The sequence below is a fragment of the Pseudomonas sp. NPDC090592 genome (genome assembly GCF_044769185.1).
GTDB lineage: Bacteria > Pseudomonadota > Gammaproteobacteria > Pseudomonadales > Pseudomonadaceae > Aquipseudomonas.
This window is the reverse complement of the sequence record NZ_JBIVXJ010000033.1, coordinates 1-57,671: the sequence shown is the minus strand read 5'-3', so window position 1 is coordinate 57,671 and position 57,671 is coordinate 1. Positions and strand designations below refer to the sequence as shown.

The window sequence follows — 57,671 nt, the reverse complement described above, 5'->3', positions numbered from 1 at the left end:
TGGCTTGCGCTTCTCGGTACTGGGGCTGCTGGAGTTCATCGACTGGGGGGGCGGGGACATCCTCCACCATGCTTCGGCGTACCTCGCCCGGCACCTCGGTGAGCGTTACCAGGCGCCGCAGTCGGTGCTCGACAATATGGCCACAGGGCGCAACGGCCTGCGTGATGGTGTCGGTTTCTATGACTACCGGAGCATGGATGTGCAGGCCTACCGCCAGACCCGCATGGCAACCTTGGTCCGGCGGTTGCGCGACACCGGGTTGGCGCCGCGTATTGAAGGCGACCTGAGCAAGCCCAGCGAGTTAACGCCCTCGTAGCTCCGCTAAGCGCGATCAGGCATGCATACCTTTGAGCAGCAGGTCGTATGCCTGGATTTCCAATCCTACATGGGCGATACGTCCCGATAGCGCCGAATCGGCCAACCCTGCCACAACGTAGCCGAACATGTCACACAGGCAGACGGCAGACGGCCCGACCCTGAACAAACCTTCACGTTGTGCACGCACGAAAAATGCTTCCATTGCCTGTTCGTAGGCGAGCCATTGCTCGTCGGTCTGTCGTGCTGTTTCCGTTAGCGGCGAGCGCCAATAGTTGAGCAGGAATGCGCAGGCTTCCTTCTCGGCCAAGTGATTGTCCACCAGGCTACGAAACGCTTGCTCGACCGGTGCCTGTTCCAGCATGGACCTTTCGCATGCCTGCAACAAGGCGGCCACGCAGCGGGCACGCAATTTGTCGATCAGTTCATCACGCGTCTTGGCGAAACGATATAACGTGGTCTTGCCAATTCTCACAGTATTGGACAGATCCTGAAGGGAAGCGCGTGGGTTACGTGCCAGTGCCATGATCAGGGCACTTATGATCTGTTCATCGATTACTGCTGTTCGCATCGATTTTTCGTTCCTTGGTAACGGCAGCATGACAGTCTAACCCGCTGGAGGGGTTGGAGCACAATCTGCCGTGCCGCGACGGATGCTATCCGTCGCGGCCCGTTGCTTTCAGTACCAGGCCCCCCCGAGAGAGCGATATAGCGCCACCAAGGCCAATTGCTGATCGTTGCGTACTTTGATCAGATTGGTCTGAGCGTCGAAGTTGCTGCGTTGTGCATCGAGATAGCGCAGGTGGGTATCAATACCCTGGCGATAGCGTGCCTGGGCGAGCAACAGTGCCTCGCCACTGGAATCTGCAAGCGTGCTGCGAGCGCGCACCTCACGGCGGAGCGTATCGACACTGTCCAGTGCATCGGCTACCTCGCGGAAAGCCGTCTGTACTGTCTGCTCGTAACTTGCAACTGCCACGTCCTTGCGAACCTCGGCAAGGTCCAGATTCGCCCGATTCCGCCCTCCGTCGAAAATGGGCAGACTCAATGTTGGCAAGAACGACCAGGAACGCGAACCGCCGTCGAACAGGTTGGACATCTGAGCGCTGGAGGTTCCGAACGAACCGGTCAACGTAATACGCGGAAAAAATGCTGCCCGCGCCGCACCTATATCAGCATGCCTGGCCTTGAGCTGATGTTCACTGGCCAGGATGTCTGGGCGCTGTAGCAGCAGCTGCGACGGTGTATCTGCTGCCAGCTCCTGGACAACCAGCTGCTGATCGCGAGGCTGTTCAGGGAGTAGAGACGCGGCGTCGGGTGTGCCAATAAGCAATACCAGCGCGTTTCGAGCCTGGCGTCGGCTACGTTCGCTGCTTTCCAGGTCGGCTCGAGCTTGCTCGACCAACCCGCGAGCTTCCTGGTAATCCAATGCCGTCGCGGTGCCATTGGCCAATTGTTGTCGGACCAGATCCACCGACTCCTCTCGGCTCCTGAGGGTCTGCCGTGTAACTATCAATTGGCGCTGGGCGCTTTCATGGTTCAGATAGCCCTGGATGATATCGGCGGTCAAGGCAATTTTAGCGCTTGCGGCTGTTTCCTCGGCCGCCATGAACTGTTCGAGTGCAGCATCGCTTAAGTTTCTGACCCGACCGAACAGATCAATTTCGTATTCAGGCAGGTTCAGGCTTGCCTGATACGTTGAGGAAGTGCCGCCTTGACCGTTACTCGATAAGTCCGCCGGCACATGAGCCCTGTTGCCCGACGTCCCGGCGCTGAGGCCGGGAAGACGGTCGCTACGTTGAACGCGGTACTGCGCTCTGGCGGCCTCGATGTCCAACAGGGTCTGGCGCAACGAACGGTTGTTGGATACTGCAGTGTCTAGCACTTCAAGCAATTGTGGGTCAGTGACGAAGGCTTGATAACCCGCATGACGGGTCTGTCCCGGCTCTTTCCCGGCATCCTGTTGCGGCCAGTGTTCAGCAACCGGAATGGCCGGTTTATGGTAGTCCGGTGCCAGCGAGCAGCCTGCCAAGGTAATGAACAGGCCCAGCATCGCAGGCCTGGCAATTTTTTTTCGATCCATCTCATTCACTCCTTGGATGCTGCGACGCCGGACGGATGGCTGTCTGCTTCACGCGGTGTCCTGCGCATACAACCCAGTACAGCGACGAAGAAAGTCGGGACCAGAACCACGCCCAGGAAGGTCGCCGAAAGCATGCCGCCAATCACCCCGGTGCCAATCGCTTTCTGGCTGGCTGCGCCAGCACCGGTAGCCAATGCCAAAGGCACCACGCCAAGAATGAACGCCATCGACGTCATGATGATCGGACGCAGGCGCAGGCGTGCGGCAGTGACTGCGGCGTCCCTGAGCGACAAGCCTTGCGCCAGCAGGTCTTTGGCAAATTCGACAATAAGGATGGCGTTCTTCGAGGCGAGGCCGATGATGGTTATCAGACCCACTTTGAAGTACACATCGTTCGGCATTCCAACCGCGGTCACCGCCAGCACTGCCCCCAAGGCGCCGACTGGCACGATGAGCATGACGCTCAGCGGGATGGCCCAGCTTTCGTACAGTGCCACCAACAACAGAAACACGACGACTACCGCCAAGAGCAGCAACTGAGTAGCTTGGCCACTGGCAACCTTTTCCTGGTACGACAAGCCTGTCCATTCGTACCCGATACCACTGGGGAGTTCTGCCACCAGCTTTTCCATCTCCGCCATGGCTTCGCCGGTACTGGTACCTGGCGCTGCGTCGCCGGAGATCTTCACGCTGGGATAGGCGTTGTAACGCACGATCTGCACCGGCCCTTCCTCCCATTTCAGGGATACGAAAGCGCTGAGCGGTACCAGCTTGCCTGCCTTGTTGCTCACGCGCAGATCAAGGACGGTTTCCGGTCGGACACGGTCATTGGCGCTGGCCTGTACGACCACGCGCTGCTGCCGGCCTGCATTGGAGTAATCGTTGATCGTGGCCGATCCGAACGCAGTCGAAAGCGCGTTGCTGATGCTGTCAAAGCCCACGCCCATGGCTTCGGCTTTCTCCCGGTCAATGGCTACTCGAAGTTGCGGTGCCTCGTTCAGGCCTTCCATCATCGCGTAGAGGATCTTGGGGTTGGCATTGGCGCGTTCGAGCAGTTGGTCACGTGCTTTCAACAGCTGTTCGCGGCCGACATTGCCGCGGTCCTGCAGGCGCAGCGAGAAGCCTCCGGAGTTGCCCAGCCCGTCGATAGGCGGAGGTGTTACAGCGAGTACAGTGCCGTCGGCCGCCTGGCCAAAGCGTTCGTTGACGCTGGCTGATTCCGCATCGGCTGACTGACTGGCGTCGCGTTGCGACCAATCTTTGAGTGAAGGGAACACCAGCGCTGCGTTCTCGCCCATGCCGGAAAAGCTGTACCCCATGATCAGGAACGAGGAGTCAGTAGCCGGTCGGCTGAGCAGGAACTGATCGAGCTCATCGCTGACGGCTGATGTCCGTTCGCGGGTAGCACCTGGTGGAAGCTGGATATCTACGATGGTGTAGCCCTGATCCTCGTTAGGCAGGAAGGATTCGGGCAGGCGTAGATACAAAAAGCCCAGCAGGCCGACAATGCCCAGGTACAGGAGCATATAGCGCCCGGTACGTTTGACCAAATGGTTGTTCAGCACGGTGTAGCGCTCGGTAACACGCTCGAACCATCGGTTGAATGCACCAAAGAAACCACTTTTATGACCATGTCCGTGTGGCACGGGCTTTAGAAGCGTGGCGCACAAAGCAGGTGTGAATGTCAGTGCGAGGAAGCCCGAGAACAGGATCGAAATGGCCAGGGAAATGGAAAACTGCTTGTAGATCACACCGACAGAGCCCCCCATGAATGCCAATGGCATGAACACTGCCGCCAGCACCAGGGTGATTCCGACGATAGCGCCCGACACCTGATTCATCGCCTTTACTGTTGCGCGAACCGGAGACAAACCTTCCTCGGCCATGATCCGTTCGACGTTCTCGACCACTACGATGGCATCGTCCACCAAAATGCCAATGGCAAGCACCATGCCGAACATGGTCATCATGTTGACTGAGAAACCCAGCATGTACATGACGCCGAGCGTACCCAGCAGGCATACCGGCACGACGATCGCCGGTATCAAGGTGTAGCGGACGTTCTGCAGGAACAGAAACATCACGATGAACACCAGTACCATCGCCTCGAGAAGCGTATGGATGACTTTTTCGATGGCGACGTCGACAAACCTCGAGGTGTCATACGGGATGGCAAACTCGACATCTTCAGGGAAGTACGTAGACAACTCAGCGAGGCGCGTTTTGACTGCCTCGGCAGTGGCCAGGGCGTTTGCGCCCGGCGCCAGCTGGACTGCGGCACCCACAGCCGGTTGCCGATTCATCCGGGTGGCGAAGCTGTAGTCCTGGCTGCCCACTTCAATCCGCGCTACGTCGCGCAGTTTCACATGAGAGCCATCACTATTGGCGCGCAGCAGTATTTGTCCAAACTCTTCTGGCGTGGTCAGCGTACCTTTGACGGTCAGGGTAGCCGTTACCTGCTGCTCGACAGGGCTTGGTGCTGCCCCGAAGCTACCGGCAGGTACTTCTACGTTCTGAGCCTTGATCGCATTGCTGACGTCGTCGATGGATAACCCGTAACCAATGAGCTTCTGAGTATCGACCCAGACGCGCATCGCAGCCTCGGATGCGAAAAACTGCAATTTGCCAACCCCGGCAATGCGCCTGATTTCGGGGTTGATGCTACGTGCCATGAAGTCTGCCAGCGCAGTTGTGTCGCCGTCGGCTCGTGGTGTTTTGTATTTCAGGGCATAAATCATCAAAAAACCTGCTGTGGTCTGTTCCACAGACAAGCCTTGCGTCAGTACGGCCTGGGGCAATCGTGCTTCGGCTTTTTTCAACCGGTTCTGTACGTCCACCTGAGCCAGTTCGGGATCAGTACCTGGTTGAAAGGTAACGTTGATCTCAGCGACCCCGTTTGAGTTGTTGGTGGATTCAAAGTAGAGCAAGCCCTTGGCGCCATTGAGTTCCTCTTCGATGACGCTAGTGACCGAGTTGGTCAAAGTCTGAGCGGATGCGCCAGGGTAGGTCGCATAGATGTTGATTTGTGGTGGCGCAACGTCAGGGTATTGCGCCACCGGCAGAAACGGGATGAGCAACAGGCCGAACATCGAGATGAACAGCGCGATGACCCAGGCGAAGTTGGGTCGATTAATGAAAAACGAAGGCATGATGCGCTCCTCTGATACGCGCGGGATCACTCGGAGGCGAGGTGCGCAGGACGGCTCTCGGGGGAGGTTGAAGTGGCTTTGTCGCCGACATTCAAGCCATCGAGGTTGCTTACAACCACTTTGTCACCGGCATTCAGCCCTTGGGTAACTTGCCAGCGGCCGCCTTGCATCGCCCCTGTCTGCACTGCACGCAGGGCAAGTGTGCCCTGGGCGTCGACGAGCCAGACATGGGCCTGCCCGTCACGATCGCGCTGGATCGAGCGTTGCGGTACTGAAACCGCTTTGGCGTCGATACCTTGTGGTGCCTCCACGCGTACATACATCCCCGGTAACAGCGTGCGATCGGCATTGTCGAAGCGCCCGCGCAATGTGACCTGCCCCGTACTTTCATCGACTGCCACGTCTGAAAACACCAACTGGCCATCACGTGTCAGGCCGGTGTCCTCGATGCTTACTCGTAGATGGTCATTGTCATCATTGATGAGCCTGCCATCCTTCAGCGATTCCCTAAGGTTGATGGCCGCAGAAGCAGTCTGGGTAAAGTCGACATAGATTGGATTCAGTTGCTGAATCTTGGCCATGAGTGTTGCTTCGCCTTGCCCCACCAGTGCGCCTTCTGTCACAACCGAACGGCCGATTTTCCCTGAAATGGGCGCGGTGACAGACGCGTAACCCAAGTTCAGACGAGCTGTGTCCACCTCGGCCTGCGCGCTCAGCCGGGCTGCTTGCGCACGTTGCAGGGTCGCGCTCGCAGTGTCGTAATCTTCCTGGCTAACGGCATTGATCTCGACCAGGGGGGCGTACCGCTTGAGCTTTGACTGCGCCTCGGTAACGTCCGCGGCGGCCTTGCTCAAATCACCCTGAGCCTTCGCCAGCGCAGCCCGCAACGGGGCGGGGTCGATTTCGAACAAAAGATCCCCTGCCTTGACCTCGGCACCTTCCTCAAAATGCCGTTTGATGACAATTCCCGCCACGCGAGCGCGTATTTCTGCTACGCGCACCGGTTCGACGCGGCCGGGCAAGGTCGACATCAACCTTAGCGGCGTCGGCGTTACGATTTCTACTTTCACAGCTTTAGCTTGCGGCTCTTGATGCGGCTCATCCTGTTGCTGGCACCCGACAAGGCCAGCCGCTGCCAGCGCTGCGACGAGGGTCGCAGCGAGGCAGCGATTTTTTTGATCCATTGCGTTCTCCACGGATGTGACAAAGCGAAAAATGAAATGATGTCATCGTGGTTCTTGTGGGTCAATGTTGATTCATTATGATTTTTGTTGTTTCATTTGATCCGTCGTCATGCCAAGCAAACATGCTGGGATCCACAATGATCAAAAATGCTCAAGACCTTCGATTGATGCGCGCCTTGGCCGAGGCGATAGGTTCGCATCCGCGCAGCACGCTCAAAGAACTGGCAAGACTTGCCGGCATCAGCAAGGCAACCCTGCATCGGTTTTGCCGGACCCGGGAGCACCTGGTCGAGGTGCTGATGAACCATGCCTCAGAGGAACTGGACGCGGTGATTGGCAGCGCCCAGATCGCAGCGTGTTCCGCCGACGAGAGCTTGCGTCGGTTGATTCGCGGGCATCTCGATCATCCTGAAATTCACTACTTTCTGATGAGTCAGATTCAGCCAGATACACTCGCGATGCCCGAAGGGCGCCGATGGAACAGTTATTTCAGCGAACTGGATCGCATGTTTCTGCGTGGGCAGCAGGAAGGGGTATTTCGTGTCGACATCTCGGCCGCAGCCATGACTGAGCTGTTCACATCGAGCATATGGGCGCTCATCGATGCTGAGCGGCGGGGCAGGGTTGCACGGAGCTCGAGTGCGATGGTCATCGAATCGTTTTTCCTGAACGGCGTAAGCGCTGTCTCCAGCGAAAATCGAGCCGAAGACGCTGTAATGACGCTCGAGCCGGGGCGAAGATGCGTGCGGGCATTGCTGGTCAGTGACGACGCAAGCTTCGCGGGTTGGTTCGTTGCCCGCATCGAAGCAGGCGGAGTGCATATGGAATGGGTGCGGGAGAAAGAAAACCTGGTAGGTCGCCTTGAGGTTTTCGAGCCCGACATGATTGTTCTGGACCGGCCGTCTGAGGGTGCGGGCGAACTTCCGATGCTCGCCAACTGCGATCGGTTTCCTACCTTGTTGTTGACCAATTCGAAGATTCACTGTGACGCCCATCATACTGATTTCATACCTCGGCGCAGTGACCCTGACTTGGTCATAGCGCGCATGCACGCGATGCTTCAAAGAACGTCTCATGGCTGCGCGCCTGTTCAGGAGCAGTTGATCATTGGTGACTTGGTTCTGGACCCACTGGAGCGCTTCGTGACCTGGCGGGGGGCGAATGTGGAGCTGCCTACTACCGAAATGCGAGTATTGGAGGTGCTGATGCGCTTTGCCGGTGAAACCCTCAGTCGGGAGGAGTTAAGCCAGCGTGTCAGGGGAAGAGCATTGAACCCAGACGATCGCTCGATAGATGTGGCTGTTTCAAAGCTGCGCGGCAAGTTTGACGATCCGGCCTACGGGTCGAGGAAAATCAAGACGATTTGGGGCAAAGGCTACGCCTTGAACCCCTCGGCTTGGCAACATTGAACGCGGCTGGGCTATCCACAATGGCTGGCTCATGCTCCTTGGGTTGTCGATACTGAGCCGATCACTCGCCCAATCGGCAGCCGAATCTCAAAAATCATTCCACCCCCGAGTCGACGGCGAGCACTTATGGCGCCTCCATGAGCGCTGCAGATCGCGTGAGCAATGGACAGTCCTAACCCGCAACCACCTGCTCGCCTGTTGCGGGATGTTTCCTGACGCCAGAAACGTTCGAAAACGCGTTGCGCTTCGTCCTCGCTAAGGCCCGGTCCGCGGTCACAAAATGCGAGTGAAAGGTGATCGTTGTGCGCTTGCCCTTGAATATCAAGCTTGCCCCCAGCAGCGGCGTAGCGCAGGTAGTTTTCCAGAAGGATGTTGAATACTTGTCCGATCCTGTTCCAGTCTGCATGGATCGACACTATCGGTAGCTTGCTGATGGCGACTTGAGTTCCGACAGCTGTCAGTTGCGGGCTGAACCATTTTAGCCGCTCGGAGAGAAGCGCCTGGAGGGTGAACGTTGTGCTGTTTAGCGGTAGTTGGCCGGCCTGTGCCAGGGATAGCAGAAGCAAGTCGTCGACCATCACGTTCAGGTTCTCAAGCTGGTGCAGGACCAGGCCGAGCTGATCTGTATTGGCTGGAAATACCTCGTCGAGCATGCCTTGCACGCGGCCCATTGCAGCGTTCAACGGGGTGCGCAACTCATGCGCCAGTACGGCGCTCGACTCTTGTACTTCTCGCTCATAGAGGCGTAGGCGTTGGGTCATGGTGTTGAAGTCGCTGGTCAGTTGCTGAACTTCCAGTGGCATGTGCTCGATAATCGGAAGCTGAATATTGAGGTCCCCTTGCGCGACCCTCCGAGCGGCTTGGGATATTTCCCTGAAGCGGGAGGAGAGCGGGCGAAGAAGGAGAAACCCTGTAACGAATACAATGGGCAGGGCAGCGACCACCAGAAGCGCGACAGTCCACCATTCCGTGCCCGAGATGCCAGGGAAGACGTCTTCGACATCGTAATACCGTGTGAGGTAATCCCAGATCTCTGCTTCGTGGCCAGCCGGCCGCTCGATCAGTCGTTGCACTTGGGCCTGGGCTGCCGGCGGAATTCGGGAGGTGACTTGTAGTTGCCACCAGAAGAACTGCAACCACATGATCACGCATACCAGGACCACGGCGCCGCCGGCTATGACGCCCATACGCCAGCCCACCCACTGCCAGAGATTGACAGGCTTTTTCATGCAGTGCCCCCTAGTGAAAGCGATAGCCGATCGAGCGTACAGTCACGAGTACGCCGGTAATGCCATAGGCTTCAAGTTTGCGCCGGACATTGTGGATATGGGTATCGACGACTCGAGCCAATGCATCGCTATCAGGCAGGCAGCGGGACAGCAGGTCTTCACGAGAAAACGCTTTCTGTGGAGCCCCGAACAGTACAGCCAGCAGGTTGAATTCAGTGGGGGTGAGGTCGATCAGCCTGTCCGACTCGGCAGGGTACGACACCCCTACGGTACGGCTGTCTGCATCTAGCCACAGCGATTCAAAACGCAGTCGGTGGTCAGTCGTCACATCAGGCTGCACGCGCCGAAGAACCGCATGCACCCTGGCCACTACCTCTTTCGGGTTGTAGGGTTTTACCACGTAGTCATCAGCCCCGTAGCGCAAGGCCCCAAGCTTCTCCGACTCATCGCCAATGGCTGTTACCATGATGACCGGCGTATTGCCACGCTTGCGTATGGTGTTGAGAACCTCGGCGCCGTTCATGACGGGTAGCATCATGTCCAGGAGGACAAGGTCGGGCTTGAGTCGGCGATGCAACTCCGTGCCTTTGAAGCCATCTTCGGCAATGGCCACCTCGAAAAAATCTCGTTTGAGATAAGCCTCGAGAATGCTGGCACTGTCCGCGTCATCTTCGACGACCAGGATTAATTTTCTAGACACTTGAGCCTCGAGACAAATGCTTGCCGTTTCGCTGTGGATAACCAACTGGAAGGTATGATTGGGTGCGTACTGCACAAATAGCTTGCCTTGTAGGGCCAGGCGACGGTGCGATCTGTGCGATATCAACATCCCGCGAAGGCTAGGGTTAGCTGAAAAATTCTAAATCAAAAGCGCAGGCGAATCGACGCCCCACAGCGTGCGGCAGAGCGACACCACATTCATCTGAATGGCCAATAGGGTATCTTCCAAAGCGCGTTCGGTTAGCAGTGCCTGAATGTGTTTTTCAACGTCATCCAGCGTGCTCATAGCGCCAATTTCTGCCGGGAAGCCACCCGGGCGCAGTTGTTCCCAGGCGAGATCGTTGAGGGCCGACTGACTGCGCGCGCGATAGATGAGCGTTTCGCGCTCATCCAGGCCTTGGGCCAAATCCGCAAGCGCGTGTTTAACGGTTTTCTCGTAGATGTCAAAACTGACGCGCCCATCTACAGTCGGTGGTTCACCGGCATCTCCTGCAGGCCGCCCGAGAATGCTCGCCCCCGCAGAGCGAGGCCACCCCCCCGTGCCTTCAGTGAACAAAGCATTGAGTTCTCTGGTCGCCATGCCCGCGCGGTCAGTCAAGTGGATCACGGGTAATGCCTGTCTGCGGTCGTCCGGCAGTGGATGGGTCACCGCGAGCTGGTTTTTGATCGACTGCAAGTCGAGGCGTTTCAACAGGCGAGTTGAGGTCATATTTCCAAGCCATTTCGGCGGGCTGATAACGCTTGCTGTCCTGGCTCGCTCCACGCCTGCACCTTCAGCAAGGTCGCTGGAACCGCCGATTAATGACATCGAATGCAGCGTGATGTCAGTATGTGATCTGCTATCCATCTGCCGTAGCCGTGCATCCTTCAACAATGCCTTGGACGCCGCGAGGCGCTTGTGAAAACGTTCATCGTGCTGAGCGTTGCGTTGCTCAAGGCGCACTTTCATTCGATAAATTTCAACGAGCGCTTCAGCCGTGCGATTCTGGCGGGCATTGGCACGAGCGAGTAGGTAGAGCCGCGTAATTTCCAACAGCAATGCCTTCCGGGAGGTCTGCTGTCCAGTCTTGCTTCGCAGGAACTGCTGGCGATGAGCATCTGAAAGAGACATCAGATTGCTGAAGAAATCGGCTTCTGCCTGGTAGAAGACTGCGTTTTCCGGAGCATCAAGGTCTACAGTTTTTTTGCGCGCTGCGGGGTAATCGCCTCCCGCGGGTTGGAGTGTTCGGGAAACCTTCCCCGCTGTCAGTCCATAGCCTTGAGCGCTGTCCAAGGCACGTGCGAGGTGAACACGTTGCACGGCGAGTTGGCGGTCCTGGTTGTAGACCAGAACACGCACCGCCAGCTGCTCCAGTTGGCCGGACCGATCGAGGCTGTGCAAGAAATCGGTTTCAATGTCTGTCAGCTGTTGCGCAGATCCGGTGCGGCAGTTGGATAGGGTGAGCGCACATCCGCTGATGCTCGTCATGAGCAAAATCAGGAGAGTGGCAACCCATGGCCTTCGGGCTTTTCTTGAGCAATGAGTGGACATGTGTCGGCAGCCGTTAGGTGTATGGACCAACCCTGTCTGGCATGGGCTTATCGGTTTTGAACACTTTTAAAGTGCGCGCATTTTCATTGAGGGCGTCTCTAGATACGGGGTTGAATGCTTAACGGACCCCGAATCGCTTGAGAAACTTTCGACTGAGCCTCTGGTTTTCGTTTGACGGAGGGGCGCACAGAAATACCGCGTCTCGACTGCTATAGCCCGCTGGATTGATGCCAAACAGGTACTGCGTGCTGTCATCGGTCGCCGAATTCGATTGAGCTACCACTTCGTAATCGGTGGATCCACAGCTTTGTTCAGCTTGAGTGAAGCAATGTGCCCAGGATGAAGTGAGTCCCGAACAACTGATGTAGAGGAAATGCTTGCCATGCCAGGTGCGGTCTGCCATGACCGTTGCGCAACCCGGAACGGTCGCTAGTAACATGATCAGGCAGGGCAGCCCCAAGACAGCGCGTGAAAACTTCTTCTTCCTGGGCATCATTCAAAGTTCATGGCTGTAAAACAGTGCGATTGATTCGATCCCCTGGTTTGGCTCTTTGATGCCTGCATTGGAGTAATGGATGAAGCGCGCACCTAGCTTGTCCTGATTGGCCAGCTTGATACCAAACCCGATCCGGTCTTCGAAGTTGAATGACGATCCGAGTTTCTTGTCACCTACGCGAGTGCCCGAGAACAGTGAAACGCCAATCCCGGCTTCGATGAACGGCTTGAAGCTCGAAGCTGTGTTGAACTCATAGACGAATACTGGGGCAAAGGACAGCGATGTCTGGCTGGCTGCCTTGTCTCCGGATGCCCAGTGTGTGACGCCCGCATCCCAGTAACCGGTAAGGTGTCCGCTTTCGCTCTCCATCCATCGCTTGTCCCAGTCAAAGCCCATTCCAACTCGTGCGGTGAGTCCGCCTTGAACCGTTGAGCCGAGCGCCCCGCTGATGTTTTGCGCACTGACGTTAGTCGCAGCCATGATGGTGACGATTGCGCCAGCAAGCTGAAGGAGACGCTTGTTCATTGAAAATCCAGAAAATGTAAAAAGCATAAGGCCTGAATGTAATTTGTTAAAAAGTGTCATTGTTGCGCTTATCAACCTGATGCGCTGCAGTCGACATTATCCAATACTTCGCCGCGAGCACTTTGCAACATCAGGCTGGGCTTGCCGTTCCAGGTGCCCGCGGTAACAGCGTAAATCTTGCCGCTCTCGAACTGCGCCCAACTGAGCGTCATTTCACAGTTGAAGGGATGCACACTGCTCGCGCTCGATTTCGCTCGGGCCTGGATGGTGTGGGGGCCTGGGCTTAGCAAGTAGGGCGACTGCTGGTCAAGGGGGGCACCATCGATGTCCCTGATCATCAGCGAATAGTCCGCTGAGGGCGTATAGATCTTGAGCTGAGCGAACTCTGGCCGTGGTTGCCACCAAGCCGTGCATGCTGGCACAGCGGTGACGGCGGTGATCAGGAGTATTGCTCGAAAAAGAGAGTGATGAAGCATGACCTGCCCTTGCTGAAGAAAAGTAACGCGCTTGCACATCGTTCGATTGGACTGATTCTCAGGTTGCGCAATGAAGGATTGATCAATGTTTTGTCCAGATTCTGTCAAGACTGCGAGCAGCGATCTGATGTTTTCAGTCCATGCCTTCCTATCCGTAGAAGGAAAATTGCCGCACGCTTGCGCCTTTGTTGCCAGCGTTGGCTTGCCTATCCAGCGCTGATCGTTTGACGCGACGTGTCCTTAATAGAAGTCTTGAACACGCTTGATCAAATCGTATTCATTTCTCCGCTCGTCAGCTTGTTTTGCCTTGCTGCAGTGTTTGTCGCCGCTTTTGCACGTGGATTCGCCGGTTTCGGGTTCACCTTGCTGTCAATCATGTCGCTATCGTTCGTCCTCCCGCTTAAAACGATCGTGCCGGCGATGGTCATTCTGGAGATCGCTGCCGGTATCAAGCTGCTCCCGGCCATCTGGCGACATGTACATTGGCGATCCATCAGGGTGCTGGTGATGTCGTCTGTCGCCGCTACCCCGATTGGGGCTTACCTGCTCGCCAAAATTCCTGGCGAAACGGTAAAAGTCGTGCTTGCCGTGCTCACAATGGCGTGCTGCCTTGTGCTGATCAGCGGATACAAACTGCAAAAAATGCCTTCGACGTTACAAACCGCAGCGACAGGGGCTGGTGCAGGTCTGCTGAACGGCTCGCTGGGGCTCGGTGGGCCTCCAGTCATCGTCTTCTTTCTGGGGTCGCCTTTGGCCCTTGAAGCCGGACGTGCCTCCATCATCGCGGCGTTCCTGGCAATGGATGTGGCGGCGTTGCCGGCATTCTGGATGCTTGATTTGTTCACTGTGCAAGCGCTTCAACTTGGGGTGATGAGTTTGCCTGTGCTGGTGGTGGGGGTGTGGTGTGGCTCGCGAATGGTGGCCGGAATGAGCGAAATCGTCGCGCGCAGGATCATTATCGTGCTGTTGTCGATCATGGCAGTGGGCAGTCTGCTGGGTGGCTGATTCTGATGGGCTATGCTCAGAACATAGCTGAAGCTGCTCCGCCGCAGGACGGTACTGAAATGTCAATTTCTGCTGAGAATCGTCCTTTTCTTTATAGACGAGGCTTGTAGGCCACTACAGAATCTTCCTACGTCTCGAAGAGTCGACCGCCATGAAACAACAAAAATATTCGGCTGACGATTGCCCTCCATACCTTGCCGATCCTCACGCCAGGTATGCTCGAATTCAAATCTTCATTAGCAAGCTAGGTATCGGCGCTTGTCTGGCTATTTGCCGAACATCGGTTATCGCTATATGGCAGCTGGTGCTGTCCGCGTCTCGTACTCCAGCCTTCAGGCAGCTTCAGGGCTCACGTCCAATCAACGCAGCTGTGTCATTCGTCAAGTGCTACCAGGTACTACGGGCGAACAGGCTGTCGTTGCGTAAATAACTTAAATTCGTAGTCTATCGAATTTCGGACGGGTCCTCGAAAGGAGGTCTTTGCAGTAAGTAGTTAGTCGGCCAGGTCGCGATAATTTCGCGGGTGCCGCCCTGCGTTCAGTTTGTTTGTTGGCTCAATATAAAAATCAATAAAAGAGGGTACTGCATATGAATAACGTAAGTCGCGATGCTTCCAGGGACGGAGCAGTCGGTATCAGCATGAAACGGGCGTTGTCCGTGGCATCGCTGGTGATGGGTTGCTCAGTATTCCTGCCAATGGCGCACGCGGCAAATTGCGGGGCCGTGACGATCGCCAGCATGAACTGGGCCTCGGCGGAACTGCTTGCAGAGGTCGATAAGTTCATACTGCAAAATGGTTACGACTGTGATGCCAGTATTGTACTTGGAGATACTGTGCCCACCCTTACCTCGATGGCTGAGAAGGGCAAGCCTGATGTGGCACCGGAGTCGTGGACTAGCCTGCGGCCTCCCATCACCCAGCAGAACATCCAGGAAGGCAAACTCCTGATCGCCAGCAAGGCATTCACTGAAGGTGGTGTACAAGGCATCTATGTACCCAAGTTCATCGTCGACGAACACCCGGACATCAAGACAATCGCTGACGCCCTCAAGCACCCGGAGCTGTTCCCCGATCCGGAAGACCCCTCCAAGGGCGCTTGGTCTGCTGGTCAGCAAGGCTGGGGCGGTACCATCATCGCTAGCCAGTACTATAAGGCCTACAAGGGCAAGGAAGCCGGTTTCAACCTGGTCGATACCGGATCTGCGGCGGGGCATGATGGCTCGCTCATCCACGCCTATGAGCGCAAGAAAGGCTGGATCGGGTACTACTGGGACCCGACCTCACTGTTGGGCAAGTACCAGATGGTTCGCCTGCCAAGTGGCGTGCCCTATGACGATGCCGAGTGGAATCGCTGCAACAAGGTTGAGAAATGTCCGGACCCAAAACCCAACGAATGGCCGGCAGATGAAGTCAACACCATTGTCACCAAGTCGTTTTCTGATCGGGCTGGGGATGCTTACAAGTATCTGACCAGCCGGTCCTGGCCGAATGCGGTGGTGAGCAAGATGCTGGCCTGGATGGCAGACAACCAGGCCACCGGTGAGGACGGGGCCAAGCAGTTCCTCAAAAAGAACCCCGATGTCTGGAGCAAGTGGGTGAGCCCGGAAGTGGCCGAAAAGATCAAATCAGCATTGTAACCATCGGCTGGCGCGGCGCTATCTGGCGCCGCGGCATGGTGCCGAAAACAACAAGAAAGCGCCTGGTAATCGGGTAAAGGTACGCATATGAGCTGGTTTCAAGATTTTCCTCAGATGGATGAAGATGCCCTGCGCAGCCTCAAGCAGGTGATTGACGAAAGTTTCCGCACGTTTACGCGTAGCCATGGCGAGGCCATCGAAGGTTTTTTTGCTCCCCTTCAGAAGTTTCTGCTGATTTCTGAGCGCTTCATGACTCAGACACCCTGGCCGATCATCGTCCTGATCATCCTGGCCATTGCCTGGGGCGCCAGCCGAAGCATCAAAGTGGTGATCGGCGCGCTGGTGGCGCTGATGGCCATCGGGTATTTCGGCATGTGGGACGACTCGATGCGTACGATCTCCATGATCTTCGTCTGCACCGTGCTCTCCATCGTCATCGGCTTACCGATCGGTATCATGATGGCGCGGTCCGAGCGGGTTCAGCGGGTGATCAACCCGGTGCTGGACGTGATGCAGACGATGCCGAGTTTCGTCTACCTGATTCCGGTGGTCATGCTGCTTGGCATTGGCAGGGTCCCTGGGTTGATCGCGGTGGTTATCTATGCGATTCCGCCCATGATCCGCATGACAAACCTTGGTATCCGTCTGGTGGACAAGGATGTGCTCGAGGCAGCTGACGCGTTTGGGTCCTCCAACTGGCAAAAACTGCGCAACGTGCAATTACCGCTCGCCTTGCCGACCATCATGGCCGGCATCAACCAGACCATCATGATGGCGCTGGCGATGGTCGTCATTGCCTCGATGATCGGTGTACAGGGGCTGGGCCAACCGGTGCTCAAGGCTATCGCCAACCAGTATTTCACCTTGGGCATTTTCAACGGGCTAGCCATCGTCGGCATCGCCATCATTTTCGACCGAGTCAGCCAGGCTTACGGGCAACGGCTTCAGAAACACCTGGAGGTGGTCCATGGCTGAGCAGACATTCGACGGCATCAAGATCCGTAATCTGTACAAGATCTTTGGCCCTCATGCGGCGATGCATATCGATGCGGTCAAGCAGGGCATGACCAAGACCGAGTTGATGGAGCGCCATGGCCACGTCCTGGGCCTGCGTGATATCAACCTGGAGATGCCTGGTGGCTGCATCCAGGTGATCATGGGGCTTTCCGGCTCTGGCAAGTCGACGCTGATCCGTCACATCAACCGGCTCATCGACCCCACCTCAGGCGAAGTCCTGGTCAATGGTGTCGATGTCGTGAAGATGAACCCTGACCAGTTGCGGGATTTTCGCAGGCAGCAGACTGCGATGGTGTTCCAGAAATTCGCCTTGCTGCCGCATCGTAACGTGCTGGAGAACACCGTCTACGGGCTGGATATCCAGAAGCTGCCGCGGGCCAAGAGCACCGAAATCGCCATGCGCTGGATCGAGCGTGTGGGCCTGAAGGGCTTCGAGAAGAAGTACCCGAATCAGCTTTCCGGCGGTATGCAGCAGCGGGTGGGGCTGGCACGTGCGCTGGCCAACGACGCGCCGGTGCTGCTCATGGATGAAGCCTACTCGGCGCTTGATCCGTTGATCCGCATGGACATGCAAACGGTGTTGCTTGACCTGCAAAAGGAAATCCGGAAAACCATCGTGTTCATCACTCATGACCTCGACGAGGCCCTGCGCCTGGGCGACCAGATCGCGATCCTTCGCGATGGTCAGGTCATTCAGCAGGGAACCAGTCAGGACATCGTGCTGCGTCCAGCCGATGAATACGTTGCCAATTTCGTGAAGGAGGTGAACCGGGGCAGGGTGCTCCACGTCGAAGCCGTGATGCAGCCATTGCGTGCGGGCAGTGCAGGAACCGGCACCACTATTGTGGCCGGGACCACAGTGGAAGAGGCAGTGCGGCTGCTCGTCGGCGCGCCGGAAGGCGATGTCACGGTCGTTTCAGCTACTGGCAAGCCTCTGGGTACGGTGACCTTCCGCCGTTTGGCGGAGGCAATGGTCAATGCCAAGGACTCTCCAGGTTCTCGCAACCCTGGATTGGTTGTGGCGAAGTAGGCGTTCAGAACGGCAATAATGGGCGGAGCCTGGGTAAGATGAGCTCCGCCCGTTATAAAAATTACGATGACTCGTCCCACTCGTTATATGTGCAATAGTTTCACGGTGACATAGTACAAGCATGACGCCGCAGCGCATTGTTTGGCCCAGGCCCCTTGATGCACCGCGGTCAGTGCACACTGATCAAAATGGCAAAGGGGAAATCATGAGCGTTTTAGGAATTCTGGGTGTCGGCGACCTCACGGACAAGCTGGTACGAGGCCTGCGCCGAAGCGGATACGACGGTGCCATTCTGCTCTCTCCCCGCAATGCTGAACGTGCTGCACTTTTGGCGACAGAGTGCGGTTGCCGCATACTGGACAGCAACCAGGCGGTGGTCGATGGCGCCGACACGGTCGTCATTGGCGTCCGTCCCCGCGTGATGGACGAACTGGCCGCCCAGGTCAGATTTCGGCAAGGGCAGCACCTCGTGTCGCTGATGGCCGGCATTTCTCTCGAGCAATTGAGCACCGCGTTCCCGGGGGCGGAGTGTATTCGTGTCATGCTCTCTTACGCGGCGCTTTTCAACCAGTCCACGGTGGTCATCTGTCCGCCGCATCCGGCCACTGAGCAGCTGTTGCAGCCGCTGGGGCAGCGCGTAGTACTTGATGATGAGGCATCTTTCGAACTTGCAACCGTTGCAGCTTGCATGAACGGCTGGTTCTATTTCCTGCTGCACGATCTCCAGCAGTGGCTCAGTGAAAAGGGGTTGTCTGCTGAAGACGCGCGAACCCTGGTGCTGGGCAATCTTCAGGACTGTATCGCACGGGCACAGTATCACCCTGAGCAGTCACTCAGCGCGTTGGGGCAGAGCATCGCGACGCCTGGGACCTTTACCTACGCTGGGCTCGAGGTGCTCATGCACCAGCCTGCGAGTGCCACTTGGGGGGCCGCGTGCGAGGTTGTGCTGGATGCATTGTTGACCCGGTCCAAGCTGGAGTCCCAAGGGCGCTAAGTTACTAGGTCAGTACAAGCGGCCTCACGTGATGCAAGGCCGCACGCAATTGGTCAGGTGCGGCGTTAATGCCGGAACCTTCCCACCAGATTCTGCAGCTCGCCCGAAATGCGTGACAGGCGCTGTGAATCGCCATTGGCGCCTTCCGCCAATTGCTCGACCAGTCGAGCATCTTCGTGTATCTGGGTGATGTGACGGTTGATACCCTCAGCCACCTGATGTTGCTCCTCTGCGGCCGTGGCTATCTGGGTATTCTGGTCGCGGATTCGGTCCACGCTAAGGCGTATCGATTCGAAGCTCTCGCGAGCCTGGCGGATGTTTGCAACGCTGGTGTCTGAGATCGTCAGGCATGTCTGCATCTGCCGAGTCACCTCTTGCGTTCGCCGGCCCAGCCCGCTGAGTAGCGCGTCGATTTCCTCCGTGCATTCTCCGGTGCGCCTTGCCAGTGCGCGGACCTCATCCGCAACCACTGCAAAGCCGCGCCCTTGATCGCCCGCGCGTGCTGCCTCGATCGCGGCATTGAGCGCCAGCAGGTTGGTCTGTTCGGCGATCGAGCCGATAGTGCCGAGAATAGTGTTGATGTTCTGGCTATCCCGTTCGAGCTGCTGCATCGCTGCTGTCGAATCACGCAGTGTATCGCCCAGGCGCGAGACGCTGGTGGTGGCCTCTTCGATGCGGCCCTGGCCGTCGTGCACCTGGCGTTGGCCGGCGTCGGCAGAGTCGGCGGCGTCGCTGCAGGAACGTGCCACTTCGTTGGCGGTTGCGACCATTTCATGAAAAGCCGTGGACACCAGCTCTACGGATTCGCGTTGCCGGCCAGCTGCATCGTTCATCTGTGCCGCGGTCTCGATAGCGCTTGATGAGGCCTCATCCAGGTGGGACGAAGCCTGCCCGATCCGTTTGACCAGTTGCCGGATCGCGCCCAGGAACTGATTGAACCAACGTGCCAGCACCGCCGTTTCGTCACGACCTTGCACGGACAGGTCGCGCGTCAGGTCGCCTTCGCCCTGGGCGATGTCCTCGAGACCTCCTGAGACGGTCAGGATCGGGCGCACGATGAGGCTGGCGAACCAGGAGCCGAGGCACGCGAACACCAGCACGAGCACTGCCACGATGGCGGCCACCAGCCACGTGAGCCGCTTGGTGGTCGCCATGACTTCGTCCTGCTCGATCAAGCCGATGAATTGCCAGCCCAGCCCGGGTGATTGCCAGCTGTTGGCCATGAAGGGGCGCCCACCCAGGGTCACCTGCTTGGAACCTGTGAACCCTGCGAGCTCAGCATAGCCGTCGCCCAGGCTGGCGAGTGATTTGAAGTTGTGGGTATCGTCGCTCGGGTCTGTTAGCACATTGCCATTGCCTTCGATCAGCATCAGGTAGCCGGTATTGCCGAGCTTGATCTTGCGCACGATATCGGTGAGCTGGTTAATGGAGACGTCCAGGGCGAAGACGCCGGCGGGTTTGCCAGAAGCATCGCTGAAGGTGCGCACGGTGCTGAGCAATACGGCGTTGTCCGCAGGCCAGAAGTAGGCGCCAGAGCGCATGACTTTTCCTGGTTGTGACATGGCCAGCTGGTACCAAGGACGCTGCCTGGGGTCGTAGCTGTGGCGCTGAGGGTCTTCAGGCCAGGTGGCGAAGGTTCCGTCCTCCCGGCCCAGCGACAGGTATGCGGTTCCTGGGTGGGACTGGGCGAAGTGGTCGAAAATCTGCGCCAGGTGCTGATGCTCGGGTGACAGCGCAATGCTGGCTGCTGAGTCCGACGTATAGTCCTTCAAGGGTTGAGTACTGATGACTTCTGCCCGTGTCGAGAAGTCATTGACGTTCTGCGAGATGCCGTCGAAAAACAGCATCATGGCGTTCTCGATCTGGCGCATTTCGCGGCCGGTGCTGTCGACAAACCCAGCCTCGGCCTGGCTACGCGCGTTCATCAAGACGATGGCTGCAACTAGTAACACGGGTGCGCAGGCGATGGTTGCGAAGGCCAGTGTCAGTTTGTTTCTGATGTTCATGATTGACCCATTGAATTTATTATTGGCCAAAAAAAAGCTTCCGATCGATTACTTCAATCGGAAGCCTTGTCAGCGAATGTGCACGGGGCACAGTCGATCAGGTCAAGCCCAGATGTCGCCGATGGTGAAGCCTTCGGTGAACGGATCGTCGTGATCCAGGACGAAGGTGTTCAGGCCGTAGATCCAGCTGGTGCCGGTTACGGTCGGTACCACTGCCTTGTGTTGACCAATGGTGGTTTCTTCGATCAGGCGACCGGTGTAGATGTTGCCCAGAATGCCCTGATGACGGAAATCCTGGTTCAGTGGCAGCTCGCCCTTGGCATGCAGCGTAGCCATCTTGGCGCTGGTGCCGGTGCCGCATGGGCAGCGGTCCAGGGCGCCGGTCCAGGTGGCCGGGTCATCCCAGGAGAAGGTGCCCGAAGACATGGTGACGGTATTTTTCCAGTCAGCTTTAGGGTCGTCGGATGGGCCGGAAAGCTGGGAGATGGTGATACCGACACCCGGGTAGTCCGGGTGGGCCACAGGCAGTTGTTCGATGGCCGCTTCGCGAATCATCGACGAAACGCGGGCGATCTCGCCGCCATGCTCAGGCTTGAGCTCCAGCCCCTTGAACTGGCGTACGTCGGCGATGACGTAGAACATGCCGCCCCAGCCCACGTCGACGCGCACTTTACCGAGGTGAGGAACGTCAATGACTGCATCCAGGTGGGCAGCGAAGGCTGGTACGTTCTGGAAGGTGACACCTTTGACTTTGCCGTTTTCGCACTGGGCCTTGATGCGGATCAGGCCGGCTGGTGCTTCCAGAACCAGTTCGGTCAGCGGCTCTTTCATCGGCAGCATGCCCATTTCCAGCAGCACGGTCACGACCGAAATGGTGTTGCCGCCGGACATGACCGGGTACTCGATCTGCTCCATGATGACGTAGCCGGCATCCGCTTCCGGGTGGCATGGCGGAACGATAATGTTGCAGCAGTGCGCCGGGTAGCCGCGAGGCTCGCGCAGCATCAGCTTGCGCAGTTGGTCGTCATTCTCTTCCAGCCATTTCATCTTGGCGTACACGGTATCGCCAGGAATGTGCGGCACGCCGCCGGTGATCACGCGCATCGGGGTGCCGGCGTGGGTGTCTACCGCGTGGATGGTTCTTTTGAAGGCCATGGGGGAGCTCCAGCTTATTGTTCATATGATCAAGCACGCACCCTGGCGCTGGGAATTCCAGGCGGGCTGGAACCCGCAGCGCGCTGGGGCTGAATCCTACAGACAGCAGAACGTGCGGGCGGAGCACCTCTGCGTGTGCGAGCACTCTCTCACCCTTGAGGCTCGAGGCCCTATAACGTTTGAGACAGCTCATAGGATGTTCGGGCATAGAGATAAAGTCATTCTCGCCGCCTGCGCATTTTTTTCACCCTTGGGTGATTCATACGAATAGTTGTCTCAAACGTTATAGGGGCGCCCGGCATGCAGTGCGATAGTGATTGGCAGGTGGGGCGCGGCAGTTGGCCGCAGCTCTAAGTTTATGATTTGTTTGAGGGAGTGGTACCGAGCAAGCACGCGACAATTGTCAGCGCGCAAACTTGGCGTGCCCGTCAAGTTATCTATTCATACTTTGCGTCACAGTGATTGGCTGGGCGTTACTGCAATAACAAATACAAAAGGAAACTTCAATGTCGAGTTTCAAACGATCCATTGAAGACGCTTCCCTTAATGGTTTCCATAAGAAATTGGCGTTTTCTACATCAGGCAGCCCGTTCCTCGACGGCTATGTCCTGAGCATCATCGGTGTGATCATGTCGCACCTGACTTCTGCCTTGCAGATCGATTTGTTCTGGGAGGGCCTGATCGCCTCTGCGGCGCTGATCGGTCTGTTCTTCGGTGGCTTCCTGGGCGGTTGGTTCACGGATCGCTTTGGCCGCAAAATGCTCTACGTGATCGACATCGCTGTCATCATCGTCATTTCAATCGCTCAGTTCTGGGTGGATTCTGCCTGGCTGCTGTTTGTGTTCCGGCTGGTAATCGGGGTAGTGGTAGGGGCTGACCTGCCAATCGCTACGTCGCTGCTTGCCGAGTTCTTACCGCGTACCGCTCGTGGCCCGTTGTTGGCGAGCATGGTCGTAAGCTGGTTCGTGGGTGCTGCGCTGGCCTACGGTGTGGGCGAGATTCTCATGCGCGTTGGTGGTGCTGACGCGTGGCGTTGGGTGCTGGCAAGCGCGGCGGTGCCAGGGCTGTTGCTGTTCATTCCGCGAATGTTGACCCCTGAGTCGCCACGCTGGCTGATCAGCAAGGGGCGTATTGCCGAGGCTGATGCGATTATCAAGCGTATTTACGGGCCTGATTACTGCTCACGTGACCTGCCGGAGCCTGCTACCAAGAAAAAGGTTTCCGTGGCGTCGCTGTTCCATTCTGGCTACGGCAAGCGCATGGTCTTCGTCACCCTGTTCTGGACGTGCTCGATCGTTCCCTTGTTCGCTATCTACGCATTTGCACCGAAAGTGCTTCAGGCCTTGAAGCTTTCGGATGACATGGCCAGCGTAGGGTCGATCGCCATCACGGTCTTGTTCGTGATCGGCTGTCTGGCGGCCACCCGTGTCATCAACACCATGGGGCGGCGGCCGATGGTGATCCACAGCCTGCTCTGGTCAGGCGTTGCTCTGGCTGTGCTGGGCATGTTCCCGGATGCGGCGCCGGTAGTGGTCCTGTTCCTGTTTGGTGCGTATGCGTTCCTGATCGGCGGGGCGCAGGTGCTGCAATACGTCTATCCCAATGAGTTGTTCCCGACCGAGATCCGCGCTTCGGGTGTGGGCCTGGCAACATCGTTGTCGCGCATCGGTGCTGCGGCTGGGACCTACCTTGTTCCAATTTCCCTGGCCTCGTTGGGCATCGGCCCGACCATGCTGGCGGCTGCGGCCATTTCTTTGTTGGGCGCCCTGGCTTCGTGGTGGCTGGCGCCGGAGACCGCGAAGCTCGACCTGCAACAGGCATCTGCCCTGGATGGGTGCGCAACTGCGCGCTGATCCAGCCATAACCATCCGTTTGAGGATTTATCATGACCCAAGTTCTTACCGTTGTGCGCCAGGCTGCTGAATCGCCGCTGGGTGAAAAAGCCCCTGCCAAACTGCCTGTCGGTGAGCTGATCGCTCACGCAGCGACTGGCCAGCATCAGGCTGATGATGCTGTGAATGCCAGCATTGGCGTATGGGAAAGCTCGCCGGGCGTTTTCCGCCGTCACCTGACTAACCGTGAATTCAGTCACATCATCAGCGGTTCGTGCACCTTCACGCCTGATGGCGGTGAGCCGGTGGAGCTGCGCGCAGGGGATGCTGTGCTGTTCCCGGCAAACTGCGAAGGCGTTTGGGATATCCGTGAAACCCTGCGCAAGACCTACGTGCTGTTCTAAGGGAGCGTCGCATGATCGAGCGAATCAATCCCGGCAAGCGTGCCAGCCAGTTGGTGATCATCGGCGGGCGTATCGAAACCTCGGGTATCGTGGCTGAAAACCTCGACGGTGACATCGCTGAGCAGACGCGTTGTGTATTGCGCCAGCTCGAAACTTGGTTGGCCCAGGTAGGGGCCAGCAAAGCCAACGTTTCGCGCGTGCAGATCTGGCTGGCTGATATGGCCGAGTTCGATCGCATGAACGAGGTTTACGATGCCTGGGTCGGCGACCAGCCGCCTGTGCGCGCCTGCGTGGGGGCGCCGCTGGCGGCACCGGGCTATCGCATTGAAATTCAGGCGTTCGGGCAGCTTTGACCTACGCTTGAGCAAAAAAAACGCCGCATGTGGATTGCGGCGTTTTTTTTGCCTAAAGGTCCGGGTCCAGGCCGGCGCTGTCGCCATGCCAGTCGAAGCGCTCTACCTCGTGGCGGCGCTTGCGGAATGTGTAAGGTGTTTCGCCATACTGTTTGCGAAACCACAGGATGAAATGCGAGGCATCGGAGAAGCCGCAGGCGAGGGCGATGGTGGTGATGTTCTGGCTGGTGTTGACCAGCAGTCGGCGGGCATGTTCCAGGCGCAATTTGCGCCAATAGTTAGCCGGCGGCTCCTGGGTATTGGCCACGAACTCGCGGTGCAGTTGGCGGGGGTGCGTGCCTACGGCTTCAGCAACGGTCTGTAGCGTCATCGAAGCATCCAGATGCGCGCGCATGAATTCGATGGCGCGCTGAACACGGTCGTTCTGATACACGCTTTCGCTGGCCGCTGCTGCCTGCTGTTCTTCTCGTCGTTCTTCAACCAGTAGATATTCCAGGCCCTTCTGGGCGCGCACGGCGCCGCAGTGACGCCTGATGAGGTTGGCTGCCAGGTCGATTGCGGTGCCGCCCGGGCATGTGATGATGCCTCGATCATCGACATAGCTCTTGTCGATGACCATCGTGGAGGCGGGGAAGCGCTCCTTGAATTCATCGCGCAGGGTGAAGTGCACCGCGCAGCGACGCCCATCCAGCAAGCCGGCTTTGCCCAGTACAAAGGAGCCCGAGCAAAGTGCAATGATGGGTATGTTTGCAGTATTGACTGCGCGCAGTCCATCAAGCAGCCAGTCGGGCGGGTTGCGGGTCTCCCCCAGAAGTCCGCCAGCAAGCACGATGTAGTCGTACTGGGCGAACATGTTCAGCGGCTTGGTCGGGTGGATGGGCATGCCGCAGCTGGCGGTGATGGGTTGATCGTTGAGGGTCATCCAGTCCCATTGGCAGAAAAGCTGTTGGCTGCGAAAGGACTTGTCCGCAGCAAAGCGAAGCGAATCGACCAGGCCAGCTACCGGAACCAGGGTGAACTGATTCAGTAGCACAAAACCCACGCGCAGCTCGGGCTTTACGGGCAGTTTGATGTCTGCTTCAAGCGGAGTGTCATAGAGCGCTTGGTGAACCATGGACGACTACCTCAACTCATCATGTCTGCACACATTTTAGATGCTGCGGAGGGTCCGGGATATCATATCAATCCCAGCAAGTAGAAAAATCGGGACAAATGGTAGCTTTTGCGCGTGCTTCTACTATCAATTGTCATACTTGTTACAGCGAGAGTGCCCCAAGGGTGAGCATTATGTTGCAAAAACCAACATGCTCTCACGCTCAAAGGCACCAACACTATGTACCGTGGATTCTGGTATGCCCAGGCACTCGACCTGGATAGCGATCTCGCCCCTGCCTTGCAGGACTCGATTCAAGCAGACGTCTGTATCGTCGGCGGCGGGTTTCTTGGTCTGTGGTCGGCCATCCGCCTGAAACAGGCGCATCCGGAGAAGACCATTGTCATCGTCGAACGCGACCGCTGTGGCTCCGGCGCCAGCGGGCGCAACGGCGGTGTCGCCACCAACTGGTGGGGTAAATACCTGTCTGTGCGCACTATCTGCGGCGACGTCGAGGCGCGTCGCATCTGTGAAGCGGCAGAGTCGGCCATCGATGAAATCGGCAGCTTCTGTCAGGAGCATGGTATCGATGCACAGTACCGCAAGGATGGCTGGCTGTGGACGGCTACCAACCAGCGCCAGATGGGTTCCTGGAAAGTGCTCACCGACGGCCTGCAGAAGCTGGATGTCAACCCATTCCAGGAGCTGGACCGCGAGACCATTCGTGGTCGAGTAGGGTCGCCGCTGGTGCTTGGAGGCATCTACGACCCTAACGCCGCCACTGTCCAGCCAGCGATGCTGGCGCGGGGTCTGCGCCGCGTTGCCCTGAAGCTCGGGGTGAAGATCTTCGAAAAATCGCCGTTCACCCACCTGGAGCGCGGCAAGAACCCAGTGGTGCACACTGCCATGGGGCGCGTAAAAGCGAATCATGTGGTGCTGGCGCTGAACGCCTGGGGCGCGCAATTCCCCGAGCTGCGTCGCATGATTGCAATCATGTCCAGCGACATGGTTGCTACCGCGCCAGTGAAGGCCAAGCTCGACGCTATCGGCTTCAGCGGCGGCGAGTGCATGACGGATTCGCGCACCGTGCTCAACTACTGGCGCAACACCCCGGATGGCCGTGTGGTGTTTGGTAAGCCGCTGGGTCAGTTTGCCTACGCTGGTCGTATCGGCAACCTGTACGAGAAGCCTTCTCCGGCCGCCGACAAGGTCGCCGCCGAACTGCGTCGCCTGTACCCGCAACTGCAGGATGTGCCGGTGGTATCCAGCTGGACCGGTCCTATCGACCGTGCCATGAAAGGTTTGCCGAACTTTGGCTACCTCGACCATCACCAGACCGTCAGCTACGGCATCGGCTTCTCGGGTAACGGTGTCGCCACCACGGTGTTCGCCAGCCGCATCATCAAGTCGCTTGCCACGCATGCCAACGACGAGTGGGCCAACTGTGGTCTGGTGAATCAGAAGATGAAGCTGCTGCCGCCTGAGCCGTTCCGCTTCTTTGGCGCGCACATGGTGCGTGACGCACTTGTCCGTAAGGAAACTCTGGAAGATCACGACCAGGACGCCGGTTTCATCACTCGTCAGCTGGTTGCCATGGCACCGGCCGGCTACGTCCCAGCCCAGAAAAAATAAGTATCAGAATCATGAGCGAACATATCGTTTTCCTCGATGACGAGGGCCTTGCGGCTTCGACGCGTTTGAAGCGCCCAGACTGCGAGCACACCTGGCAGCAGTTTGCCTACACCCACCCTGACCAGGTGCTTGAGCATCTGAAAGACGCCACTGTGGCGCTGACCTGCAGCGTGCCGCTGCGCGAAGAGCACCTGCGTCAGTTGCCGAAGCTGAAGATGATCTCGCTGGCGTTGACTGGCCGCGACATCGTTGATGTCGAGTACTGCGAAGCCCACGGCATCGAAGTGTCCAGCGTGCCCGGTTACGCGGCCAACACCGTCGCCGAGCACAGCATGGCGATGATGCTGGAGCTGTTCCGTCGCCCGGCTGCGTTCAACCGACTGATGCGCAAGGTGCATGCAGGTCAGGCCGAGTACAAGAACATCTATTTCGATCACCGCATCCGTGATGTGCGTGGCAAGCAGATGGCGATCATCGGCAGTGGCCCGATTGCTGTGCGACTGGCTGAACTGGCCCGTGCGTTCGGCATGGAAGTGCTGTTCGAGGACCGCGGCGGCAAGCGCCCGGGCCCCGATTCCCGCTCGCTGGAAAGCCTCCTCAAGAGCTGCGACGTGCTGTCGATCAATGCGCCATTGACGCCTGAAACCTATGACCTGATCGATGCTGCAAAACTGGCGACCATGAAGTCGGATGCGCTGGTGATCAACACCGGTCGCGGTGGCATCGTCAATGAAGCCGCGCTGATCGACGCACTGCAAAACGGGCGCTTGGGCGGTGTGGCGCTGGACGTGGTTGAAGTAGAACCGCTACATCCGAGCAACCCACTGTTCCAGCTGATCGACCGGGACGACTTCATCCTCAATCCGCACATTGCCTGGAGCAGTGAGGATGCCATGCAGCAGTTGATGGATCGCGCCGTCGACAACATCACTGATTACGTTGCCCGCCACGCCACCGATAAAAGGATCCGTACCGCATGACCATCGCCACCAAAACCAGCTTTGTTGACGGCGCTTTCGTCGCTCTGGACAGCGGCGCCGATATCCTCGAGAACCGTAACCCGTCCAACCCTGGTGAGGTCGTCGAGCGTTTCGTGCGCGCCGATCAGGAACTGACCGAGCAGGCCATCGCCGCCGCCCGCCGCGCCCAGCCAGCCTGGGCGCGCAGCAATCCGCAGCAGCGCGCTGATGCGCTGGATTTCATCGGTACCGAGATTCTTGCACGTCGTGAGGAACTCGCGCTGCTGCTGGCTCGCGAAGAAGGCAAGATCGTTCGCGAAGCGCTGGGCGAAGTCGACCGCGCGGGCCGTTCGTTCAAGTTCTATGCCCAGGAAGCGCTGCGCGCCGAAGGCGAGAAGTATCAGTCGGTGCGCCAGGACGTAGGCATCGATGTGTTCACCCAGCCACTGGGTGTGATCGGCATCATCGCCCCTTGGAACTTCCCGATCGCCATCCCGGCCTGGAAGATCGCGCCAGCGCTGTGCTTCGGCAACTGCGTGGTGTTCAAGCCTGCCGAGCTGGTACCGTCCTCGGCCTGGGCTCTGGCGGAAATCATCAGCCGTTCCGGCCTGCCCGCGGGTGTGTTCAACATGCTGATCGGCCCTGGCCGCAGCGTAGGCGACACGATCATCCGTTCGCCGCACATCGATGGCATCAGCTTCACCGGTTCGGAAAACACTGGCCGTCAGATCGCCAAACTGGCGGCTGAAGGCATGAAGAAGGTCCAGTTGGAGATGGGCGGCAAGAACCCGCTGATCGTGCTGGACGACGCCGACCTGGAGCAGGCGGTGGACGTTGCGCTCAACGGTTCGTTCTTCAGCACTGGCCAGCGCTGCACCGCAAGCTCCCGCGTCATCGTCACCGCAGGTATCCATGACGCGTTCGTAGCGCGCCTGGCCGAACGTACCCGTGCCTTGAAAGTCGGCGATGCGCTGCAGGCTTCTACCGATATCGGTCCAGTTGTTGACGGCCGCCAGCTGGAGCAAAACCTGTCCTACGTAGCCAGCGGGCGCGAGCAAGGCGCGAAACTGGTCTGTGGTGGTGAGCGTATCGAGAACGAGGCGGGCGGCTACCTGTTCACGCCTGCGCTGTTCACCGAAGTGACACCAGAGATGCGTATCTACCGCGAAGAAATCTTTGGCCCGGTATTGAGCGTGCTCAAGGTCAGCGATTACGAGGCAGCTTTCGCTGCAGCCGAAGATACCCAGTTCGGGCTTTCCGCCGGTATCGTGACCACCTCGCTGCGTTACGCCGAACACTTCAAGCGCAACAGCTCGGCAGGCATGGTCATGGTCAATCTGCCGACTGCCGGCGTGGACTACCACGTTCCGTTCGGTGGCAATGGCGCTTCGAGCCTGGGCTCGCGCGAGCAAGGCACGCATGCTCGCCAGTTCTTCACCCGCGTCAAGACCACTTACCAGCTGGCCTGAACGCCTACCTGTTCCTGAAGTTCACCCACGGGGCCGCTTGCGGTCCCGCGGGTACTGCTGCGCCTAAAACTCTGAATTTGAGGTTACAAGAAAAATGGCCAAGGCCGCCGATGTCGTTGTGCAATGCCTGGAAAACGAAGGTGTCGAGTATGTGTTTGGCATTCCTGGTGAGGAAAACCTCGACCTGCTGGAATCGCTGCGCAAGTCGAAGATCAAGCTGGTGCTGACCCGTCACGAACAATCCGCGGGCTTCATGGCTGCCACCTACGGCCGTCTGACCGGCAAGACCGGCGTGAGCCTGTCGACCCTCGGTCCTGGCGCCACCAACCTGGTGACCGCCAGTGCATACGCCTATCTGGGCGGCATGCCGATGATGATGATCACCGGTCAGAAGCCGATCAAGAAGTCCAAGCAGGGCCGATTCCAGATCATCGACGTGTGCGGCATGATGGACCCCATCACCAAGTACACCCATCAGTTCGCCTCGGCTGACAATATCCCGGCGCGTATGCGCGAAGCGTTCCGCCTGGCTGAAGAAGAAAAGCCGGGGGCCGTGCACCTGGAACTGCCGGAAGACATCGCTGCCGAGCAGACCGATGCCCTCCCGGTCCCACGCAGTCTGCACCGCCGCCCGCTGGCCGAGCACAAGTCGATTGAAGCTGCCGTTGAAAAGCTGCAGAACGCTCGCAGTCCGATCCTGGTGATCGGTGCCGGCGCCAACCGCAAGATGACCGCCAAGGTCCTCCAGCAACTGATCGACAAAACTGGCATCCCGTTCATCACCACCCAGATGGGTAAAGGTGTGGTCGACGAGCGCCACCCGCGCTTCCTGGGCAACGCCGCGCTCTCGTCCGGTGACTTCGTGCACCGTGCTGTAGAAGCTGCCGACCTGATCATCAACATCGGCCACGACGTGATCGAGAAGCCGCCATTCTTCATGGTCCGTGGTGGCACCGAAGTCATTCACATCAACTTCCGCTCAGCCGAAGTCGATGCCGTGTACTTCCCACAGGTCGAAGTGATCGGCGACATCGCCAACGCCGTGTGGCAGATCAGCGAAGCGCTGACCGACACCTCGCACTGGGATTTCACCCGCCTGCTGGCGATCCGCGAGGCCAACGAAGCGCAAATCGCCGAAGGCGGCGACGACAACCGCTTCCCGGTCTATCCGCAGCGCCTGGTTGCCGACATCCGTCGCGTACTGCCGTCCGAAGGCATCGTGGCCTTGGACAACGGCATCTACAAGATCTGGTTCGCCCGTAACTACAAAGCGCACAAGCCGAACACCGTGCTGCTGGACAACGCCCTGGCGACCATGGGCGCCGGCCTGCCCTCGGCCATGGCGGCGCACCTGGTGCACCCGGACCGCCCGGTGATTTCGGTGTGCGGCGACGGCGGCTTCATGATGAACAGCCAGGAACTGGAAACTGCTGTCCGTCTGAACATGCACATCACCGTGGTGATCCTGCGTGACGATGGCTACGGCATGATCCGCTGGAAGCAGGCCAACATGGGCTTCACCGATTTTGGCCTGGACTACGGCAACCCGGACTTCGTCAAGTATGCCGAGTCCTATGGTGCCAATGGTCACCGCGTGGATAGTGCCGAAGGCCTGTTGCCGCTGCTGGAGCACTGCATCAAGACCCCGGGCGTGCACGTGATCGACTGCCCGGTCGACTACAGCGAAAACGATCGCATCCTGAACATGGACCTGCGCGAGCGCAGTGCTGCCATCTGAGGAGTTGGACATGCAATTGAAAGATTCACAACTGTTCCGCCAGCAAGCATTCATCAATGGCGAGTGGCTGGATGCTGACAGCGGTCTGGTAATCCGTGTGACCAACCCGGCCACCGGTGAAGTCATCGGTACCGTGCCGAAGATGGGCACCGCGGAAACCCGCCGCGCCATCGAAGCCGCCGACAAGGCCTTGCCGGCCTGGCGTGCCCTTACCGCCAAAGAGCGTTCGACCAAGCTGCGTCGCTGGTTCGAACTGATGATCGAGCACCAGGACGACCTGGCTCGCCTGATGACCACCGAGCAAGGCAAGCCACTGGCCGAAGCCAAGGGCGAAATCGCCTACGCCGCCTCGTTCATCGAGTGGTTCGCCGAAGAAGCCAAGCGCGTCTACGGTGACACCATTCCTGGCCACCAGCCAGACAAGCGCCTGATCGTCATCAAGCAGCCTATCGGCGTTACCGCGGCCATCACCCCGTGGAACTTCCCGGCTGCCATGATCACCCGTAAAGCCGGCCCGGCCCTGGCCGCTGGCTGCACCATGGTGCTCAAGCCTGCTTCGCAAACCCCGTACTCCGCCTTGGCGCTGGTCGAGCTGGCCAACCGTGCCGGCATCCCGGCTGGCGTGCTGAGCGTGGTCACCGGTAGCGCTGGCGAAGTGGGCAGCGAACTGACCGGCAACACCCTGGTACGCAAGCTGTCGTTCACCGGCTCCACCGACATCGGTCGCCAGTTGATGCAGGAATGCGCCAAGGACATCAAGAAGGTTTCCCTGGAGCTGGGTGGCAACGCCCCGTTCATCGTGTTCGACGACGCTGACCTCGACAAGGCCGTCGAGGGCGCGATGATTTCCAAATTCCGCAACAACGGTCAGACCTGCGTCTGCGCCAACCGCATTTATGTGCAGGACGGCGTGTACGACGCGTTTGCCCAGAAGCTGGCCGCTGCAGTTGCCAAGCTGAAGATCGGTAACGGCCTGGAAGAGGGCACCACCACTGGCCCGCTGATCGACGGCAAAGCCGTTGCCAAGGTCCAGGAGCACATTGATGACGCGGTCTCCAAAGGCGCCAAGGTGCTTGCGGGTGGACAAATCATCGAGGGGCATTTCTTCGAGCCTACCATCCTGATTGATGTGCCCAATGAGGCTGCCGTTGCCAAGGATGAAACATTCGGCCCGCTGGCACCGCTGTTCCGCTTCAAGGACGAAGCCGAAGTCATCGCCATGTCCAACGACACCGAGTTTGGCCTGGCTTCATACTTCTACGCCCGCGACATGAGCCGTGTGTTCCGTGTTGCCGAAGCCTTGGAATACGGCATGGTGGGTATCAACACCGGCCTGATCTCCAACGAAGTGGCACCGTTCGGTGGCATCAAGGCGTCGGGCCTGGGCCGCGAAGGCTCCAAGTACGGTATCGAGGACTACCTCGAAATCAAGTACCTGTGCCTGAGCATCTGAAGACGCAGTTTCACCAATGCCCGGCTTCGGCCGGGCCTCTTGAAAGGAACGTCAACCATGCAAGCTTCACAGCAACGCAAATGGGCTCGCTCTGGCATCGAGACCAGCGTCATGGGCTTTGGCGCTGCCCAATTGGGCAATTTCATGGCGCCGATCAGTGAAGAGACTGCCGCAGAACTCATCCAGGCCACCTGGAATGCCGGCATCCGCTTTTTCGACACGGCCCCGAGCTACGGCCATGGCCTGAGCGAAGCCCGGTTAGGGCAGGGGTTGCGCTGGCAGCCTCGCGAGCAGTTCGTGCTGGCGACCAAAGTGGGCCGGCTGCTGACGCCTCGCCGTCGTGAAGAAATCGACTTCGGTTGCTGGATCAAGGGGCTGCCATTCGAATGGCGGTTCGACTACTCCTATGACGGCACGATGCGGTCCATTGAAGACAGCCTGCAGCGCACGGGGCTTGAGTACATCGATGTCGCGCTCATTCACGAAGTGGATGTCTACACCCATGGCAGTCAGCAGCCGGAGGTGTTCGACCACGCCATGAAAGGAGCGGGCAGGGCGCTGCTCGAGCTGCGCGACCAAGGCGTGGTGAAGTCGATCGGCATTGGTGTCAACGAAAGCGACGTGGCCCATGAAGCCATTCGCCGTGTCGATTTTGACTGCCTGCTGCTGGCGGGCCGTTACACGTTGATCGAGCAGGATGCCTTGGACGCGTTTCTGCCACGCTGTGAGGCAGAGGGTGTCTCGGTCATCGTTGGGGGCGGTTACAACAGCGGCATTCTGGCTACCGGTGCGGTACCGGGGGCGCGCTACAACTACGCGCCGGCGCAAGCGCCCGTGCTGCAGCTTGTGCAGTCGATCGAGGACGTCTGCCGGGAGTTCAATGTTCCCCTCAAGTCGGCAGCGTTACAGTTCATCACCGCGCACCCAGCGGTGGCGAACATCATTCCGGGTGTGCGCAGTGTTCAGCAGCTCAGCGAAAACATCGTGACCTTCGAGCACGATATTCCTGACGAATTCTGGCATGAGCTGAAACGGCGCTCGCTTATCCGCGAGGATGCGCCCACCCCGGCTTCACGCTGATACCGCTTTTTGATCCTGGTGGATCCAGCGAGCATTTGCCTCACCGGTCGGTGCTCGCTTTTTTTTCGCAGTACGTTGCACGCGTAAAACTTCTTTACAAAACCAATAAATAGAGAGGCTCGCATGAACAAAGGATTGATCGCTGGTGCAATGATTTCCGTCCTGGCCACCCCAGCTGTTGCTACCGAGATGACGGTCATCTCGTACGGGGGTGTCAGCAAGACGGTACAGACCGAGGTTTTCTATCAGCCGTTCGAAGCTGCCCATCAGGTAAAACTGATCGCCGGTGAATACAACGGCGAGATGGGGCGTATCAAGGTCATGGTCGATACCAACAGCGTCAACTGGGACGTGGTTCAGGTTGAGGGCGACGACCTTGTGCGTGGCTGCGAGGAGGGGCTGTTCGAGCCGCTGGACCAGGCCCGCCTCGGCAAGCAGGAAGACTTCGTGCCGGGCACGCTTTCAGACTGCGGTGCGGGGCTGTTGGTGTGGTCGATGGCACTTGCCTACAACACTGATGCGCTGAAAACGGCGCCTGATGGTTGGCAGGATTTCTGGGACATCAAGAAATTCCCAGGCAAGCGCGCCCTGCGCAGGGGGCCCAAGTTCAATCTGGAAGCTGCCTTGATGGCCGATGGCGTGCCACGTGAGCAGGTCTATCAGGTGCTGGGAACGCCGGAAGGGGTAAACCGGGCATTCCACAAGCTCGACGAAATCAAATCCTACATCCAGTGGTGGGAGGCTGGCGCACAGCCCATGCAGTTCCTCGCCAGCAAGGACGTAGTGATGACCACTGCATTCAACGGTCGCATCTTCGCTGCCGAGCAGTCGGGCGCCCCGATCAAACCGATCTGGAATGGCAGCATCTACTCCATCGACTACTGGGCGATCCCCCGTGGCAGCAAGAACAAGGCACTTGCCGAAGACTTCATCGCGTTCACTCTGCGTCCCGAAAACCAGCAGAAGCACACCACCCAGCTGGGCTATGGCTCGGTCAACCTGCACACCGCCGCGTTGCTTGATCCTGCGTTGGCCCGGCAGCTCAATACCGCACCTGACAACATGGCGCGTTCGATGGCGGTGAGCAGCGAGTTCTGGATCGACCATGGCGAGGAGCTGCAGGAGCGCTTCAATGCCTGGGTCGCCCGGAAGGGTTGACTTGACCCGGCATCCCTTCACGCCGATGACATGACATTCCGGTGGAACAGTGCGTCCACCGGATTTGGCGCTGTCCGTAACAAACATGACAGTTGACCGAGATCTCGCATTCTTTGTGGTAATCATACTATTTCCTGAGCTCACGCCAGCTTACTCTGGGCGCGTCGTAGGAATTTGCTCGGCCGGCAGCTCGAACACGCAGTTGTACGAAGACGTCGTATAACCCTGATCGTAGCGCCATGCCGATGTGCAGGGACTGCCAACTTGCGTCGTTCACTTTGCAATGAGGATTTCGAATCCCGCAATAGTCGTTCGGCGAGCTAAGTTTATATACAAAAATAATACGGTAACTCATACGTTTCTGCCGCGTGCCCCGTCTTGCCGGTTTGCGGGCTTGCATGAGTTACTTAGCATCGAGCAAAGAGACAACATAATGTCAAATAAGCAAAAGATTTCCCTCGAAGATGCCCCGCTGAACAGCTTCCACAAAAAGCTGGCCGTGTACTCCTCTGGCGCCCCGTTCCTGGATGGCTATATCCTGAGTATTATCGGTGTCGTCCTTGTGCAACTGAGTCAGTCGCTGCAGTTGACTGTTTTTCAAGAAGGTATGGTCGCCGCAGCTTCCCTGATCGGTATGTTCTTTGGCGGGTTCGTGGGTGGGCTGTTCACCGATAAACTCGGTCGCAAGACACTTTATGTGCTGGTGCTGGTAGCATTGGCCGTATTCTCGCTTGGCCAGTTCTGGGTCAATTCCGCTGCAGCGCTTATCGCGTTGCGCTTGCTGCTGGGGGTTGCCATCGGCGCCGACCACCCGCTTGCCACCTCGTTGCTGGCCGAGTTCCTGCCAAAGAAACAGCGTGGCTCGATTCTGGCCAGCCTGGTGATGATGTGGTTCGTCGGTGCAGCCGTCGCTTACGTGGCAGGTGAATTCATCCTTCGTGCGATGGGCCCTGAGGCCTGGCGTTGGGCGCTGGCCAGTGCCGTGGTGCCGGCCGTATTGTTCCTGATCATGCGTGCTGGTACCCCTGAGTCTGCCCGTTGGTTGCTCAGCAAGGGTCGCACTGCTGAAGCAGATCAGGTCATCAAGAAGGTGTATGGCGACAAATTCTCCATCGCCGACCTGTCCGAGCCTGTGGCCGAGCGCAAGGTTTCCGTTTCCTCGCTGTTCCACTCGCATTACGGCAAACGCATTTTCTTCGTCAGCATCTTCTGGACCTGCTCGATCATCCCTCAGTTCGCGATCTATGCATTCGCTCCCAAGATTCTCGCTGCGATGGGCTTGACGGGTGATCTGGCTGCCTGGGGCGCGGTGGCGATCACCATCATCTTCGTATTTGGCTGCCTGCTGGGTGTGAAGCTGATCAACCCGCTGGGTCGACGCAAAATGCTCATCCACAGCTTCCTGTGGTCCGGCCTGGCACTGCTGCTGCTTGGCCTGTTCCCAGATGGTGCTGGCCTGCTGACCTTGGCGCTGTTTGGCAGCTACGCGCTGTTCATCGGTGGTGCCCAGGTGCTGCAATACGTATATCCCAACGAGCTGTTCCCAACTGAAGTTCGAGGGTCGGCGGTGGGCCTGGCTACATCGCTTTCGCGGATCGGCGCAGCTATCGGTACCTACCTTGTGCCTATGTCGCTGTCGTCCATCGGCATCGCCAATACCATGATCGTTGCCTTTGGCATCTCGATGGTAGGTCTGTTCTTCACCTGGCAGATGGCCCCTGAGACGCGCTCACTGGACCTCGCCAAGGCAAGTGCTGCCTCGGCTTAAGAATTAGCTGCTCTTGTTGTGTCGTTTGGCGCGATTTCGAATAGAAATCGCGCTTTTTTTATAATGAAAGAATGTCTACTGAAAAAGCCGTCTCGTATTTGCGAGACGGCTTTTTTGCGTTAGGCGTTTATCTTAGATTGTGCTAATCAGCTGAAAGGAGTGCGAGCATGCCCAGTTATAAAGGCCTGGGTTGGATAGTTGAATAGTATCAGAGCAAGAAAATTACGAGGACTTTCATACTGCGGTATGAATGATCTGGAAAAATGCAGATTTATCTTTTTTGCCGTTGATTTGTTCTTGCGAAAGGTTGGTTCGTACGTTAATACATAGTCATCGGCCTGTGGCAGGCCGATACGACACCCACCTTCACAGTCGGTGCAATAAAAATAGCGATCCCGTTTCAGTCCTTCATCCTGCTGATTTTTTCGGTGTGTTCATTCGTGAACGCGTAAACCCTGCGCATGGATGTTGCAGAACGGCAGTCATGGAGCCGTTGGCCTACACAACAACGCTTTCTATGATCCAATACTGGAGTCTCTAAAAATGACAAAAAAAATGAGCGCTTTCAAAAAGATGGTCTTCGCAGTTGGCGCACTCGCCGCCTTTGGCAGCGCCATGGTCGCCCATGCCGACCTTGCAGATATCAAGGCCAGGGGTTACATGACGGTGGTCACTGAAGACGACTATTCCCCCTTCAACTACATCGTCGATGGCAAACCGGCAGGCTTCCACGCCGACCTTCTGGAGGATCTCAAGGCTTTCGGCAAGGCACGCGGAATTGAAGTGCGCCAGGAAATCATGCCTTGGACCGGGCTGCTGGGTGGCGTCACCACGGGCAAATTCGATGCAGCTTTCACCGGTTCGGTGGTCACCGATGAGCGACTGCGAGTATTCGACTTTGCTCCGCCCTTTGCACCGGCCCAGCACTTCTTCGTCAAACGCAAGAATGACACTTCGATCACCAGCGAGGTGAAGAGCCTGTGCGGAAAAACGGTTGGGTTGCAGGGCGGCAGTTCATTCGAAGCCCGTTTGCCGGAACTCGACAAAATGCTCGACGCGGCTGGCTGTGATCGTGGTGAACTGGTGAAGTATCAATCTTACACCGAGGCATTTGCGGACCTCGCCAGTGGTCGTATCGACTATGCGATCACCTCGTTGATCGCAGTTAACGACGTTGTAAGGACACGCCCTGAAGTCTTCGCCAAAGGGTTCGCGGTGTCGGGCGGTGGGTTCAACGCCTGGGCCATCCCGAAAAACAACCCGCAACTGCGCCAGTTCTTCACCGATTTCATGACCGAGGTCCGCGCGAGCGGGCGCCTGGCCGCTCTTCAAGTGAAATGGTTCGGTGAAGCCTTCCCCGACATGCCAGCACAGCCGATCACCAGTGTCAGCGAGTTCCATACACTGGCGGGTCTCTGAAGCCTGTTCTACGTCGAGGAGCTACCCATGAATCTCGATACCTGGAAACTGTTGCTGGACGGAGCCTGGGTGACCTTGTACGTGTCAGCCGCGGCCATCGCCCTGGGCGTGCCGATCGGTCTGCTGATTGCAGCAGGCAGGGTCAGCAAGCTGCCGGTGTTGAGCCAGGCGCTGGCGATGTATGTCACCCTGGCCAGGGCCACGCCGCTGGTCACATTGACCCTGTTCATCTTTCTGGCCGCGCCTTCGTTCGGCATCCAGATCAACCGTGTGGCGGCAGCGATCATGGCATTGACTGCCAACACCGCAGCCTTCAACGCGGAAATCTGGCGCTCGGCGTTCATTGGCTTTGCCCGTGAGCAACGGGAGGCGGCCTATGCCTGCGGCATGACCCGGTGGGTGTTCTTCCGTCGCATCATGCTGCCCCAGGTCATCGTCAACAGCCTGCCGGCACTGGTCAGCGAAATGTCATTTCTGATCAAGGCCAGCCCAGCCGTAGCGGTCATCGGCATCGTCGACCTTACCCGGGTCACGAACCGGATTACTTCGGTTACCTATGAACCCCTGCCGCCGATTCTGGCAGCTGCAGTGTTGTACATGCTCATGATTGGTGGACTGCTCAAGCTGCAACAGTTGCTCGAGTTCAAAGCCCGCCGACTGGCGGTGTAAGGAGGCGTCATGACGGATTGGCAGATTATCTGGGAAGTCAGGGACGTCTTTCTTCATGGGGTGTGGACCACCGTGCTGCTGTTTGCAGCATCGTTTGCCGGCGCTTTCCTGCTGGGATGCCTGGCCCACTTTGGGCTGAGCAGCAACGCTTTGCTGCGCAGCGGGGTCAGGGGCTACATCAGCGTCATGCGCATGTTGCCGTTCCTGATCCTGGCTTACCTGTTCTATTACGGAGCGCCTGAGCTGGGGTTCAGGCCGAACGCCTGGGTCGCCGGAGCTGCCGCGTTGAGTCTCTATCATGGCGCCTATCTGGCGGAAATCCTGCGCGGTAGCCAGCTCACCCTGCCCGTGGGCCAGGCCGAGGCGGCACTGGCGCAAGGCTTTCGACGTGTGCCGCTGTACCTGCGGATCATCCTGCCGCAACTGCTGATGCGGTCGCGGCCGTTGATCGGCAATCAGATGGTGTATGCGCTGAAGGACACGGCCTTTCTATCGATCATCACGCTGCAGGAACTCACCGCGGCGGCGAGCGCCGTACAGGCCAGTTACTTCATCCCGACCAATGCGTTCCTGGTGTCCATTGCCTTCTACGTGTTGTTGACCCTGCTGATTGATCTGTATGTGCAGCGATTGGCCCGTTACGGTGTTGCCCGAGGAATCGAACATGCATGACGAAGTGGTAGTCAGTATCAAGGACCTGAGCAAAAGCTTTGGCGGGATCGAGGTGCTGCGCGGCGTCAGCCTGGATGTCAAAAAAGGCAGCGTCGTCAGCATTCTGGGCTCGTCTGGCTCGGGCAAGTCGACCTTGCTGCGCTGCATCAACTGGCTGGAGGTGCCGGATCGCGGCAGCATTACCATCGGTGGCCAGCCAATTGGCGTGACCGAATCGGGCAAGCCGATGGACAACAAAACGCTCGCTGCCGTGCGAGCGCGCACGGCAATGGTGTTCCAGAGCTTCAACCTGTGGCCGCACCTGACGGTTTTGCAGAATGTCACCGAAGCGCCCATCCGGGTCAGCAAGGTACCCAAGGAGGCGGCGCGCCAGCAGGCCGAGCAGTTGTTGAGCAAGGTCGGCATGCTGGACAAGCGCGACCAGTATCCCTACACGCTGTCGGGTGGCCAGAAGCAGCGGGTTGCAATTGCCCGGGCCTTGGCCATGAACCCGGAGGTAATCCTGTTCGATGAACCCACCTCGGCGCTGGACCCTGAGAGGGTTGGTGAAGTGCTGCAGGTAATGAAGGGGCTGTCGAACGAAGGCTACACCATGATCGTGGTCACTCACGAAATGGAGTTCGCGCGCCAGGTTTCCAATGAAGTGGTGTTCCTTGAGCAGGGCGTGATCATCGAGCGCGCGGCGCCACAGAAATTCTTCAACGCGCCCGAGAGCGAGCGTGTCAGGAAGTTTCTCGAACTTGAGGCCTGAACAGGCGGGTAGCAACGCACGACCTTGAGCGTTGCATCGCGAGTCAGACGCTCGACTGGCACAAGATTGTTGCAGACCTCGTTTTGCCTGCCTGCCTGTTACCGGGTGGGTCGGCATCTTGCGTGCCGAAGAAACATTCAAGGTAGGAACTGGAAGTGCTTGGCCGGGGTGGCGAGCACCTCTTCAAGCTTAATCTTTTGCAGGAACTTACAATGAAACTGACAACAACTGTTCCGCTCAAGCCCAGCCATTGGATGACCTCCGCCGATTTGCTGGAAAGTGCCACGACGCCCCTGCAGGGGGTACAAGCGGCGGATGTGGTGATCGTCGGTGGTGGCTTCGTCGGACTGTGGACGGCCATGACGATCAAGGAGTTGGAGCCTGAAGCTCGCGTGCTTGTGCTCGAACAGCATATCTGCGGAGGTGGCGCTTCCGGCCGCAATGGCGGTTTTGTGATGTCCTGGTGGCCGAAAATCGGTTCGCTCACGGCGTTCAGCTCCACCGAACAAGCGCTGTTTCTGGCCTACGCTGCCGAAGAGGCCATCAACGAACTCGGTACCTTTTGTGAGCGCCACGGTATCGACGCGCACTTTCGCCAGAGCGGCTGGTTGTGGACAGCGACAACACGGCAGCACCTGGACAGCTGGAACGGTACGCTGGCGGCCTGTGCCAAGCTTGGGGTAGAACCGTTCGAGCGCCTGGATGCACGTGAAGTCGCCCGCCGCACCGGGTCGTCCGTACACCTGGGAGGTGTATTCGAACGCAGCATCGCTACGGTACAGCCGGCGCTGCTGGTAAAAGGCATGCGTGACGTGGCGCTGAAAATGGGCGTGCTGATCCACGAGCATACGCCTGTGCAGGACATACAGCCGGGCGGGCCGGCTACTGTCACCACGCGTCACGGGCAAGTGCGAGCCAAATCCGTCGTGCTGGCGATCAACGCCTGGGCTGCGGCGGTACCGGCTCTGGCCAAACTGATCGTGCCGGTCAACAGCTCGATTGTAGCCACCGAGCGTATGCCAGAGCGCCTGGCAAAAATCGGCTGGACGGGGGGGGAGGCGATCACTGACTCGCAGTTGCTGGTGGATTACTACCGCACGACCCAGGATGGCCGTATTTGCTTTGGCAAAGGCACCGGAGCCATCAGTTACGGTTCGCGGATAGACGGTGTGTTCAGCGAACACCGTCAGAGTATCGCCCTGACGGAAGCGGATTTGCGCCGAACCTATCCAATGATCGGCGATGCGCAGATCCAGGCGGGATGGTCGGGGCCCATAGACCGAACTTACGACAGCCTGCCGGTATTCGGACAGCTTAACGGGCATGCGAATGTGCATTACGGAATCGGTTGGAGCGGCAACGGCGTAGGCCCGAGTCGCCTGGGCGGGCGGGTGCTGGCAAGCCTGGCCTTGGGGCGTGACGATGCCTGGAGCCGCTGTGCATTGGTCGGCCGTAATTGCCGGAGCTTTCCGCCGGAACCCCTACGGTACCTGGGTGGAAATCTGGTGCGCAATGCCGTGCTGCGCAAGGAACGAGATGAATTGGCCGGGCAGCCTTCTGCAATGTTGGACCGCTACCTGGCACGCTTCGCCCCTTCGGGCCTGGAAGACAAGAACTGAGGATATTTGACGATGACCATGACCAAGATCTGTACGCGAGATCCACTGAGTTTTGGCGATGCCGTGCGGCTGGGCTCTGAAGTGGAAGAGCCCGTTGCGCAGGCACGCCTGGCGGCGAACCAGGTATTGACCGATGGCCGAGGCGAGGCCGGTGTCTGGGAATGCACCCCGGGCCGTTTCCAGCGGCAGGTCATGCAGGCTGAATACAGCTATATCATCTCAGGGGAGGGCAGCTTCACGGCCCAGGGCGGGCAGACCGTCGACTTCGCGGCGGGCGATGTGTTGTATTTCAGCGCCAATACCCACGGTACCTGGGATATCCGCAGCACGGTACGCAAGACGTATATCATCCTGGCTTGATCGATTGCAGTGGAGTGCTTGCAGTGGCCCAACGTATCCGTGACCTGATCGCCCTACCCGAATTGCGTTCGCGAATCATCGCCGGGCACCGAGGTCAGGATCGTCTGGTGCGTTGGGCGCACGCCTTCGAGCTTGCCGATCCTGGCGAGTGGCTGGGCAGTGGTGATGTGCTGATGACTACAGGTCTGGGAATACCGCGTCAGCCTGGTCAGCAGCGTGAATATCTCACGCGCCTGGCGGAGTGTGGGCTTGCGGGCATCATGATCGGTGAGAACATGCAAGCGCCCGCCGACATCAGCGGTTTGACCGCCTGTGGGGATGCATTGGGGTTCCCGGTCATCATGACTGACTATGAAGTGCCATTCGCGGCGGTGACGCGCGCCATCATCGATGCCAACCAGCAGGAGGAATATGCCAGGCGCACGACCCTGGCCAACGTTTACGAGAGTGCGCGTCTTGGGATGCAGGGGCTGGGGTTGCCTGCAACACTTGCCAGGCTGGCGGGTGATATCCAGTGCGAGCTGTATCTTGTTGGATGTGAAGACCTCGAGCCTTGGGCGGACGCACTTCCGGCGTTGCCTGAAAGCCTGCGCAGCGCTTTGGCGCTGGGGCGCAGTCGCAGTAAGGCCCAACAGTCGATCGTTCGCCGCCATCAGGCGAACAAGGGCGAGTTCCATAGCATCGAATTGTCCAATCAGCAAGGCTGCCTGCTGGTCATCGTGGGGGACCGCTTGCCCGACTATGGGCTGCTCCATCACCTGACGGTGGTGCTGGCACTTGAAACGCAGCGAGTGCAGGCCGAGCTGGAGCGGCATCTGCGCCTGGGGTCGGAGCTGCTCGATGACCTGATACAGCGGCGCTTGCAAACCGCTGACGCTGAAGCCCGGTTGCAGGATTTCCTACCGGGGACTTCGCTGGTCAATGCGGTCATCTCCGTAGCCCGGCTCGATGGCGAAGCCGCTACCCGTATCGATGCCAGGCTGCGCAAGATGGATATCGGCGCGCTCGTGCGCCGGCAGGCGGACCAACTGCTGCTGTTGCACAATCAATCGTTGCTTGCCGAGTACGCTCAGCAATTGGGCGTGTCGTTGGGCGCCAGCGCAGCGCTCCAGACGCCGTACAGGGCCCCCGATGCACTGCGCGAGGCCTGGGTGGCCCATGCTCATACCCATCGAAGAAGATCGCTGTGCCTGTATGCCGAGCTGGAAACCGATACCCCCTGGATGCCGCGAACGCCCGATGAAGCGGCGCGTGCATTCAACCATGTGTTGGGTGCGGTATATCAGTACGACAAAAGTAACAACACTGCGCTGATCACCAGTTTGAAGGTGCTGCTCGAAGAGAACCGCTCATGGTTGAAGGCCGCCAACCGCTTGCATGTGCATAAGCAGACCCTGGTCTACCGGATTCGTCGTGTCGAGGAGATAAGCGGGCGGTCGCTGGATTCGACTGCCGACGTGGCAGCGCTGTGGTTCGCGCTGCAGAGTGCGTGGGCCGTCGAGGATGGCGAACAACACTGAGGCAATGGCTATCGTGGCGATCCGATGCGTAAGGCAACTTGAGCAGTTTTTAGAATGCGCATGAATTTATTTCTGCAAGTTCAGCCAGTTAGATTGGGCATGATGTACGCTCTCGAATCCAACGGGTCTTCTGTATGTCAATCGCCGATCGCTATGGCCTTGTGCTTTCCACCTCATCACAAGCAGCCGCTGAGCGCTATCAAACGGGCGTAGATCTAATGCTTGCTGCCTGGCCGGGGGCGAATGAGGCATTGGAGGCTGCGCTCACCGAAGACCCTTCCTTTGCGCTTGCTCATGCAGCACGAGCCCGGCTCCATGCCATGCGTGGTCAAATCGAACACGCCAAGGGCAGTATCGAGTTGGCCCGGCAATGGGTGGTCAAGGTGGGCAATGAGCGGGAGCGAAGCCACGTCCATGTGCTTTCACTGGCCATCGGCGGGCAATCAGCCCAAGCCCTTGATTGTGCGCTGGCGCATGTAGAACGCTGGCCCACGGATGTAATCATCTTCTCGCTTCCGTTGGGGGCTTTTGGCCTTTTCGCGTTCTCGGGCAGGGATGATCACGACCAGGCACGTGTGACACTCTGTGAGCGTCATGCCAGGCATTTTTCGCATGATGACTGGTGGTTCACCGGGTATCGCGGATGGGCGCATGGCGAAAATGGCAACCTTATGCGCGCACGTGAGCTGACCGAGCGTTCGCTTCAGTTACGGATAAAAAACGCCAATGCGTTTCATGCCCACGTCCATGTGTTGCATGAGTCCGGTCTTCACGCTGACATCACACAAGCCATCGACGGTTGGCTACCGGAGTACGACCGCGCTGGCGTGCTGCATGGCCACATTGCCTGGCACGCAGCCCTTGGGGCGTTGGCGCAAGGCAGGCATGAGCAGGCACTGAGTATCTATTCGAACAGCGTTGCCCCTGATGTCTCCGCTGGCGTACCGTTGAATATCATCACCGACGGCGCATCGTTACTCTGGCGCTTGTCGCTTGGCGGTATCGATCACCCCCGCACGCTTTGGACTGAATTGGCAGCGTATGCGCAGCCATACTTTCAGGGCGCAGGCTTCGCCTTCGCCGACTTGCACATGGCGATACTGTCGGCTGCCACCGGCGATCGAGCGGCGGTTGAACAGCGTATTGCTGCCCTCGATGAGCAGTTACTGCGTGGGAGCCTTGCAGCAGGTCGGGTCGCACCAGAACTCTGTCGTGCAATGCTGGCGTTCGCCGAAGGCCGGTACGAAACGTGCTTTCGCACACTGCAGGGGGTTGCCAATGACGTGGTCAGGATAGGCGGGAGCGGTGCGCAACGGGAAATTGTTCAGCAAACCTTGATTGAGTCGCTTCGCCGCACTACGGATCCAGCCGTACACGCCCGCGCCTGAGGGGGTATCGTTTTGAATGAGTGCCTGCCCCTGTGGTGCAGAGCAGGCTCCCGCTTAGCAAGCCGCTACCGTCATGGCGGTTTGACCCAAGGGGTTGGGCTGGCAGGACAGCCCTCGGCCAATCGGGTAATAGCTGAACCCGTACCTGGCCATGCGCTCGGGGTCATACAGGTTGCGACCATCGAACACCACCGGCGTTTTCAGTTGCCGCTTTATGAGTTCAAAGTCCGGGGCTTTGAATTGCTGCCACTCCGTGCACACGATCAATGCATCGGCTCCGCTCAGCGTGGCCTCAGGCGTGCCCATCAAGGTCAAACGCTGACTGTGGCCGTAGATACGCTGCGTTTCGTACATTGCTTCGGGGTCATACGCCAGGACACGTGCGCCGTGCTCCCAAAGTGCTTCCATCAGCTCGCGGCTGGGGGCGTCACGCATGTCGTCGGTATTGGGTTTGAATGCCAGCCCCCACAGCGCGAATGTCCTGCCTTGCAGGTTGCCGCCATAATAGGACTGGACCCGTTCAAAAAGCTTGCTCTTCTGCCGCTGATTGATCGCTTCAACGGCCTTTAGCAAATCGCTGGAGCATTGCACCTGCTCAGCACTGTGGATCAATGCACGCATATCCTTGGGGAAACATGACCCGCCATAGCCGCAGCCAGGATAAATGAAATGGTAGCCAATCCGGGGGTCTGCGCCGATACCCAGCCGAACGGCCTCGATGTCGGCTCCCAGGTGCTCGGCAAGCTCAGCAATCTGGTTGATGAAACTGATTTTCGTTGCAAGCATGCCGTTGGCCGCGTACTTGGTGAGTTCAGCGCTGCGCAACCCCATGAACAACATGCGGTCGTGATTTCGGTTGAAGGGTTCATAGAGTTCGCGCAGCACATGGCGAACCTCCTCAACGTCGCTTCCCACCACGATCCGGTCGGGGCGCCGGCAATCGGCCAATGCGGCACCTTCTTTAAGGAATTCCGGATTGGACGCAATTTCAAAATCCAGGTTGCGATCGTTTGCTTGCAACTGCCGTGTTATGTGAGCACGCAGACGGTCGCCGGTGCCGACCGGGACTGTTGACTTCTCCACAATGATGACGGGATCCACGCGATAGTCTGCGATCTGAGTGCCGACCGCGAACACCGCTGACAGGTCCGCGGCTCCACTTTCCGAGGGAGGTGTGCCGACAGCGATAAATTGCACGCGGCCATGTTCCACGGCCAGTCGGGCGTCAGTGGTAAACCTCAATCGCCCGCTATCCAGCCCGTCGCGCAGCAACTCATCCAACCCAGGTTCGTAGATGGTCGCGATGCCTCTGGACAACTGATCGATCTTGCGTCCATCGATATCCATGCAAACGACGTCATGACCGACCTCGGCCAGCACACTGGCCTGGACCAGGCCAACGTAGCCACTGCCAAATACAGTGATTTTCATAGTGTGATCCTTATCAATATTCTGATGCGCTTCGCTGCGGACGGCGGCTGTTGATGACCCACACACCCGTCACCACAAGGCAAACCCCGAGCGACTTGGTGGTGGTCAGTGGCTCACCAGAGTCGGTGAGGGTGGCGGCCAGCGCGTAAACCAATATGTAACTGATGCTGAGTAAGCTGTAGGCCCTTGCCAGCGGTAGATACTTGAGTGCTGATAGCCAGCACAGCATCGATGCGACATAGGCCAGTACGGCTGTGCTCAGCACCGCCAGCGCTGCCCAGGACAGTTCAGCGCTGAGCCACAGAGGCGGTGGGGGAAGGCGGCTCATTGCCCAGCGGATGCCCAGTTGCGCGGCGCTGACCAGCACCACGCTGGCTCCGGCAGGTAACCACCCCGCATAGCTGTTCATAGACCGGAACCCAGCAGGCAGACACCCACCACAATCAGGCCAAGCCCGAGCAGATGACGCGTGTCTACTGCTTCGCCAAACAGCAACCGGCTGGCAATGGTGATGAGCACGAAATTAAGGCTGAGCATGGGGTAGGCGATGCCGACATCCATGCGTTGCAGCACCAACATCCAGCAGAGCAGCCCGCAACCCAGGCTGGCGGCCGCCACCCATGGCCATGCACAACGAATGCGCAGCCACCCGCTGGCTTTCGCTGGCTGCCCTTGCCAGTGTTGCACTGTCAGTTTTTGCGCGATCTGGCCAAGACAGGTGAGCGCCAGCGTTGCCAGTACCAAGGCTACGTTCATGGCAGGACCTGCGGCAGGATGACCAGGGTAAGACGCCCGGAGGTATAGCGTTGACCCTCCGTGGGAAGCAGGTCCAGTTGATGTTGGTCACGCTCGCTCTTTATTCGCAGCAACACGCCCACGGGGCCGTCGATACGAGCGCGCGCCAGCCAGTCCTGGATCTGATCTGCAGAGATGCTCCGCTGGCTGGCCTCGGGATAGGACAAGCCGTACTTGAGCTCGCCCTGAGTGTCGTAGAGCGTGACCTGGGGTGTTTTCAGGCGCCAGGCGAGGGCTGAGGCAACCCCAAGATCATTGCTGACCAGATGCCGGACTTTCGCCAGTTCGGGTATCTGACTGGCGATGAAAGTATCGGGTGTCTTGCTCTGTACAACGGTGTGAGGCATGGCCGCCGGGAGGAACGCAATCAGCATCCAGATTGCCATGAGTGGTGCGTGCCAGTACTGGACAGGTCGAACCCATGCCGCTAACGCTGCGAAACCCCAGGTAGCGATCACAATCCAGACCAAGGTCAGATGGAATGCGTCATTGACATAAACAGGCCGGTGCAATTGCATGAAAGCAAGCGATACGCCCGCTCCCAAGGCAACCAGGGCATTGAGCACGGCGTTCAGGCGCAGCCCGTTGCTACGTTGCAATTGCAAGCGCTGTGCGAGGAAATGCCCCATGACCAGCGCCAGCGGCATCAGGCAAGGCATGATGTAAGTCGGGAGCTTGCCCCGGCAAAGGCTGAAGAAGATCAGTGGCATCACGAACCACATGATGCAAAATGCAATAGCGGGTTGACCGCGTTCGTGCCATGCCTGGCGCAAGGTGCTCGGTATCAGCCCCGCCCAGGGCAAGGTCGCGACGACGAGTAATGGCAGATAAAACCACCATGCCTGCGCGTGTTGTGCATCTTCCCCGGCAAAGCGGCGGACGTGTTCGTGCCAGAAGAAAAATCGCCAGTAGTCTGGCTCGTGGTGGTGAACGGCCAGCACCCAGGGAAGCGTGATCAGCAAGGCTCCCACTATTGCCAGAGGTCCGTGAATCAGCAGAGCTTTCACACGTTTTTGCCATGCGGCATAGGGCACCGCGATCAACACTGGCAAAAGCAGCGCGAGAAAACCTTTGGTCAAGAAGCCCATTGCACAGGCGAAGCCAAGCAGTAGCCAATAGCCCAGCCTTATGGCCCTGGCACCGCGTTCAAGCGCATTCCACAGTGCAAACACACTGAGGTTCACCCACAGGGTGAATTGGGGATCCAGATTGCTGTACCCGGCTTGCCCGGCAATCAGCCCGAAGCTTGCGTACAGTAATGCCGCTAGTGCACTCGACCTGGAGTTGCCCCACCATTGTCGTGCAAGCAGGTAGACCAGCAAGGTACTCAATGCTGTTGCTACCAGCGAAGCGATTCGCACACCAAAGAGATTGTCGCCGAAGATCGCCTGGCCGAGCGCGATCATCCAGTAGCCGGCGATAGGTTTTTCAAAATAACGCAAGCCCAGGAAGTGAGGCGAAATCCAGTCACCATCCAGGAGCATCGCTTGACTGATCTGCGCATAGCGGGTTTCGTCTGGAATCCAAAGGCCGTGATTGGTCAAAGGGATCAGGTAAAAAATGGCGAAGACGATGATGCCTAGCGACCATGTGCGGATCTGGCTCATGGTTGACGAACTCCCAGCCATCCTTGGCGCCCCTTGACGCGCCCGCGGACCACCTGCGCGCAGGGCAAGCTGCCACTGGACTCGCTCAGCATTTCGCCAAGTGGGCGAAAGCCAATGCCTTGCTGCTTCACACGTTGCAGCAGCTCCCGGAATTTGGGGGCCAGGCGCATGCCTTCCACTTCCGCGTGAATGGTGTAGATGTTGCCAGGGCCACACGCCATTCGTTTCAGCACCAGATCATGGAAGGTGTCGACCGACAGCGCGGGGCTGACGACTTCATCGAACGTCGGCAGGTTTACCGGGACCTGAGGCGTGCCGTCACGGCCATCGCTTAGCCGGGGATGGAACGCGCCATGCCCTCGACAATCGCTGTTGTAATGAAACCCGAATGCTTCTTTGGCTTCGATCACACGCGTGTCGGCCCGCCACCCGGCGGCAGCCGAACATCTGACAGGCTGCCCCAGAATGTCCGACAGGCAGTCATGCCCCTTGCGGATCTGTTCATGCAGCTGGGCGGGTGACCACTGATGGGCATGTGCCTGCCAGCCATGATGATCCCAGGCGTGCAGCCCGATTTCATGCCCGGCTGCCTGGGCGCGACGCATCAAAGGTCCAAGTTCGCGGCCGATCGGCTTGCCTGGCCAGGCAGTGCCGGCGAGCAGGATATCCCACCCGTAGAGGCTGGCCGCCTGTGACCGCATCATCTTCCAAAGGAATGCCGGCTGCGCCAGACGCCACAGGTGCCGGCCCATGTTGTCCGGCCCGACGCTGAAAAAGAACGTTGCCTTGATATCGGCTTCTTCCAGAAGGTCTATTAGCCGGGGCACCCCTTCGCGAGTGCCGCGAAAGGTGTCTACGTCTATACGCAACCCTGCCGAGATCACGAGCGCACCTCAAGTTCGCGCAACGCTTCGTGCAGGAAGAAGTCCAGGGTTTTAGCGATGGTTTGGCGCCACTCGATCGTTGGCGTCCAGCCGATCAGACGCCGGGCGTTTTCGATGCTGGGCGTGCGGTGGGTGACATCCTGATAGCCATTGCCGTAGAACGTCCGGCTTTCCACGTCATGAAAACCGGCAAAAGGCGGGAAATGCTGACGCAGTGGGTGGGCCTCGAATTGCTGTAGCAGCTCATGTGCCAGCTCTCTGATACTGGCCTCGTTGGCCGGGTTGCCAATGTTGATGATCTGACCGCTGCAGCGCTGGCCGGGGTTATCGATAATGCGGGCGAGTGCCTCGATGCCGTCGTCGACGTCGGTGAAGCAGCGTTTCTGAGCACCACCGTCGACCAGCCTGATGGGCGTACCTTCGACCAGGTGCAGGATCAGCTGGGTGATCGCACGGGAGCTGCCGATTCGTGCCGAGTCGAGCCGGTCCAGGCGTGGCCCCATCCAGTTGAATGGGCGGAACAGGGTGAAGTCCAGGCCCTGGTGACCATACGCCCAGATGACGCGGTCGAGCAGTTGTTTTGACGCCGAGTAGATCCAGCGTTGTTTGTTGATCGGTCCAACAACCAGGTTGGAACTGTCTTCGTCGAAGCTTGCGTCCTGACACATCCCATAGACTTCCGAGGTCGATGGGAAAATAACGCGTTTGCCGTATTTCACACAGTACCGCACGATCCGCAGGTTTTCTTCGAAGTCCAGCTCGAATACCTTCAGTGGGTTACGGGTGTATTCAATGGGCGTTGCAATGGCCACCAGCGGCAATATCACGTCGCATTTCTTGATGTGGTATTCCAGCCATTCGGAATGAATGCTGATATCACCCTCGACAAAATTGAAGCGGGGATGCTCGATCAGCCGCGCGATGGCATCTGAGCCGATGTCCATGCCATGAATTTCGTATTGGTCATCGCCGAGGAGGCGCTCGGAAAGGTGATTGCCGATAAAACCGTTAACGCCGAGGATCAACACCCGCGTCCGGCGCTTGACGCTCCTCTGAATGCTGCGCACCACTGAACCTTCGACCAAACCGAGCTCCGCCGCCAGGCGTGCGCCGGTCAGGTAGAGCCCGTTGTCATCACATTGGCCCTGGCGCACTGTCAACGCGCCTTCGCCGCAGGCGATGCACAGAGGGTCGATGGACAGTACCGTGCCCGGAGCCTGTCCTGAGTGATTGTCCGCAACCTCTGCATTCCAGATGATCAGCTTGCGCTCGCCCAGCATGCAAAAGGCGCCTGGGTAAGGGTGCGTGACCGCCCGAATCAGGTTGCGCAGCTCATGTGCGGTTCTGCACCAGTCAATCAAGCCATCGGCGGCACTACGGCGACCGAAGTAGCTTGCCTTGGTTTCATCTTGCGCAACTTCAGGCAGCTGATTGGCCAGCAACGGCGGCAAGCTGTCTCTAAGCAGGTTCACAGCCGCGGCTTTAAGCTTATGGTGCAGCGACAGCGCAGTGTCTGCGGGTTCGATCGGAACCGGACATTGAGCGAGAATCGGCCCGGCATCCGGGCGTTCGACCATGCGGTGCAAGGTAACGCCAGTTTCGCTTTCGCCGTTGACCAGAACCCAGTTGGCCGGAGCCCGGCCGCGGTAACGCGGCAGCAGTGAACCATGCAAGTTGTAGGCGCCGCGACTGGCGCAGGCGAGCAGGTCTGTTCCCAGCAGGTTGCGGTAGTAGAACGAGAACAGCAGGTCGGGTTTCATCGCACGAATACGTTCGACCCACAATGGGTGATTCGCATCGTCTGGCGCGTACACGCGGATATCGCGCTCAGCGCACAGACGGGCGACAGATGCATAGAACACGTTTTCCTGAGGGGCGTCGGTGTGGGTGAAGACGGCGGCAATTTCAATGCCTGCTTCGAGCAAGGCTTCGATACCGGCGCAGCCAATATCGTGGTAGGCGAAAACAACGGCTTTACGTGACATGTGATCAGGATTCCAGTGCAGAACGGTGTGCGATGAGTCGTGGCGTGGCGGTCGAGGCGTTGCCCAACGGTGCGCGATGAATGCTTTCGATAAAGAAGCGAGGCCTTGCGCGTACATCGTTGTAGGTGCGCCCCAGGTATTCCCCCAGCAGGCCCATGCCAAGCAATTGCACGCCACTGAACATGAACAGCACGGCGAAGAGCACGAACATCCCGTTGCCTGCCCATGCCGCGCCCAATGCGAGGCGCATGATCATGAGCAGCACGGCAAACAGAAAACCTGCGCTTGCAAGTGCAGCGCCGGCGATGCTCAACAGGCGAAGAGGGGTGGTGGTCATGCAGGTGATCAGATCGAACATCAGGTTGATCAAGCGCATGGGGCTGTACTTCGATTCACCGTGTTCACGCTCTGCGTGAGCCACGTTGATTTCACAGGTATGCCGGGAAAAACTGTTGGCGAGAATAGGGATGAACGTGCTGCGTTCGCGGCAGGCGAGCATGGCGTCGACAATGTGCCGTCGGTAAGCACGCAACATGCAGCCATAATCGTTCATGGCCACACCGGTCGAGCGCTTGACTGCCCAGTTGATCACGCGCGACGGCCAGCGTCGCCAAGCGGAGTCCTGGCGACGCTCGCGCACTGTTCCGACCACGTCGTAGCCCAATGCCGCCTGCCTTGCCAGGCGAGGAATTTCCTCCGGAGGATTTTGCAGGTCAGCATCCAGCGTGATGACCACATCGCCCTGGGCGTGCTCAAAGCCAGCAAGAATGGCCGCGTGTTGGCCATAGTTGCGGTTGAGCATGACTGCCACCACATGACTGCCTGGCGCCAGGGCAGCTTCTTTGAGCAATGCAGGGGAGCGGTCGCGACTGCCGTCGTCCACCAGAATGATTTCATACGGCTGTGGCAGTTGGCTGCACGCGGTTTCGGTGCGCATGAGCAGCTCGGCCAGGCTCGCTTCCTCGTTGTAGACCGGGATGATCACGGACACAAGGTTTACGGGATAAGGTTTCAACACTTGGCCTCCAGTACATCTTCAACGGCACTGACTACGCGGTCGACGTCGCTTTCTCGCATGTCAGGAAAAAGCGGCAGTGAACACAGCCGCGATGAATTCCACTCGCTGTTGGGCAGGTTTGGCTGATTCCCCTGGTCTGCGTAGAAGCGATGCAAGTGGGTGGCGATGAAGTGAATGCCGGTACCGATGCCTCTGTCCTTGAGCGCTTCCATGAAAGCGTCCCTGCTGAGCCCGCATCGGGTCTGGTCGATACGTACGATGAGCAAGTGCCAGGCATGTCGCTGTTCGTGATGTGGCAGGTGCAGCGGATCGAGCGGGAGATGCGACAATTTTTCCAGATAGCGCATGGCCAGGCTTTCCCGCCGTGAGCGCAAGGTTTCCAAGCGCTGTAGTTGCACCAGGGCGATTGCGGCGTTCATGTCAGGGAGGTTGTATTTGAAACCTGGCTCGATCACTTCGGCCTGCGGCCGCCTTCCCAGATTCAAGCGGTCAAACGCGTCGACGCCTAGTCCATGGAATTTGAGTCGTCGCGCCCGCTCGGCCAGCGCGTCGTCATCGGTGACGAGTACGGCGCCTTCGGCACAGGTAAGGTTCTTGATCGCGTGGAATGAGAAAATAGCGGTACCGGTTTGGCCTACCGGCGCACCGCGATAGCGGGTGCCCACTGCATGAGCAGCGTCCTCGATAAGCCTGATGCCATGCTTTTGCGCCAATGCCCGTAAGGGCGGGAGATCGAGAGAGGCGCCCGCGTAATGCACCGGAATGATCGCGCGAGTTCGCGGGGTGATTGCCGCTTCTACCTGTTCTGCCGTGCACATCAGCGTGTCGCGGTCCACATCGATGAAGACGGGTTTTGCCCCGAGCAAGGTAATGATGTTGGCGGTGGAGACCCACGTCAGGGAGGGTGTGATGATTTCATCGCCCGGCCCGATGCCAAGGGCCAAAAGCGTGACGTGCAGGGCGCCGGTAGCTGACGACATGGCTACCGCGTGACGACAGCCTATGTATGCAGCGAAGCATTGTTCGAGCTCATGATTTTTGGGACCGGTGGTTATCCAGCCTGAGCGCAGGACTGCTTCAACGGCCGCGATTTCTTCTTCGCCGATACTGGGTCGGGAAAAAGGCAGGAATTGTTCGGTCATGGAGACCTCGGGAGGGAAGGGTAACTATAGGAAGCGGGGTGCAACGAGGAACGAGGCGGAGATTAGGCGGGTGTTGTCGAGAATCGTTTAACGAATTATCAAGAAGTCATCAAACAGTAAGGGACCGCGTTCCGAGAATTTGGAAGGCGCTGTGTGGTGCTCGCAGGGGGCGTAGTTCAGGGGGTGGCAGGACTGATCAACAAGACGAGCATGCTGAATGCGTTGTAGCAGGTTCAAGGCCCAACGAGGATCTTGCGGCCTGCCCATCAGCGAGGCGCGTTCGGTTCGGTGATATCGCCCTGACTGGCCTGCCACAGGCGGGGGTGGCAAGGTCAGTCATGGTCAGTGTCGTTCAGCTTTCCTTGCCGGCGCGAAGTTGGCCCCAACGCAGGTTAACGTTCACACCAATGCTCAGGAAAGGTTCGGGCGGGTTGCGATTCGGGCCATCGGAGTCAAGTAGGAAGTCGATCAGCTCGTTCCGGTCACCCGCCAGCCAATCGGCAAGCAGTGTGCCGGTTGCCGTTCCGCGGGTGATCCCCAGGCCGTTGCAGCACAGCGCGGCATGAATGTTCGGTGCCAGGCTACCGAAGTGGGACAGGTGGTTGCGCGACAAGCACATGGAGCCTCCCCAGGTGTACTCGAAAGGCATTCCGGATAGCATTGGGAATCGGCGTTCGAACGAGGCGCGGTGCTGGCGCTGTGCCCGGTCCAGGTAGCGCTGATGGGCGCGGCCATCGGCGTTGAAGCTGAAGCTGTTACGCACCAGAAGACGCTGATCAGGCGTGCGGCGCAAGGTACTCCCGAATGGGTCGGCCGGAATGATACCCCAGGTTTCTTTGCCCCCAAGGCGAGCCTGCTCTTGCTCGGTCAACGGGCGGGTCATGCTGGCGTAGGTGAAGACCGGCAGCAGTCGGCCGGTGAGGAAGCCGAAATGACTGGCAAACGCGTTGTTGGTCAGTAACAGCTGCTCGGCAACAATCTCGCCACCTGCGTGCTTGAGGACGGTGCGCTGTCCTTGCTCGAGGTGGGTGACGACCGTGTTTTCAAACAGCGTGACGTTCTTCGGCAGGCTTTCGGCCAGCCCCATGGCCAAGGCGGAGGGTTGCAGCAGCAGGGTCCCGGGGGTATAGAGCGCCTTGCGGTAGAAGGCGGTGCCGAGGTGATCCTGGACATCACGTCCTTCGAACACCTCATAGGGTTGCCCAAGCTTGTCCAGGCCGCTGCGATAAGCTTCCAGTACCGCCAGTCCCTTGGGTTCGACTGCTGCCTGATATTTGCCATCCGGGCGTAGTTGGCAGTCGATGCCGTGCTCGGCGACCAACTGTTTGATGATGGCTTGGGCGTGCAGGTTGAGCTTCAGGTTCATCCGCGCGGTGGGTAAATGGCCGATGTAATCGGCCGCACCGATATCGTGGGGAAGGTCAATGGCGAAGCCAGAGTTGCGGCCGGATGCGCCGAACCCGACTTGCTGGCCTTCCACCAGAATGATGTGATCGTCAGGGTAACGCAGGGCCAGTTGCCTGGCTGCGGCGAGACCGGTGAATCCCGCGCCCAACACCACCCAGCGTGCCTCGCTACGGCCTTTGTGAGCGGGACGTACGCTGCGGGCCGGGCTCAGGTGAAACCAGCCGCAACCGTTATCGTCAGCGGGAGTAGAAGTGTTTCTGTACATGCGCGTCTTCTTGGGGTTGTTTTGGCGCGACTATGTCATTCATGGCAGGCCATAAATATAACGTGCAGGACGGAAAATCTGACGCCTTTCCAGTACGGCGGCAGTGCGACGGAAAGTAATTGCCAATGCGAATTAGTTGCAGATAGGATGCGCGCGCTTCCTCATTCCTCTACTACTTTCGTCTAATCTCAGGGTTCGTCATCGATGCGTCGCACGATCGTTTCGCTGTGCCTGCTTCACGCTACGTCACTATCTGCAATGGCGGCGCAAGCTCCTGCTGCCGCGCCTTCCGGCATCGAGCTCGAGGCGGTGAACATCAATGCCAGTACCCCTGATGACGAGCGTGCCGATGGGCCGGTCGAGGGTTACAAGGCTACTCGCTCGGCCAGCGCTACACGCACCGACACGGCGCTGCATGAAACGCCGCAATCGGTCAGCGTAGTGCCCAAGGATGTGCTGCAAGACACTGGCGCCACGCGCCTGCAGGACGGCCTGGACTACGCCGGCGGTGTCGGCCGCGCCAACAACTTTGGCGGCCAGGGCCTGACCACCTTCACCGTGCGTGGTTTCACCACCGGCGAGTTCTACCGCAACGGTTTCCCGATCAACCGCGGCTACCCCAACGCCCCCGACGCCAATACCGTCGAGCGCCTGGAAGTGATCCGTGGCCCGGCTACCAGCCTGTACGGCCGTGGCGACCCAGGTGGTACGTTCAACGTGGTCAGCAAGCAGCCCCTGCCAGAGTCCAAGGTCACCCTGGGCAGCCAGTTCGATGACCAGGGCATGCACCGCGCCACGCTGGACGCCACTGGCCCACTGAACAGCGACGGCTCGCTGGCCTATCGCCTGAATGTGCTGGGTGAAGGCGGTGAAAGCTTCCGTGATGACGTCGAAAGCGAGCGCTACGATGTTGCGCCAGTGATCAGCTGGCAGGTCAACGACGCCACGAAGGTGATTTTCGAAGGCGACTTCATGCGCAACAACCACCCGCTGGACCGTGGCCTGACCCGTTACGCCACGCAGACCGGCAGTGCCTCGCGCGACACCTACATCTGGGAAAAAGGCAGCGACAACCTGCTGCACAATGACAACAACATGGCCCAGGTACGTTTCGAGCACCTGCTCAACGACAACTGGACACTGGCCGGAGGTTTCCAGTTCCTCGATGGCTCGCTCAAGGGGAACGCTGTCGAAGCCAATGGCGCACCGGTTGATGGCCGCACGCTGCAGCGCAACTTCAACTACCGCAAGCTGGAATGGACCGATCGTGACTGGCAGCTGAACCTGACCGGGCATTTCGATACGGGCGGTTTCAGCCACACCCTGCTGACCGGCGTCGAGTACGAGAACTACGACTACAACTCGATCATTCAGCGCTCCTCGGCCGCCTACCCGATCGACATCTACAACCCTGTACTGGGCCAACCAAGGCCGGCACTGAATGCAATTCCCACCACGTGGGACAAGGAAAACCTGCAAACCTGGGCCTTCTTCATCCAGGACCAGGTAGCCCTGACCGAGCGTCTGAAAGCGTTGGCCGGCGTGCGCTTCGAGCGATTCGAGCATGACTACGACGACAAGCGACCAATAAACCGCGACTTCAGCAAAGGCGAAAATGGTGTTACGCCACGCTTCGGCCTGCTCTACGACCTGACCGATACGGTTGCGGTTTATGCCAACACCGCACGCTCGTTCAAGCCCAACAGCGGCACGCCCTTTGCGGGAGGTGGCTTTGATCCGGAGAAAGGCAAGTCCTACGAACTGGGCGTGAAGTGGGAGCCGCTGGATCGCCAGCTTAGTGTGGATGCAGCGGTGTACCACATCGTCAAGGAAAACGT

Annotated in this window: 48 protein-coding genes and 2 pseudogenes (1 of these 50 running past the window's edge); 28 read left to right on the top strand and 22 right to left on the bottom strand. The window is 58.6% G+C overall.

The genetic code is table 11. From position 1 onward, the window contains the following. Positions 1-316, top strand: partial view of a 3-hydroxybutyryl-CoA dehydrogenase gene (locus ACIQUI_RS23860; RefSeq protein ID WP_403203142.1) — the final stretch only. Its footprint begins 701 nt before the window's first position; the window shows 316 of its 1,017 coding nt (coding positions 702-1,017); its start codon lies beyond the left edge, outside the window; the stop codon is at positions 314-316. Between the two features lie 15 nt (positions 317-331). Here ACIQUI_RS23860 and ACIQUI_RS23855 read toward each other — a convergent pair whose 3' ends face one another. The 4 genes from ACIQUI_RS23855 to ACIQUI_RS23840 form a co-directional block, all read right to left on the bottom strand. Then, entirely contained in the window at positions 332-916 is a 585-nt protein-coding gene (locus ACIQUI_RS23855) for a hypothetical protein (RefSeq protein WP_403203141.1), read from the bottom strand. A gap of 78 nt (positions 917-994) precedes the next feature. After that, entirely contained in the window at positions 995-2,398 is a 1,404-nt protein-coding gene (locus tag ACIQUI_RS23850) for an efflux transporter outer membrane subunit (protein WP_403203140.1), read from the bottom strand. Positions 2,399-2,403: 5 nt separating this feature from the next. Further along, on the bottom strand, positions 2,404-5,547 hold the full coding sequence (locus ACIQUI_RS23845) for a multidrug efflux RND transporter permease subunit (RefSeq protein WP_403203139.1): 3,144 nt from the start codon (positions 5,545-5,547) through the stop codon (positions 2,404-2,406). Positions 5,548-5,573: 26 nt separating this feature from the next. After that, positions 5,574-6,731: an efflux RND transporter periplasmic adaptor subunit gene (locus ACIQUI_RS23840; RefSeq protein ID WP_403203138.1), complete on the bottom strand. Its 1,158-nt coding sequence runs from the start codon at positions 6,729-6,731 to the stop codon at positions 5,574-5,576. Between the two features lie 137 nt (positions 6,732-6,868). On the opposite strand from ACIQUI_RS23840, the pseudogene ACIQUI_RS23835 reads away from it, so the two are divergent. Together ACIQUI_RS23835 and ACIQUI_RS23830 are read left to right on the top strand one after the other, a co-directional pair. Then, a pseudogene (locus ACIQUI_RS23835) lies at positions 6,869-7,411 on the top strand (TetR/AcrR family transcriptional regulator); the annotation flags it as partial. A gap of 36 nt (positions 7,412-7,447) precedes the next feature. Next, entirely contained in the window at positions 7,448-8,140 is a 693-nt protein-coding gene (locus ACIQUI_RS23830; RefSeq protein WP_403203158.1) for a winged-helix domain-containing protein, read from the top strand. A 29-nt stretch (positions 8,141-8,169) separates the two neighbouring features. Here the strand turns inward: ACIQUI_RS23830 and ACIQUI_RS23825 are convergent, their stop codons facing one another. From ACIQUI_RS23825 to ACIQUI_RS23805, 5 genes are all read right to left on the bottom strand, one after another. Continuing rightward, the gene (locus ACIQUI_RS23825; RefSeq protein ID WP_403203137.1) at positions 8,170-9,369 is read right to left on the bottom strand and encodes a sensor histidine kinase; all 1,200 of its coding nucleotides are present in this window, start codon (positions 9,367-9,369) and stop codon (positions 8,170-8,172) included. A gap of 10 nt (positions 9,370-9,379) precedes the next feature. Further along, positions 9,380-10,069 carry a response regulator gene (locus tag ACIQUI_RS23820; protein WP_403203157.1) on the bottom strand — a complete coding sequence of 230 codons (690 nt, stop codon included), beginning with the start codon at positions 10,067-10,069 and terminating at the stop codon, positions 9,380-9,382. A gap of 159 nt (positions 10,070-10,228) precedes the next feature. Beyond that, the gene (locus ACIQUI_RS23815) at positions 10,229-11,557 is read right to left on the bottom strand and encodes a hypothetical protein (protein WP_403203136.1); all 1,329 of its coding nucleotides are present in this window, start codon (positions 11,555-11,557) and stop codon (positions 10,229-10,231) included. A gap of 559 nt (positions 11,558-12,116) precedes the next feature. Next, complete coding sequence (locus ACIQUI_RS23810) at positions 12,117-12,596, bottom strand: acyloxyacyl hydrolase (protein WP_403203156.1); 480 nt, start codon at positions 12,594-12,596, stop codon at positions 12,117-12,119. A gap of 116 nt (positions 12,597-12,712) precedes the next feature. Beyond that, positions 12,713-13,117: a hypothetical protein gene (locus ACIQUI_RS23805; RefSeq protein ID WP_403203135.1), complete on the bottom strand. Its 405-nt coding sequence runs from the start codon at positions 13,115-13,117 to the stop codon at positions 12,713-12,715. Between the two features lie 252 nt (positions 13,118-13,369). Between ACIQUI_RS23805 and ACIQUI_RS23800 the strand changes: the two genes are divergently transcribed. The 5 genes from ACIQUI_RS23800 (at position 13,370) to ACIQUI_RS23780 (ending at position 18,801) form a co-directional block, all read left to right on the top strand. Further along, on the top strand, positions 13,370-14,122 hold the full coding sequence (locus ACIQUI_RS23800) for a sulfite exporter TauE/SafE family protein (RefSeq protein ID WP_403203134.1): 753 nt from the start codon (positions 13,370-13,372) through the stop codon (positions 14,120-14,122). A 588-nt stretch (positions 14,123-14,710) separates the two neighbouring features. Next, entirely contained in the window at positions 14,711-15,760 is a 1,050-nt protein-coding gene (locus tag ACIQUI_RS23795) for an ABC transporter substrate-binding protein (protein WP_403203133.1), read from the top strand. Between the two features lie 87 nt (positions 15,761-15,847). Then, positions 15,848-16,735: an ABC transporter permease subunit gene (locus tag ACIQUI_RS23790; RefSeq protein ID WP_391135993.1), complete on the top strand. Its 888-nt coding sequence runs from the start codon at positions 15,848-15,850 to the stop codon at positions 16,733-16,735. Then, on the top strand, positions 16,728-17,807 hold the full coding sequence (locus ACIQUI_RS23785; RefSeq protein WP_403203132.1) for a glycine betaine/L-proline ABC transporter ATP-binding protein: 1,080 nt from the start codon (positions 16,728-16,730) through the stop codon (positions 17,805-17,807). Before ACIQUI_RS23790 ends, ACIQUI_RS23785 begins: the two co-directional genes overlap by 8 nt. Positions 17,808-18,012: 205 nt before the next feature. Continuing rightward, entirely contained in the window at positions 18,013-18,801 is a 789-nt protein-coding gene (locus ACIQUI_RS23780) for an NAD(P)-binding domain-containing protein (protein WP_403203131.1), read from the top strand. A 65-nt stretch (positions 18,802-18,866) separates the two neighbouring features. Here ACIQUI_RS23780 and ACIQUI_RS23775 read toward each other — a convergent pair whose 3' ends face one another. From ACIQUI_RS23775 to ACIQUI_RS23765, 3 genes and pseudogenes are all read right to left on the bottom strand, one after another. Then, a complete protein-coding gene (locus ACIQUI_RS23775) occupies positions 18,867-19,634 on the bottom strand; it encodes a methyl-accepting chemotaxis protein (RefSeq protein WP_403203155.1) in 768 nt (255 codons plus the stop codon). Between the two features lie 87 nt (positions 19,635-19,721). Then, positions 19,722-20,672 (bottom strand): annotated as a pseudogene (locus ACIQUI_RS23770) (cache domain-containing protein); the annotation flags it as partial. Between the two features lie 237 nt (positions 20,673-20,909). After that, positions 20,910-21,962, bottom strand: coding sequence for a proline racemase family protein (locus ACIQUI_RS23765; protein ID WP_391135987.1), 1,053 nt, complete (start codon positions 21,960-21,962; stop codon positions 20,910-20,912). A gap of 506 nt (positions 21,963-22,468) precedes the next feature. Here ACIQUI_RS23765 and ACIQUI_RS23760 point away from each other — a divergent pair. Genes ACIQUI_RS23760 through ACIQUI_RS23750 form a run of 3 tightly spaced genes read left to right on the top strand, consistent with a single transcriptional unit; the run spans position 22,469 to position 24,551 of the window. Next, positions 22,469-23,815: an MFS transporter gene (locus ACIQUI_RS23760; RefSeq protein WP_403203130.1), complete on the top strand. Its 1,347-nt coding sequence runs from the start codon at positions 22,469-22,471 to the stop codon at positions 23,813-23,815. Between the two features lie 32 nt (positions 23,816-23,847). Further along, positions 23,848-24,198 (top strand): cupin domain-containing protein, encoded by a 351-nt coding sequence (locus ACIQUI_RS23755; RefSeq protein WP_391135982.1) that lies wholly within the window; start codon positions 23,848-23,850, stop codon positions 24,196-24,198. 11 nt (positions 24,199-24,209) lie between these two features. Continuing rightward, positions 24,210-24,551, top strand: a complete 342-nt coding sequence (locus ACIQUI_RS23750; RefSeq protein ID WP_403203129.1) for a RidA family protein — start codon at positions 24,210-24,212, stop codon at positions 24,549-24,551. Positions 24,552-24,603: 52 nt separating this feature from the next. Here ACIQUI_RS23750 and ACIQUI_RS23745 read toward each other — a convergent pair whose 3' ends face one another. After that, a complete protein-coding gene (locus ACIQUI_RS23745) occupies positions 24,604-25,665 on the bottom strand; it encodes a GlxA family transcriptional regulator (protein ID WP_400724454.1) in 1,062 nt (353 codons plus the stop codon). Positions 25,666-25,884: 219 nt separating this feature from the next. Between ACIQUI_RS23745 and ACIQUI_RS23740 the strand changes: the two genes are divergently transcribed. The 16 genes from ACIQUI_RS23740 to ACIQUI_RS23665 all read left to right on the top strand — a co-directional run bounded on the left by ACIQUI_RS23740 (position 25,885) and on the right by ACIQUI_RS23665 (position 45,299). After that, positions 25,885-27,276 (top strand): NAD(P)/FAD-dependent oxidoreductase, encoded by a 1,392-nt coding sequence (locus tag ACIQUI_RS23740; protein ID WP_402999052.1) that lies wholly within the window; start codon positions 25,885-25,887, stop codon positions 27,274-27,276. A gap of 11 nt (positions 27,277-27,287) precedes the next feature. Continuing rightward, the gene (locus ACIQUI_RS23735) at positions 27,288-28,256 is read left to right on the top strand and encodes an NAD(P)-dependent oxidoreductase (RefSeq protein ID WP_391135970.1); all 969 of its coding nucleotides are present in this window, start codon (positions 27,288-27,290) and stop codon (positions 28,254-28,256) included. Next, entirely contained in the window at positions 28,253-29,704 is a 1,452-nt protein-coding gene (locus ACIQUI_RS23730) for an aldehyde dehydrogenase family protein (protein WP_403203128.1), read from the top strand. Before ACIQUI_RS23735 ends, ACIQUI_RS23730 begins: the two co-directional genes overlap by 4 nt. Before the next feature lie 94 nt (positions 29,705-29,798). Continuing rightward, on the top strand, positions 29,799-31,442 hold the full coding sequence (locus tag ACIQUI_RS23725; protein WP_403203127.1) for an acetolactate synthase large subunit: 1,644 nt from the start codon (positions 29,799-29,801) through the stop codon (positions 31,440-31,442). A gap of 10 nt (positions 31,443-31,452) precedes the next feature. Continuing rightward, on the top strand, positions 31,453-32,895 hold the full coding sequence (gene gabD, locus ACIQUI_RS23720) for an NADP-dependent succinate-semialdehyde dehydrogenase (RefSeq protein ID WP_403203126.1): 1,443 nt from the start codon (positions 31,453-31,455) through the stop codon (positions 32,893-32,895). Positions 32,896-32,952: 57 nt separating this feature from the next. Further along, a complete protein-coding gene (locus ACIQUI_RS23715) occupies positions 32,953-33,975 on the top strand; it encodes an aldo/keto reductase (protein WP_403203125.1) in 1,023 nt (340 codons plus the stop codon). A 123-nt stretch (positions 33,976-34,098) separates the two neighbouring features. Further along, positions 34,099-35,133: an ABC transporter substrate-binding protein gene (locus ACIQUI_RS23710; RefSeq protein WP_403203124.1), complete on the top strand. Its 1,035-nt coding sequence runs from the start codon at positions 34,099-34,101 to the stop codon at positions 35,131-35,133. Between the two features lie 433 nt (positions 35,134-35,566). After that, positions 35,567-36,901, top strand: a complete 1,335-nt coding sequence (locus ACIQUI_RS23705; protein ID WP_403203123.1) for an MFS transporter — start codon at positions 35,567-35,569, stop codon at positions 36,899-36,901. Between the two features lie 555 nt (positions 36,902-37,456). Then, positions 37,457-38,320, top strand: coding sequence for a transporter substrate-binding domain-containing protein (locus tag ACIQUI_RS23700; protein WP_403203122.1), 864 nt, complete (start codon positions 37,457-37,459; stop codon positions 38,318-38,320). Positions 38,321-38,347: 27 nt separating this feature from the next. Further along, positions 38,348-38,989: an ABC transporter permease subunit gene (locus tag ACIQUI_RS23695; protein ID WP_391137380.1), complete on the top strand. Its 642-nt coding sequence runs from the start codon at positions 38,348-38,350 to the stop codon at positions 38,987-38,989. 9 nt (positions 38,990-38,998) lie between these two features. Next, a complete protein-coding gene (locus tag ACIQUI_RS23690; RefSeq protein WP_403203121.1) occupies positions 38,999-39,661 on the top strand; it encodes an amino acid ABC transporter permease in 663 nt (220 codons plus the stop codon). Next, positions 39,654-40,412, top strand: a complete 759-nt coding sequence (locus ACIQUI_RS23685; RefSeq protein ID WP_391137386.1) for an ATP-binding cassette domain-containing protein — start codon at positions 39,654-39,656, stop codon at positions 40,410-40,412. The genes ACIQUI_RS23690 and ACIQUI_RS23685 overlap by 8 nt, the downstream gene beginning before the upstream one ends. A gap of 212 nt (positions 40,413-40,624) precedes the next feature. Next, the gene (locus ACIQUI_RS23680) at positions 40,625-42,031 is read left to right on the top strand and encodes an NAD(P)/FAD-dependent oxidoreductase (RefSeq protein WP_403203120.1); all 1,407 of its coding nucleotides are present in this window, start codon (positions 40,625-40,627) and stop codon (positions 42,029-42,031) included. A gap of 12 nt (positions 42,032-42,043) precedes the next feature. Further along, on the top strand, positions 42,044-42,391 hold the full coding sequence (locus tag ACIQUI_RS23675; RefSeq protein ID WP_403203119.1) for a cupin domain-containing protein: 348 nt from the start codon (positions 42,044-42,046) through the stop codon (positions 42,389-42,391). A 23-nt stretch (positions 42,392-42,414) separates the two neighbouring features. After that, a complete protein-coding gene (locus ACIQUI_RS23670; RefSeq protein WP_403203118.1) occupies positions 42,415-43,911 on the top strand; it encodes a PucR family transcriptional regulator in 1,497 nt (498 codons plus the stop codon). A 134-nt stretch (positions 43,912-44,045) separates the two neighbouring features. Then, on the top strand, positions 44,046-45,299 hold the full coding sequence (locus ACIQUI_RS23665; RefSeq protein WP_403203117.1) for a tetratricopeptide repeat protein: 1,254 nt from the start codon (positions 44,046-44,048) through the stop codon (positions 45,297-45,299). A gap of 54 nt (positions 45,300-45,353) precedes the next feature. Here the strand turns inward: ACIQUI_RS23665 and ACIQUI_RS23660 are convergent, their stop codons facing one another. The 9 genes from ACIQUI_RS23660 to ACIQUI_RS23620 form a co-directional block, all read right to left on the bottom strand. Beyond that, complete coding sequence (locus ACIQUI_RS23660) at positions 45,354-46,730, bottom strand: UDP-glucose 6-dehydrogenase (protein ID WP_403203116.1); 1,377 nt, start codon at positions 46,728-46,730, stop codon at positions 45,354-45,356. Between the two features lie 13 nt (positions 46,731-46,743). Further along, positions 46,744-47,139, bottom strand: a complete 396-nt coding sequence (gene arnF / locus ACIQUI_RS23655; protein WP_403203115.1) for a 4-amino-4-deoxy-L-arabinose-phosphoundecaprenol flippase subunit ArnF — start codon at positions 47,137-47,139, stop codon at positions 46,744-46,746. Beyond that, a complete protein-coding gene (locus ACIQUI_RS23650) occupies positions 47,136-47,486 on the bottom strand; it encodes an EamA family transporter (protein WP_403203114.1) in 351 nt (116 codons plus the stop codon). The genes arnF and ACIQUI_RS23650 overlap by 4 nt, the downstream gene beginning before the upstream one ends. Then, positions 47,483-49,132, bottom strand: a complete 1,650-nt coding sequence (gene arnT, locus ACIQUI_RS23645; RefSeq protein WP_403203113.1) for a lipid IV(A) 4-amino-4-deoxy-L-arabinosyltransferase — start codon at positions 49,130-49,132, stop codon at positions 47,483-47,485. The genes ACIQUI_RS23650 and arnT overlap by 4 nt, the downstream gene beginning before the upstream one ends. Then, entirely contained in the window at positions 49,129-50,016 is an 888-nt protein-coding gene (gene arnD, locus ACIQUI_RS23640; RefSeq protein ID WP_403203112.1) for a 4-deoxy-4-formamido-L-arabinose-phosphoundecaprenol deformylase, read from the bottom strand. The genes arnT and arnD overlap by 4 nt, the downstream gene beginning before the upstream one ends. Then, entirely contained in the window at positions 50,013-52,001 is a 1,989-nt protein-coding gene (gene arnA, locus ACIQUI_RS23635) for a bifunctional UDP-4-amino-4-deoxy-L-arabinose formyltransferase/UDP-glucuronic acid oxidase ArnA (RefSeq protein ID WP_403203111.1), read from the bottom strand. Before arnA ends, arnD begins: the two co-directional genes overlap by 4 nt. A gap of 4 nt (positions 52,002-52,005) precedes the next feature. Continuing rightward, entirely contained in the window at positions 52,006-53,016 is a 1,011-nt protein-coding gene (locus ACIQUI_RS23630) for a glycosyltransferase (protein WP_403203110.1), read from the bottom strand. Continuing rightward, the gene (gene arnB, locus ACIQUI_RS23625) at positions 53,013-54,161 is read right to left on the bottom strand and encodes a UDP-4-amino-4-deoxy-L-arabinose aminotransferase (RefSeq protein ID WP_403203109.1); all 1,149 of its coding nucleotides are present in this window, start codon (positions 54,159-54,161) and stop codon (positions 53,013-53,015) included. Before arnB ends, ACIQUI_RS23630 begins: the two co-directional genes overlap by 4 nt. 352 nt (positions 54,162-54,513) lie before the next feature. After that, positions 54,514-55,833: an NAD(P)/FAD-dependent oxidoreductase gene (locus ACIQUI_RS23620; RefSeq protein ID WP_403203108.1), complete on the bottom strand. Its 1,320-nt coding sequence runs from the start codon at positions 55,831-55,833 to the stop codon at positions 54,514-54,516. Positions 55,834-56,037: 204 nt separating this feature from the next. Here ACIQUI_RS23620 and ACIQUI_RS23615 point away from each other — a divergent pair. Next, positions 56,038-57,671: TonB-dependent siderophore receptor (locus ACIQUI_RS23615; RefSeq protein ID WP_403203107.1), on the top strand; the 1,634-nt coding region annotated here is incomplete at its 3' end.

What these genes read in the sequence shown, in the direction of transcription:
- ACIQUI_RS23855 (WP_403203141.1), bottom strand. Translation starts at nt 916, where the DNA reads ATGCTGCCGTTACCAAGGAACGAAAAATCGATGCGAACAGCAGTAATC.
- ACIQUI_RS23850 (WP_403203140.1), bottom strand. Translation starts at nt 2,398, where the DNA reads ATGGATCGAAAAAAAATTGCCAGGCCTGCGATGCTGGGCCTGTTCATT.
- ACIQUI_RS23845 (WP_403203139.1), bottom strand. Translation starts at nt 5,547, where the DNA reads ATGCCTTCGTTTTTCATTAATCGACCCAACTTCGCCTGGGTCATCGCG.
- ACIQUI_RS23840 (WP_403203138.1), bottom strand. Translation starts at nt 6,731, where the DNA reads ATGGATCAAAAAAATCGCTGCCTCGCTGCGACCCTCGTCGCAGCGCTG.
- ACIQUI_RS23830 (WP_403203158.1), top strand. Translation starts at nt 7,448, where the DNA reads ATGACGCTCGAGCCGGGGCGAAGATGCGTGCGGGCATTGCTGGTCAGT.
- ACIQUI_RS23825 (WP_403203137.1), bottom strand. Translation starts at nt 9,369, where the DNA reads ATGAAAAAGCCTGTCAATCTCTGGCAGTGGGTGGGCTGGCGTATGGGC.
- ACIQUI_RS23815 (WP_403203136.1), bottom strand. Translation starts at nt 11,557, where the DNA reads ATGACGAGCATCAGCGGATGTGCGCTCACCCTATCCAACTGCCGCACC.
- ACIQUI_RS23810 (WP_403203156.1), bottom strand. Translation starts at nt 12,596, where the DNA reads ATGGCTGCGACTAACGTCAGTGCGCAAAACATCAGCGGGGCGCTCGGC.
- ACIQUI_RS23805 (WP_403203135.1), bottom strand. Translation starts at nt 13,117, where the DNA reads ATGCTTCATCACTCTCTTTTTCGAGCAATACTCCTGATCACCGCCGTC.
- ACIQUI_RS23795 (WP_403203133.1), top strand. Translation starts at nt 14,711, where the DNA reads ATGAATAACGTAAGTCGCGATGCTTCCAGGGACGGAGCAGTCGGTATC.
- ACIQUI_RS23790 (WP_391135993.1), top strand. Translation starts at nt 15,848, where the DNA reads ATGAGCTGGTTTCAAGATTTTCCTCAGATGGATGAAGATGCCCTGCGC.
- ACIQUI_RS23785 (WP_403203132.1), top strand. Translation starts at nt 16,728, where the DNA reads ATGGCTGAGCAGACATTCGACGGCATCAAGATCCGTAATCTGTACAAG.
- ACIQUI_RS23780 (WP_403203131.1), top strand. Translation starts at nt 18,013, where the DNA reads ATGAGCGTTTTAGGAATTCTGGGTGTCGGCGACCTCACGGACAAGCTG.
- ACIQUI_RS23775 (WP_403203155.1), bottom strand. Translation starts at nt 19,634, where the DNA reads ATGAACGATGCAGCTGGCCGGCAACGCGAATCCGTAGAGCTGGTGTCC.
- ACIQUI_RS23765 (WP_391135987.1), bottom strand. Translation starts at nt 21,962, where the DNA reads ATGGCCTTCAAAAGAACCATCCACGCGGTAGACACCCACGCCGGCACC.
- ACIQUI_RS23760 (WP_403203130.1), top strand. Translation starts at nt 22,469, where the DNA reads ATGTCGAGTTTCAAACGATCCATTGAAGACGCTTCCCTTAATGGTTTC.
- ACIQUI_RS23755 (WP_391135982.1), top strand. Translation starts at nt 23,848, where the DNA reads ATGACCCAAGTTCTTACCGTTGTGCGCCAGGCTGCTGAATCGCCGCTG.
- ACIQUI_RS23750 (WP_403203129.1), top strand. Translation starts at nt 24,210, where the DNA reads ATGATCGAGCGAATCAATCCCGGCAAGCGTGCCAGCCAGTTGGTGATC.
- ACIQUI_RS23745 (WP_400724454.1), bottom strand. Translation starts at nt 25,665, where the DNA reads ATGGTTCACCAAGCGCTCTATGACACTCCGCTTGAAGCAGACATCAAA.
- ACIQUI_RS23740 (WP_402999052.1), top strand. Translation starts at nt 25,885, where the DNA reads ATGTACCGTGGATTCTGGTATGCCCAGGCACTCGACCTGGATAGCGAT.
- ACIQUI_RS23735 (WP_391135970.1), top strand. Translation starts at nt 27,288, where the DNA reads ATGAGCGAACATATCGTTTTCCTCGATGACGAGGGCCTTGCGGCTTCG.
- ACIQUI_RS23730 (WP_403203128.1), top strand. Translation starts at nt 28,253, where the DNA reads ATGACCATCGCCACCAAAACCAGCTTTGTTGACGGCGCTTTCGTCGCT.
- ACIQUI_RS23725 (WP_403203127.1), top strand. Translation starts at nt 29,799, where the DNA reads ATGGCCAAGGCCGCCGATGTCGTTGTGCAATGCCTGGAAAACGAAGGT.
- gabD (WP_403203126.1), top strand. Translation starts at nt 31,453, where the DNA reads ATGCAATTGAAAGATTCACAACTGTTCCGCCAGCAAGCATTCATCAAT.
- ACIQUI_RS23715 (WP_403203125.1), top strand. Translation starts at nt 32,953, where the DNA reads ATGCAAGCTTCACAGCAACGCAAATGGGCTCGCTCTGGCATCGAGACC.
- ACIQUI_RS23710 (WP_403203124.1), top strand. Translation starts at nt 34,099, where the DNA reads ATGAACAAAGGATTGATCGCTGGTGCAATGATTTCCGTCCTGGCCACC.
- ACIQUI_RS23705 (WP_403203123.1), top strand. Translation starts at nt 35,567, where the DNA reads ATGTCAAATAAGCAAAAGATTTCCCTCGAAGATGCCCCGCTGAACAGC.
- ACIQUI_RS23700 (WP_403203122.1), top strand. Translation starts at nt 37,457, where the DNA reads ATGAGCGCTTTCAAAAAGATGGTCTTCGCAGTTGGCGCACTCGCCGCC.
- ACIQUI_RS23695 (WP_391137380.1), top strand. Translation starts at nt 38,348, where the DNA reads ATGAATCTCGATACCTGGAAACTGTTGCTGGACGGAGCCTGGGTGACC.
- ACIQUI_RS23690 (WP_403203121.1), top strand. Translation starts at nt 38,999, where the DNA reads ATGACGGATTGGCAGATTATCTGGGAAGTCAGGGACGTCTTTCTTCAT.
- ACIQUI_RS23685 (WP_391137386.1), top strand. Translation starts at nt 39,654, where the DNA reads ATGCATGACGAAGTGGTAGTCAGTATCAAGGACCTGAGCAAAAGCTTT.
- ACIQUI_RS23680 (WP_403203120.1), top strand. Translation starts at nt 40,625, where the DNA reads ATGAAACTGACAACAACTGTTCCGCTCAAGCCCAGCCATTGGATGACC.
- ACIQUI_RS23675 (WP_403203119.1), top strand. Translation starts at nt 42,044, where the DNA reads ATGACCATGACCAAGATCTGTACGCGAGATCCACTGAGTTTTGGCGAT.
- ACIQUI_RS23665 (WP_403203117.1), top strand. Translation starts at nt 44,046, where the DNA reads ATGTCAATCGCCGATCGCTATGGCCTTGTGCTTTCCACCTCATCACAA.
- ACIQUI_RS23660 (WP_403203116.1), bottom strand. Translation starts at nt 46,730, where the DNA reads ATGAAAATCACTGTATTTGGCAGTGGCTACGTTGGCCTGGTCCAGGCC.
- arnF (WP_403203115.1), bottom strand. Translation starts at nt 47,139, where the DNA reads ATGAACAGCTATGCGGGGTGGTTACCTGCCGGAGCCAGCGTGGTGCTG.
- ACIQUI_RS23650 (WP_403203114.1), bottom strand. Translation starts at nt 47,486, where the DNA reads ATGAACGTAGCCTTGGTACTGGCAACGCTGGCGCTCACCTGTCTTGGC.
- arnT (WP_403203113.1), bottom strand. Translation starts at nt 49,132, where the DNA reads ATGAGCCAGATCCGCACATGGTCGCTAGGCATCATCGTCTTCGCCATT.
- arnA (WP_403203111.1), bottom strand. Translation starts at nt 52,001, where the DNA reads ATGTCACGTAAAGCCGTTGTTTTCGCCTACCACGATATTGGCTGCGCC.
- arnB (WP_403203109.1), bottom strand. Translation starts at nt 54,161, where the DNA reads ATGACCGAACAATTCCTGCCTTTTTCCCGACCCAGTATCGGCGAAGAA.
- ACIQUI_RS23620 (WP_403203108.1), bottom strand. Translation starts at nt 55,833, where the DNA reads ATGTACAGAAACACTTCTACTCCCGCTGACGATAACGGTTGCGGCTGG.